Genomic DNA, 57671 nt, shown 5'->3' with positions numbered 1-57671 from the left:
ACCGGCAAGCAACTGGAGCCCGTGCTGCAAACCGCGATCCAGAACGCCAACAAGGAGATCCAGACGTCCCTGGCCGGCGTCGACGGCACGGCGACCCTTGAGCTGGTCTCCCTGGACCGTGGCGTATTCAGCAGCACCGCCCACTACCGCCTGAAGGGGCAAGGTTCGGTATTCGGTGAAGACAACCCGAACCCTGAGCTGCTGTTCGTCGATCACATCGAACACGGCCCGCTGCCGTTCTCGCGTCTGGTGACCTTGAAGTGGTTGCCGGTCATGGCCACCAGTCACTACGAACTGGAAAAGAACGCCACCACCGAGAAATGGTTTGCCGCCAGCAAAGACGTGTCACCGCTCAAGGGTGTTGCCAGCATCGGCTACAACCGCTCGGTCACCGGCAACGTCGAACTGCTGCCCCTGGAGCTCAAGGACGATAAGTCTTCGGTGAGCTTCTCTGGCGCCAACATGGACTTCGACAGCACCGCCGAAGGCCAGAAGGTCAAGGCCAACGGCTACATGAACAGCCTCAAGGTGGCCGTGGTCGACGCCAACGGCGAACCGCTTGAAGCCGAACTGGCGGGTTTGACCGTGGCCAGCAATCTGGAGAAATCCACCTTCGGCTTCTACACCGGGCAGAACACTGTGGAGCTGACCGACACCAAGGTCACCTTCGGTCCGCAGAAAGCCGTGCTGACGCTCAAGGGCTTCGAGCAGAAAGACTCCAGCGAAACAAAGGACAACAACCTGGCCGGCCGCGTCGACTACAAGATCGACGAGATCGGTTATCAGGGCAAACCTGTTGGCTCGGCCGCCATGGCCCTGAGCATGAAGAACGTCGACATCCCGGGCATGCTGGTGCTGACCAAGCTTTACCAGGAAAAGATGCAGCCGGTGCAAGCCGCCGCCGCAGCCGGTGAGCCAGTGCCTGAGCTGCAACTGACCGAAGCCGAACAGACCCTGGCCGAAGCCAACGTCAACCAGGTGCTGGCGGCCAAGCCGCAACTGGCGGTGGAAAACCTGTCGCTGAAAACCACCCATGGTGAAAGCAAGTTCAACCTGCTGGTCGACCTGACCAAACCAACGTCCATGGAGCTGCCACCGGTTGAGCTGGGCAAGCAGATGGTGGCGTTGCTAGATGCCAACCTGACCCTGTCCAAGCCGATGATCGCTGACGTTTCCGCCCTGCAGGCGCAGGCCGGTGGTGTGACCGATCCGAAAGCCATCGAGCAGCAATCCCAGATGGCGGCCGAAATGGTCAGCGGTGTGGCGGTGGGTACTCAACTGGCAACCCTGGTCGGCACCGATGTGGTGTCCAAGCTGCACTACGCCAACAATGAAGTGACCTTCAACGGCCAGAAGATGACCGTCGAGCAGTTCTTGAGTTTTGTGATGGCCAAGGTCGGTGCGGTCGGCGGTGCGCAGTAAACATTTCTACATCAAGCAGAAATAAATAGTGTGGGAGCGGGCGTGCTCGCGATAAGGGTCAAACAGTCGACACTCGTGCCGGCCAGCGCCCCGTTATCGTGGGCAACTCCGCTCCCACACTGGTTTTTTCCAAACAAAGACAATTCTGAACAATTGTTCTGAATTGGACTTTTCCCTACATTCCTAATGGATAGTTCCTACAGGAAAGCTAGGTCGGGTCACTAGACGCCGACACCCTGATGCAAATTGCTCAGGACCACCTATCGTTACAGCTTTCCGTGTGTAAGGAAGCTCACGATATGCTGCGAAACCTACCACTCAGTGCTTCAGGCCGGTTGCGACTGCTCATCGGGGCAGCCTTATGCAGCCAACTGCTGATGCCTGCTTTCGCTTTGGCCGATCCGGCCTATGACGCGCTGATCATTCAGGCGCGCAACGGCAATTTCACCCCCGCCCTGACCCAATTGCGCCAATTGCCTGCCGAGCGCCAGACGCCGGGGCAGATCAGCGATCACCTGGTGATTGCCGGCTGGGCCGGGCAGGACGCCGAAGTGCTGAAGGTGTACGAGGCCCAGGGCAAGAATCGCAACCTGAGCACCCAGGCGCTCGCCACGGTTGCGCGCACCTATCGCAACCAGAAGCAGTGGGCCCAGGCGACGGCGGTCTACAACCAGGCGCTGTTGCGTGAACCGAACAATGTCGACCTGCAACTGGGCCTGGCGCTGACGCAGGCCGACGGTGGCCAGGCCACTGAGGCCGTGCAGCGCACTCGCGCGCTGGTGGCGGCCAACCCGAACGATCCCAACCGGCGCATGGCGCTGGGCTACGCGCTGACCCGCGCCGGCTTGAACTACGACGCGCTGTTCGAATTCGACCAAGCGTTTATCCGTGCCGGTGACAAACCCGAAGTGGCCCGTGAATACATTGTCGCGCTGCAAAAGGCCCGCCTGCCGGAACCGGCACTGCGTCTGTCGGCCAAGCGCCCGGGCCTGCTGGATGAGGTCACCCAGCGCCGCCTGGAAGGCGACCTGGCAGCCGAGCGTGTGCGCATGGCCGAGTTCGCCACGCGCACCGAGCAGGAGCGCTATGTGATCGCCGACCGCGCCCTGCAAGACTACGACAAGCTGCTCGCCCGCTGGACCCCGGACGCCAGCGCCCATGACGACGTGGTGCGCTGGCGCATCGACCGCTTGGGCGCGCTCAAGGCGCGCGCACGCACGGCAGAGGTGATTCGCGAGTACCAGACCCTCAATGGCGAAGGGGTGCAACTGCCCACGTACGCGTTGCGCTGGGTGGCGGCGTCCTACCTGGACCAGCGCCAGCCGGAAAAAGCCGAACCGCTGTACCGCCAGGTGCTGACCGCCCCGGATGCCGACGCCAGTTACCGTGTCGACGACAGCACGGCGTTGTTCTATGCCTTGCTGGAGAGCGACAAGGTGGAGCAGGCCCGTGAAGTGGCCAACAACCTGGCCAAGGAGCAGCAACCGCGCGTCGAACTCAAGGGCCTGCCTATCGGCAACCCGAATGACAACTGGATGGACGCTCAACAACTGGCCGCTCAGGCTGGCACCTACGGCGCCGACCTGCCCGCCAGTGAAGCGGGGCTTGAAGCGCTGGTGCAAAAGGCCCCGGGTAACGTCGGCCTGCGCCTGGCCCAGGCCGACATGTACCGCGCCCGGGATTGGCCACGGCGCGCCGAAGGCGTGCTCAAGGAAACCGAAGCCCAGGCCCCGCGCGATATCGGCCTGGAAGTGAACCAGGCCTATACCGCCATGGACCTGCAGGAGTGGCGCCAGCTCGACCTGCTCACCGATGACGTGCTCGCCCGCAACCCGGACAACCGCCAGGTACAGCGCCTCAGCCGTTTGCGCGACGTACACGATATGGCTGAGCTGCGTGTCGAGGCCTACACCGGAAAAAGCTTCGGTGGTGGCAACAACGGTGACGCGGGCGCCGTCTCGGGCAGCCGCGACTGGGGCATTGAAAGCCGGCTCTATACGCCGCCCATCGACGAAGACTGGCGCCTGTTCGCCGGTGCCGGCTATGCCCGTGCCGATTTCGAAGAAGGCACCGGCCAGCATCGTTGGCAGACGGTAGGCGTGGAGCGGCGCACCCGCGATATGACGATTGAAGCCGAGGTCTCCAACCATTCCTATGGCGATGGCTCCAAACAGGGCGCCGCGGTGTCGATTGCCCGCGACATCAACGACAACTGGCAATACGGCGGCAGCCTCGGCTATCTGCTGTCCACCACACCGCTGCGGGCGCTGAATGACGGCGTCACGGCCAATGGCGGCAGCGGTTTTATTCGCTGGCGCGCCAACGAAAGCCGCGAGTGGAAACTGACCCTCAGCCCTTCCCATTTCAGTGACGGCAACGACCGCTTCGAAGCCCTGCTCAGTGGCCGCGAGGGCCTCTACAGCTCGCCGAAGGTGCAAGTGGACCTGGGCCTGGAAGTCGGGGCCAGCCGCAACAGCAAGGAAGATACGGTCTACTTCAACCCGAAGTCGGACTTCACCGTGTTGCCCGTGATCAACGTCAACCATGTGCTCTATCACCGTTACGAGACCCAGTGGAGTCAGCAGTTCCAGATCGGTGCGGGGACGTATAGCCAACAGGATTACTCCACGGGTGGCATTGGCCTGGTGGGCTACGGCCAGCGCTTTCGGTGGAACGATGTACTGGAAGCCGGCGCCAACCTGAGCCTGATCAGCCGACCTTACGACGGTGATCGCGAACGCGATCTGCGCCTGCTCGTCGACCTCACTTACCGTTTCTAGAAGAGCCTGACCATGACCGTCCTCAGCCGTTGCTTGTTGATTCTGGGCGTATTGCTGGCCAGTGCCTGTGCCCAGCAGCCCGCGCCCTTCACTCCACCCGCCGAGCGGCCCACTCCGGCCAACGAACTGGCGTGGCCGAAAAACCATTTCCTGGGCATTGCCTACCACGACGTCGAGGATCGCGACCCCGATCAGGCGGTGGTCGCGGTGCGCACCGAGCGTTTGATCGAGCAGTTGGCCTGGTTGCGTGAAAACGGCTACCAGGCGGTCAGCGTCGACCAGATCCTGGCTGCCCGTAACGGTGGGCCTGCGTTGCCGCCCAAAGCCATCATGCTCAGCTTCGATGACGGCTATTCCAGCTTCTACACGCGGGTGATGCCGATCCTGCGGGCCTACCATTGGCCGGCCTTGCTGGCGCCGGTGGGTTATTGGATCGACACGCCGATGAACCAGCCGGTGGATTTCGCCGGCCAGCCAAGGCCGCGTGGCGAGTTCCTGACCTGGCAGCAGATCCGCGAAGTGTCCCAGTCGGGCCTGGTGGAAATCGCCGCGCACACCGATGCCAGTCACACCGGCATCCTGGCCAACCCCCAGGGCAACCTGGAACCGGCGGCGACGTCGCTGCGGTTTGACCCGGCCACGGGCCGCTATGAAAGCCAGGCCCAGTTCGACGCGCGGATGCGTGCCGACGTGGTGGCGATCACGCAAAAAATCCAGAAAGTCACCGGCAAGAAGCCTCGCGTATGGGTATGGCCTTACGGCGCCGCCAAAGGCACGTCACTGGCCATCGTGGGCGAGCAGGGCTATCAGATGGCCCTGACCCTGGAAGATGGCCTCGACAGTTCCAATGACTTGATGAACAGCCCGCGCTTCCTGGTGGCCTCCGACCCGGATGGCGAGCATTTCGCCAACAGCATGGTGGCGGTGCAGGCCAAGGCACCGCTGCGCGTGCTGCATGTGGACCTGGACAACGTCTACGACCCTGACCCGGCCCAGCAGGCGCGCAACCTGGACGTGCTGGTACAGCGTGTGGTGGACATGGGCGCGGGCACTGTGTTCCTGCAAGCCTTTGCCGACCCCAAGGGTGATGGCCTGGTACACGAGTTGTACTTCCCCAACCGCCACCTGCCGGTTCGCGCTGACTTGTTCAACCGCGTCTCCTGGCAATTGCACACCCGTGCCCATGCTGCGGTCTATGCCTGGATGCCGGTGCTCAGTTTCGCCCTCGACCCCAAGCTGCCACGCGTGACGCGCTGGGACCCGCAAACCGGCAAGGTCGGCCTGGACCCGGACCAATACAAACGCCTGTCACCGTTTGACCCGCAGGTGCGCAAGATCATCGGTGAAATCTATGAAGACCTGGCCCGCAACAACGCCATCGACGGTGTGTTGTACCACGACGATGCGGTGTTCAATGACTTCGAAGATGCCAGCCCCGCTGCGCTCAAGGCGTACGCCGCCAACGGCCTGCCGAACACCATCGAGGCCTTGCGCGCCGACCCGGCGGTGATGCAGCGCTGGACGCGCTTCAAGAGCCGCTACCTGATCGACTTCACCAATGAGCTGACCGCCAAGGTGCGCGCCATCGGCGGGCCGCAGGTGCAGACCGCGCGCAACATCTTCGCCGAGCCGATGCTCAACCCCGGCAGCGAAACCTGGTTCGCGCAGAACCTGGATGATTTCCTCCAGACCTACGACTGGACCGCGCCCATGGCCATGCCGCTGATGGAAGGCCAGGAGTACAAGACGTCCAACGCCTGGCTGGAACAACTGGTGGCGACGGTCAAGCAGCGGCCCGGTGCGCTGGAGCGCACGGTCTTCGAACTGCAGGCCAAAGACTGGCGGACCAAGGAAGCGCCAGACATCGACGCTGCGCAGATGGCGGAGTGGATGGGGGTGCTTAAACGCCAGGGGGTCAGGAGCTTTGGCTACTACCCGGATAACTTCCTGGAAAATTCCCCGGACTTGAAGACAGTACGTCCGGCCCTTTCCAACCAATGGAACCCTTGACCATGTTCGACAGAATCCTGGCTTTATTCGTGTTGGCGCTGGTGTTGGGCGTGCCTCTGGGCCTGATTTTCCTGGTCACCGGGCAGTTCCTGATGGACTTCGTGTTCTTCTACCCGTTGTTCATGTCAGCGTTGTGGATCGCCGGCGGCCTGTACTTCTGGCTGCATTGGGAGCGCCACTGGCCGTGGAAAGAGGACACCCCGGCGCCGACCCTGGCTGGCGACCCGCTGATCTCGATCATCATCCCTTGCTACAACGAGGGCGAAAACGCGGCGGAGACCATTCATGCCGCGCTGGACCAGCTCTACCCGAACATCGAGGTGATCGCGGTCAACGACGGCTCCAAGGACAACACCGCCGCCGTGCTCGATGCCCTCGCGCTGCAGCACCCGCGCCTGCGGGTGCTGCACCTGGCGCAGAACCAGGGCAAGGCCGTGGCCCTGCGCATGGGCGCCGTGGCGGCGCGCAGCGAGTACCTGGTGTGCATCGACGGCGATGCGTTGCTGGATAAAAACGCGGCGGCCTACATGGTGGCGCCGATGCTCGACAACCCACGGCTGGGTGCCGTGACCGGCAACCCACGGATCCGCACACGTTCGACCTTGATCGGCCGGGTGCAGGTGGGTGAGTTCTCCTCGATCATTGGTTTGATCAAGCGTACCCAGCGGGTGTTCGGCCGGATCTTCACGGTGTCGGGTGTGGTGGTGGCGTTTCGCAAGAAGGCGCTGGACCGCATCGACTACTGGAGCACCGACATGATCACCGAGGACATCGATGTCAGTTGGAAGCTGCAGCTCGATCACTGGGCGATCTTCTATGAGCCGCGCGCCTTGTGCTGGATCCTGATGCCCGAGACCGTCGGCGGCCTGTGGAAACAGCGCCTGCGTTGGGCCCAGGGCGGCGCCGAAGTGCTGTTCAAGAACATCCGCGGTATCTGGCAATGGCGTCACCGTTACCTGTGGCCGCTGCTGTTCGAATACTGCCTGTCCACCGGCTGGGCGTTTACTTTCCTGCTGTCGGTGATCTTCTGGGCGGTGGGCAAATTCGTGGTGCTGCCACCGGCCATCGCCGTGGACTCCCTGGTGCCTCCGGCCTTCACCGGCCTGGTACTGGCCATGGTGTGCCTGGTGCAGTTTGCGGTGAGCATCATGATTGACCGTCGCTACGAAAAGGACCTGTGGAAAACCCTGTTCTGGACCGTGTGGTACCCGATGGTGTTCTGGCTGGTCAGCTTGTTCACCACCCTGGTCAGTTTTCCCAAGGTGCTGTTCAACCAGCACCAGAAGCGCGCACGCTGGGTCAGCCCGGATCGCGGTATTAAACCTGCTGAAGAGGAGGCCTGATCATGAAACTGGTCAGAACTCGCCAGAATCGATTGATGTGGCTGGTCGACGTGGTGTTGACCCTGCTCGCCTGGGCCGGGTTGATCTGGCTGCTGGCGCGCGGGATTAACGCGATGCTGGAAACCCACGGTGGCCCGCGTATCGAAGCGCCGATCTTTGCGGCGCTCAATACCCTGCAGGTGTACCTGTGGATCGCCTTGCTTAACGCACTGATCCTCATCACTTGGGCACGCTACCAACAGCGCCGTGGCCGCAAGTTCGCCCAGCGTCGCGCCGAAGCCAATGCACTCACCGACAAGACCCTGAGCGAGAGCTTCAAGTTGGGCGAGGGCGACCTCGAACAACTGCGTAGGCCGGGTGTGCTGGTGATCCACAACGACGAAGACGGCGGTGTGGAGGAAGTGAAATCCCATGTGTCGCGTGATGTGGAGCGGCCCGGGCTGACCCTGGTGCCGGGCCAGCAGAAAGACAAAGACATCGGCTGAACCCACGCAAGTGGTTGTGGCGAACGGGGCAATCCCGCTCGCCACACGCTTTCCTGCCTATTCCCGATCAGATTTTGGAATTCCGATAAATGGGATCCAATTCACAAAACCTTCGCGAACTTTTCGCACTTTCTCGGTACTAACTTATCTCGGCGACAACTTGATGGCCAACTAATGGCCATTAACAGGTTGTTTTCCGTATCGCTATCAAAACAGTCGCCGCTTGTCGGAATTAAAACTCCAGTTACAGGCGCTCTGTCTTTTTTATAAATTTTATTTGTTATTTATCAATAGCTTGCAGGTTTAATTAGTACGAATGTCCAACTAATCCGTTTTCTTGGATTCGTTGAAGTTCGATGTTAGTTTGCCGGCCCTTGATTTTCGACGGATCGAACATGTCTCTGTTACTGCCACGGACTCGGTATCTTCTGTGCACTTTCCTGCTCGCTTACATGAGTGTGAACAGCGCCACGGCTGCGCCTACCCCGGGTGATCAAGACCTGATTCGTGAGCGGCAGAACCGCCTGCTCGAAGAACAGCGCCGGCGCCTGGAAGAGCTGCAGGACCTGCCTGGCAAGGACACTCGCTCCCAAGCCCCGGCGCTGCCTGCCGACACCCGCTGCTTCCCCATCAAAGACATCGAGCTGCAAGGTGCCGAGAGCCTGTCGGCCTCGGTTAAAGCGAGCCTGGTCAAACCCTACATCGGCCAATGCCTGGGCGTTTCGCAGCTCAATGAATTGCTCAAGGTCGTCACCGATTACTACATCGCCAAGGGCCGCGTCACCAGCCGCGCCTATTTGCCCCAGCAGGACCTTTCCACCGGCCACCTGCGTGTGCTGGTGGTGGAGGGCAAGCTCGAAGGCATCAAGGGCGCCCAGGGCAGCAACGTGACCGACCGTGAGTTGGCCATGGCCTTTCCCGGCAAGGTCGGCGAAGCGCTCAACCTGCGTGAGGTCGAGCAACTGGTGGACCAGCTCAGCCGTTTGCCCTCCAAGCAGGCGCAGATGGAACTGACCCCTGGCAGCGAAATCGGCGGCAGCGAAGTGCGGGTCAAGAACGTGCCGCAAAAGCCCTGGCGCGCCAGCTTGTCGCGCAACAACGATGGCCAGCGCAGCACCGGTGAACAGCAATGGGGCGCGGGCCTGGAGTGGGACAGCCCGCTGGGCCTGGCGGACCAGTTGGTGCTGCGCGGCGGCCATGATGCCATCAGCGACCACCAGAAAACCTCGAAGAACAGCATGTTCTACTACAACCTGCCCTGGGGCTGGTGGAACTTCAGCTACGCCTACAGCGAGAGCGAATACCGCACGCCGGGCGCGGTCGATGACTTCAAGTACAAGCAATGGGGTGAAAGCCAGAACCACCAATTGCGCGCCGAACGCGTGGTGCACCGTGACGACGTGAGCAAGACCTCGGTCAACGTCGGCCTGACCCATCTGCGCACCAACAACTACATCAATGACACGCGCCTGGACGTGAGCAGCAACCGCCTCAGCGAGTTCCAGGTGGGCATCAGCCACGGGCGCCGCATCGCCAGCGCGTTCGTCAACCTGGACGTGGGCATGCAGAACGGCATCGGTGCCTTCGACGCCCAGAGCAATACGCAGTTTCGCGATGGTTTCGGCAACCTCACGCCCACCTCGAACTACCGCAAATACACCGCCACCGCCAGTTACCTGCAGCCGTTCACCTTGTGGGGCGAGTCGTTCAGCTTCACCAGCCTGGCCACCGGGCAGCGCAGTGAAGACGTGCTTTACGCACCGCAGCGCATGAGCCTCGGCGGTTCGTATTCGGTGCGCGGGTTCAAGGACCAGCAACTGACCGGTGACAGCGGCGGCTACTGGCGCAACGACCTGCGCTGGACCCGCCCGGTGAACGTCGCCTGGCTGCGCCCGGCCTTCCTGGAATACGGCGCTGGCGTCGGCTACGACCAGGGCGTGATCCGCAATGACCGTTACAACGACACCCAGCATGGCCGGGTGTCGAGCAACTCCGTGGAGTTGTTTGCGCGGGGCAAATACGTCAGCACCAGTGTGACGTTTGCCCACTCCCTGGAGCGACCTGGCGTGATGACCGAGCGCGAAGCGCCGATCTATTTGCGTCTGGATGTCTTCCTGTAATTCAACGCCCGCTGCATGAGAGTTAAGAATATGGATGTTCGCCCCGCTTCTGCCCTGAAAAGCCTGTTTCAACGCGGCCTGGCCCTGATCCTGGCCAATGCGCTGTTCTGGCAGCCACTGCTGGCCCAGGCCGACGGCATCGTGGTCAGCGGCCCCGGCACCACCGTGGGCCAGGCGGGCAACGGCGTGCCGGTGGTGAACATCGCCACGCCCAATGGCAGTGGCTTGTCCCACAACCAGTTCAAGGACTACAACGTCGGCCCCAACGGCGTGATCCTCAACAACGCCACCGGCATGGTGCAAAGCACGCAGCTGGGCGGGATCATCGTTGGCAACCCGAACCTCAAGGGCGGCGCCGCGAACGTCATCCTCAATGAAGTCAACGGCGGCAGCCCCAGCCAACTACGCGGCTACACCGAAGTGGCGGGCCAGTCGGCCAAGGTCATCGTCGCCAATCCCTACGGCATCACGTGCAACGGCTGCGGCTTCATCAACACCCCCAACGTTACTCTGACGACTGGCAAGCCGATCATCGACAAGGCCGGCCGCCTGGACCACTACCAGGTGGACGGTGGCGCCGTGACCATCGACGGCAAAGGCTTGAACGCGAGCAACGTCGACCGTTTCGAGATCATCACCCGTTCGGCCAAGATCAATGCGCAGATCAACGCACGCCAGCTCACGGTGATCGCCGGGCGCAATGACGTCGATGCGCAGAGCCTGAAAACCACCACCCGCGCCGATGACGGCAGCGCCAAGCCGGAACTGGCCATCGACTCCTCGGCCCTGGGCGGCATGTACGCAGGCGCGATCAAGCTGGTGGGCACCGAAGCCGGGGTGGGTGTGAAACTCGACGGCACGCTTGCCGCCAGTGGCGGCGACATCCAGCTCGACGCCAACGGCCACCTGAGCATGGCCCAGGCCGCGTCCAGCGGTGCGGTGGACATCAAGGCGGTCAGCCTCGACGCCCAAGGGCCGGTCTACGCCGGCACCACGCTCAAGGTGCAGACCAAGGGCGAGATGAAAAACCGCAAGACCCTCGCCGCGCGCGACAGCATCACCCTGGCCAGCAACGGCCAATTGACCAACGACGGCATCATCGAGGCCGGGGTCAACGCCGATAACACCCGCAACAGCGGTGGCGATGTGAAGCTCGACAGCCAGCACATCACCAACACCGGCACGGTGATCGCCAACCGCAACCTCACCGCCAACGCCTCGCAAACCCTGACGAACCAGGGCGGGACCTTGAGTGCCAAGCAGGCCTTGAAGGTCACCGCCGACACGGTCGACAACCAGAACAAGGGCCGACTGCTCAGTGACAACACCCTGAACGTCACCAGTGCCCAACTGAACAACAGCCACGAAGGCGTGATTTCCAGCGACGGTGCGCAAACACTTACCGTCAGCGGTGTGCTGGACAACAGCCAGGGTGGCTCCATCGACAGCACCGGCGCGTTCGAACTGCACGGCAATACCCTGGACAACAGCGCCGGCAGCCTCACCGGCGCCAGCACCATCACCCTGGATCTGCTCGGCAACCTGGTCAACCAGAACGCCAAGCTGGCGAGTGCCGGTGCATTGCTGATCAAGCACGTCGACCACATCGACAATCAGGGCGGCAAGCTCACCAGCCAGGGCCTGCTGACCCTGTTCGCCAACAGCGTCGACAACCGCAACACCGGCACCCTGGCCGCCAACGATGGCCTGGCCCTGACGGTGGGCGGCCTGTTGCAGAACGGTACCAATGGCTTGATTCACAGTGAAAAGGCCGGCCTCAACCTGACCGTCGGCACGTTGGAAAACGACGGCGGGCAGATCACGGCCAAAGCCGGGGATGCTGTCGTTGATGCCACCGCGTTCAACAACGGCGGCGGCTATCTGTTTGCCCGCGACCGCGTGCGCCTGGGCGGTGTGAATGTCGATAACGGTGGCGAAATCGCCGGCCATCAGATCGACGTCAGCCTGCGCGGCGCCCTGACCAACCGTGGCTTGATCGAGAGCGCCACGACCCTCGACGTCGACACCGCCAGTCTGAACAACAGCGGCCAGATGCGCGCACTGGGCGCCACGGGCAAGACCCGCTACGCCATCGGCGGGTCGCTGAACAACAGCGGCAAATTGGAAACCGCCAACAACGAGCTGAGCCTCGCTGCGGGCACCTTCAACAACGTGGGCGGCAGTGTGCTGCACGTGGGCGAGGGCACGCTCGATCTCAGCGGCATCAGCCTCGACGACGTGGGCGGCAGCCTGGTGACCCAGGGTGACCTGACCCTCGACAAAGCCAGCTGGACCAACAGCACCGCGATCCAGGCCGGGCAGTTGACCGTCAACGTCGGCAACCTGCAGCAGACCGCCACCGGCAAATTGCTCGGCACCCGCGCCTTGGTCGGCAACGGCCAGGACTGGACGCTGGCCGGCACCGTGGCCAGCCAGGGCACCCTCGATCTGAACGTCGGCAGCCTGCTCAATGACCACGGCCTGATCTTCAGCGGCGGCGACATGGGCTTGCGCGTCGACCGCCTGAAAAACCTTGCCGCCGATATCTACGCCATGGGCAACCTGCGCATTGACCGCGATGGTCAAGGCGGGCTGGCCAGTAGCATCATCAACAGCTCCTCGACGATTCAGGCCGATGGAGGCCTGACGTTGGCTGCCGGCTCGATCCAGAACATCCGCACTGTGCTCACCACCGAGTCCGGCATCTACAGTGCGTCGATCACCCCCACGCCTTGCATCGAAGGCGTGACCGGTGGCGACTGCGACGGCGGCAAGCAGAACCGTCCCTTCCTGATCACCCAGCGCGATCATTTCATCGTCAGCGATGCGACGGCGGGCTCCGCCATCACCTCGGGCGGCAACCTGCTGCTCACCGGCGGTGAATTGCTCAACAGCAGCAGTAGCATCGCGGCGGGGGGCAACCTGACGGCCACGGTCAACCAACTGACCAACGTCGGTGTCGTGACTCATGACACCGAATACCAGCGCATCTTCACTTCCGAGCGTGAACGTAACCCGGACGGTTGGTACCGTGCGGCGGCGGCCTTCACACAGCAATATTCGGAAGGCGGCGCCAAGTACGATCCGAAGAACCTTGGCGGCCTGGAAGCGGCCATGGCGTCGTTTATCGGCCAGATGGAAAGCGAACAGACCGGGCTGCGCAAAACCACTGAATTGAGCACACCTGACCAACGCTATGGCGCGGTGATCCAGGCCGGCGGAGCGGTGGATGTGAAGGCCCAGGCCGGTATCGACAACAGCGTGGTACGCGGTGGCTACACCTATGTTGGCAGCGGTGCGACCGTGGGCGGCGGCGCACCGGTTTACTCGACGCAGATTAACCTCAACGCGCAATTGCCGGCTGACGTCGCGCAACAGCAGGTCAACCCGCTGGGTCTGCCAGGCTTCGGCCTGCCCACCGGGCAAAACGGCTTGTTCCATCTCAACGACGGCAATGGCGTCAATGGCCTGCCCACCAGCCAGTTCGCGGCCAACCCGCACAAATACCTGATCGAAACCAACCCGCTGCTCACCGACATGCGCCAGTTCATGAGCTCGGACTACATGCTCGCCAAGCTCGGCTATGACCCCGACACGGCTCAACGTCGCCTGGGCGATGGTTTCTACGAACAACGCCTGATCCAACAGGCGGTGCTCGCCCGCACCGGCCAGCGTTTTATCGACGGCCAGACCAGCGACGCCGACCTGTTCAAGCACCTGATGGACAACGCCATCAGCAGCAAGGACGCCCTCAACCTGTCGGTGGGCGTGAGCCTCACCGCCGAGCAAGTGGCAGCGCTGACCCACGATATCGTGTGGATGGAAAACGCCACGGTCGCCGGCCAGCAAGTCTTGGTGCCCGTGCTTTACCTGGCCCAGGCCAACAACCGCCTGGCCCCGAATGGCGCGTTGATTACCGGCAATGACATCAGCCTGTTGGCGGGCAGCGACCTGACCAACGTCGGTACCCTGCGTGCCACGGGCAGCCTGTTGGCGAGCGCCGGGCGCGACATGAGTAACGCCGGCTTGATGGAAGCGGGTGGTCGCCTCGATCTACTGGCCGGCAATACCTTGAGTAACCGGGCCGGTGGCGTGATCGCCGGACATGAGGTCACCCTGGCCGCACGCGGCGACCTGCTCAACCAGCGCACGGTCACCACCCACCAGAGTGCCAGTGACTATCGCGCCGAGCGCTCCGACTTCGCCGACAGCGCCGCGCGTATCGAATCGGCCAGTGCCCTGACCCTGCAAGCCGGCCGCAACATCAACAACGTCGGCGGCGCGCTCAGCAGCGGCACCGACACCACGACCCAGGCGGTGGGCGACGTGAATATCGTCGCCGCGCAAACCCAGAACAGCAGCGTGATCGGCACTCGCTCGCGCCAGGCCAGCATTACCCAGCAGGGTTCGATCATCCAGGCCGGGCGCGACTTGAAGGTGACGTCCGGGCAGGACGTGAACATCGCTGCCAGTCAACTGGAAGCCAAGCGCGACATGGCCGTCGTGGCCACCGGCAACCTCAATGTCATCACCGCCGCCAACGAACAGCATTCGGCGTACAACTCGAAGAAGGTCAAGAGCATCGAGGACCACGTGCAGCAGGTGTCTTCCGTGCTCAAGGCTGGCGGCGATGCCAGCCTGAGTGCAGGTCAAGACTTGCAACTGGTCGCCAGCCAGGTGAGTGCCGGCAACGAAGCGTACCTGGTGGCCGGCAAGAACCTGAGCCTCAAGACCGCCGAAGACCACGACTACAGCTTCTTCAGCAAGACCAAGAAAACGTCCCAGGGCAAGTCATTCCGCCTCGACGAAACCGACGCGGTGAATAACGTCGGCAGCCTCGTCAGTGCGGGCACCCACAGCACCTTGGTGGCCGGTGAAAACCTGTTGCTGGCGGGCAGCGCCGTCACTGCTGAAAAAGGCGCCACACAATTGGTCGCAGGCAAGGACGTGAGCATCCTGGCAGTGAGCAATTCCGACGGCGCCCGTCATGAGCGCAAGGAAAGCAAAAGCAGCTGGGGTGGGCTCAAGTCGAGCAAGGTTGAAGACCAGGTCAACGAAAAGCGCACCACAGCCATGGGCAGCATGGTCTCCGGCGAAACCGTCAGTGTGGCGGCCAAGCGTGATGCAACGGTCACCGGTTCCGCGCTGGTCAGCACCGGCGACCTCGCCGTACAAGCCGGTCGCGACCTGACCATCGATGCGGCGCAAAACACATTCGCTCGCACCGATATGCACAAGGAAAAGAACCGCGACCTTACTGGCGTGCTGACCGGCAACACGCTCGGTTTGGATGACCTTACCGGCAATCAGAAGCTGTACATCAACAGCTCGAAACACAACGGCACGGCCAATGAAATGACCTTGACCGGCAGCACCATTGGCTCAAGCGCAGGCAATGTGTCGCTGACCGCAGGGCGCGAGCTGTCGGTGGTGGCGAGTGACCTGGTGAGTACCAAGAACATGGAACTCAGTGGTGCCAACGTCACCATTACCTCCGGTGTGGAAACCGCCAGCCAGACCAGCAAGGACAGTTCCAAGAGCCTCGCCGTAGGCCGTGTGATCGCCGGCACGGTGGTCGATACCGCCAACAGCATTCGCGATGCAGCCGAAGCGGCCCGCAGCTCCGATGACCCGCGGCTCAAGGCGGTGAAGATCGCCCAGGCGGCCTTGTCGCTCTACAACCTCAATAACCAGGCGGGCGAAGTTGCCAAGCAAAGCACCGGCTTCAAGGACAAAACCGGCGGGTCTGCCGGCAACGGTTCGCTGATCAAGATCGGTACCGAGCTGGCCAACACCCGGACCAAAAGCAGCAGCGAATACACGGCGCAGACCGCGCACCAGAGCAGCCTGAATGCCGGAGAGAAACTCTCGATCATCGCAGCGGGTGACGCGCCGGGCACGTTGGGTGACCTGAACATCACGGGCAGTTCGTTGAAGGCCGACAGCCTGCTGTTGTCCACGAAAAACAACATCCTGCTGCAAAGCGCACAGAACACCACCGACCGTAAAAACGATGGTTCGCGCAACCGAACGGCCATCGGTGCCAGCTTCAACATCGGTGAGCAAAATGGTTTTACGCTGGACCTGGGCGCACAAACTGCCAAGAACCTGGGATCGGGCGGTTCCGTAACGCAGGTCAATACCACCGTGGAGGCCCGTTCCCTGCTGCTGAGCAGTGGCCAGGACACCACCTTGGCCGGTGCGCAGGTACGGGCTGACCGTATCGATGCCGACATCGGCGGCAACCTCAACATCCTGTCGCGCCAGGACACTGACACCTCGAAGAGCAAGCAGGATAGCGCGGGCTTTGGCGCAAGTATTTGTATTCCACCGTTCTGCTATGGGTCCACCGTTTCGGCGTCCGCCAACCTCGCGGCGTCGAAGATGAACAGCGATTACCAGGCGGTGACCGACCAGAGTGGTTTCTTTGCCGGTAAGGGCGGTTACACCATCGATGTCGCCAAGAACACCACCTTGCAGGGTGCGGTGATTGCCAGCGAGGCCACGGCTGACAAGAACCTGCTGCTGACCGACCGCCTGCTGGTCAGCGACATCAAGAACAAAAGCGAGATCAAGAGCCAGTCGGCGGGCGTGAGCGTTTCCGGCTCTTACAGCGGTGGCGTGGGTACCCTGTCGCCGGGTGCGTTGTATGGCATGTCGCTCAACGATTCGGACCACAGTTACACGCGCAGTGCGGTCAGCGAAGGCACGATCGTGGTGCGCAACCCGCAAGGTGCCGACGACCTGATCGGTCTGAACCGCGATACCGCCAATGCCAATCAGCGCCTCGACAAGCCTGATAAAAAGGCCATGCAAGAACGCATGGACCTGATCAAGAGCTCGATGGAGCTGACCAAAGGTATCGGCGATGCCATCGCTTCGGCGCGGATCAAAGCCGCCAGCGACGAAAACAGCGATATCAGCAAAGCGACCAGGCAGAAGCTGATCGAAGAAGGTGTCGCCAACCCGTCACAGGCCCAGATCAGCCAACGAGCGCAGCAGGATTACGGCATCGGCAGCAGTTTCCAGAAGGCCAGCCAAGCGGTGACCGCCGTGGTGCAGGCGGCCATGGGTGGCAGTATCGGTGGGGCGATGGCGGGTGCTGCGGCGCCGTACCTGGCGCAGACCGTCAAGCAGATGACCGAGGGTGACCCGAACGCCAACCTGATGGCTCACGCGGTGCTGGGTGCCGTGCTGGCCCGGGCCGGCGGGAACTCGGCGTTGGCCGGAGCCGCCGGGGCTGTTGCAGCGCAGGAAACCGAGCGCCTGATCCGCGAGCAACTCTACGGCGGCGCGAGCAACGAAAGCCTGACTCAGGAGCAGAAGACGACGATCTCCAGCCTTTCAACACTCGCGGCCGGGCTCTCCGGCTCGCTGGTCGGTAAGGACGCGCTCAATGCGGTGGCGGCGGCGCAGGTCGGCAAGAACGCGGTGGAGAACAACCACCTGAGCATCCTGGAAGGCTTGTCCCTGACGGAGAAGAAAAAAGAGTTCAAGGCCTCCTGTCTCAACGTGACGTCCACCGCTTGTAAAGCGCTGGCAGCGGACATCAATGCGCTGTTGGAAAAGGGGGGTAGCACGCTGAAGGTGGATCACTTTGAAGCGACGGACTTCCTGCAGGCCTCGGATACAAAAGTGACACCAGGGCAGGTCCTGCCATGCGGCATCTCGGGCAATGGGTTCTGCGTGGTCACGAGCATTTCGGTCAAGACGGCGTTGGGCGATGAGTGGGCGCTGCAACCGGCCAGCGACACACAAGCCAAGGTGGGCAAGGACTATCAACAGGCCTTGCAGCAGGACTTGGGCGGTGTCTTGAAAGAAAAGTCCGATGAGATGTTTGTCGCCGGATGCGGTGGCATGGGGCCTATCGGCATTGGCTGCCAGACCTGGATGGCCGCTGGCGGCGCGAGCCCCCTGGGTGATCAGACCACCGGCCAGCGAGTGATGTGGGGCTCTCAAGCGCTGTTGAACAGCCTGGGCTTGGTCGGGGTGATTTACGAAGGCGCGGCAAGCACGGCTGGTAAAGGCGTGATCGCGGAGTCCAGCACGGCCGGCAAGGTGCAACTACCGTCGTGGTACCGCACTGAGGGTGCTGCCGGTGCTGAGTTTGTCTCCACAGGCGGCGGTCTGCCTGAGGGCGCGAGTCGCGTCATCAATACCCGCACGGGTAATTATGAGGTGCTGTCGGGCGGCAAGCTGTACATGGAAACGCCAACGGGTCTTGTACCGAAGGATGGAGGCAACCTGGCGGTACTTGCCAACGCCGAGAGGACCATTGCTGCCAACTCCGCGGAGCGAGCCGGGCTTCAACACGTCGCAGATCTTCCTACGGGCAGCTTTTCGATTTCCGATTGGACAGGTTACCCTTCGGGAGTACCGCAACCTGCAGGGCCCTTCCGATTACTTGAGGGCGCCGAGTATGCTGCCGCCCGCAGTGCCGCCAACAACGCCAACCGGACGATTCGCAAAGACCAGGGACTGGTGGGTTTGCCGGTGGATGTGCATGAAGTCAACCCCGTCAAGTTTGGTGGCAGCCCAACGGACTCGACCAACAAATTGGTTCTGCCGCGCGACGTTCATCGACAGCAAGTGACGCCCTGGTGGAACCAACTGCAGAAAGACTTGGGACGATAGTGATGAAATATGAACTGACAGAAGGGCAGCTCAACCCTCCCGCCGAGCGTGAGGCCATCAATGAGGTGGTGAAGGCCCTGGGGTTTTCACTGCCCGAAAGCTACCTCGATTTTTTGAGAGCCCATAACGGTGGCGAAGGCTTTATCGGCGACAACTACATCATTTTCTGGTCGGCTGAAGAGCTTGAAGCATTCAACCGGGAATATGAAGTAGCCACCTACGCGCCCGGCATCTTCCTGTTCGCTTCTGATGGCGGTGGTGAGGGCTATGGTTTCGACATGCAAGACGTGAACAAGCCGATCGTGCGTATGCCCTTCGTCGGTATGGAGCGGCAATACGCTGACGTGGTAGCGCGTGATCTGCCCGATCTTTTTACTCGGTTGCCCCAGCTATGAGTGACCAGAAAAGAGCGCCGCGCCCCAAGGGAATGGAGCTGTTCGACATCACCCCGATTATTCTGGGGGGTGACCCTTCCAGCCCCGAGAACAAAACCTGGCTGACACGCCAGCAGCACTTTGAGGCCGTGCGTTATTGGAACCGAATCATCAGTGATCTGCGCAAAAAGCTTCCTTGAAGCGCTGCAGCCTGCGACCCCTTTCAAGGATGATGATGTCTTGCCTATTGGCGGGTTGGGGCTTGGTCTGTAGTGAGCGGGCTTGCCCCGCGCTGGGTGGCGAAGCCGCCCCAAAAAGGCCGCCGCGTCGTATCAGGTAAAACGCGGCGCCTGGATTTAGGGCGGCTTCGCCGCCCAGCGCGGGGCAAGCCCGTTCACTACGTCAGAGCAGAATGATGACGAACGTAGCGCCCGTGGTGATCACCGTGCTTGCAATCACAGCTTTCGGAGGCGGTAACTGCTGCGCGGCAACGGTGCGCCAGGCTTGGCCTGCACGAGGTCTTCGGGGTTGACCCGCCCATGGGTGTTGATCAGCAGGTCGGCGTGCCTGTCGCCCGTGAGGTCGATGGAGACGCTGCCGCGCCCGGTCTGTTCGTCATACGCCAGAACGCTTTCGCCGGCCTTGCCGCTGAAAGCTGAGGTGAAAATCAGTGCCGGTACGTTGGCTTGCTGGAGGGCGCCGCAGACGTCGATCTTGTCGGTGCCGCTGGTGAAGTCCATCAAGGTGTCGGATTGATCGGGCGTGGAGTCGCTGGCGTGGTTGTAGACAAACGTATCGGCGCCGCCGCCGCCGCGCAACCGGTCTGCGCCACCACCGCCGGTGAGCCGGTTGTTCGCCGCATTGCCAATCAGCGCATCATCCCCTGAGCCACCGATGGCGTTTTCGATGATGCAGCCTCTGGCGATCGAGAGGTTACCCTGCAGGCCTCCCACGTCGGAAAACGCGCCGGCCTTGAGGTTGAGGGTCTGGTTGGAGCGGTAGCCGGAAAAATCCAGGGTGTCGTTGCCCGCCCCGTCCCATATGCAGGCCACGAAGCGGTCCTGGGCCGATTTCAGCGTGTAGTAGTCTCTTCGAGTGTTTGAATTGAAGCCGTAGGTGTTGTCTTCCTTGCGGGTTTGATAGTTGGCACCGTAGTGCTTCTGGATGGCTGCGATGTCATCCATCATGGGGGCCTTGGGTTTGGCGCCCAGTTCCTTGCCGCTGCTGCGATCCCCGAAGTAACTCATGACCGTGTGGGCGGTGGAGTCCTGGGCATAGACGCGCTGGCCTTCTCTTGCTCGGCCGTCATAGTTGCCCGGATGTCTCAAACCGAGAGCGTGGCCGATTTCATGGGTCATGACGACGCGACTGACCATGCCCCGGTTGTAGAGGGTTTCGCCGCCGCCATGCCCGTACGGATTCGGGTAGGTGCCTTGTGCCCTGGCGATAAAAGGTGAAATACCGAACGTCAACCGGCCTTCGGCCGGGCCCCCATTTTCGTGGAATTCCAGGTTGGCCACATCGGCCCAGGATTCTATCGACCGTCGCGCCTCGTGTTTCTGTGCCTCGTTGAACCCGCTGTTGTAGAACGAATAGGAAATCTCGGTCACGTTGTTCCTGTTGCGGTCCTGCCATGTCAGAACGTGCTGGGTCAGCTGAGTGACGGATTGTTGTTCGTCGAAAGCGCGCTTGTTGACGTGGCTGACGTAAGGATCTTTCGGACGCAGGGTTGGGTCCTGCCCATCCCAGTTGCGTCGGGTCGGTTTGTCCGGATTGCCTGAGGGGGCACTTCGATCAAGTGTCAGGGGCTGGTGGTCTGGCCGGGGCATAGGGCGAAAAAATGGTTGGATGAATGGTCGGACGAAGGGATGGCTGATGAACGGGTGAACAAAGGGGCGAAAGATCAATGGCACATTGAAGGGCCGGAAGAAGTGCTGTGCCGTCGGATGGCGGATGAACGGCATGACGAAACCGGTAAATCCAGAAGGTATTCTCATGTGAGGAATGTTCCAGGGAGTGCTTGTTTTTATCCTTGGTCAATGGCGTTGGGCAATATCCTATTGCGAGGATTAAGTTGGCAGCGCCAAGTGCGGGAGCCAATGATTTAAATGTTTCTTGAAGGGCTATCGGGGGGAGAGGTCGCATGCTGTTGCAGATGTGTTGTTTGAATGTAAATGCAGTGCTGTGACCGAGGTATCAATCTAGAAGGGGTTCCAGAAATTTGTATGCGTGCACGTTTCGGAAACCGGTGGCGGGAAATTAAAAGATACACACATGGGCTTACAGGATCGCCCTCGAAAGTAAAAAGGCCTAACCCGAACCGAAGGCACCTTGCGTCTGATGCTGTGTAGGCATCATTTATCCGCGAGGTCCTGTCGCCATGTCCCCTCTCTCCACGTTGCACCTGCGCCCCTTCTTCCAGGGCTTTGCCGTCGTCTCGTTGATCGCCCTTGCCGGGTGCGGGCTGTCTTCTTCCCGCGAAGTGGCCAAGCCTGAAGCGGCCGCCGTCGCAGCGCCCCTGTCCGAGTTGAGCAGTCAGCCGGTGCAGGGCGCGCTGGTCAAGCGCATGGCGCTGCCGGCCCCGATGACTGCGCGGTTGATGGCGCAAGACTCGACGGCAATGGCGTACCGCAGCGAGCCTCGCGAGCAATACGCCAACCTGCCGGACAACCCGGTGCACCGCGTGGCCGAAACACCGGTCTCGACCTTCAGTGTGGACGTCGACACCGGCAGCTACGCCAATGTGCGGCGTTTCCTCAACGAAGGTCGTTTGCCGCCTGACGGCGCGGTGCGATTGGAGGAAATGGTCAACTACTTTCCCTACGGCTACGCGCTGCCCACGGATGGCTCACCCTTTGGCGTGACCACCGAAGTGGCGGCCACACCGTGGAATCCAGACACGCAACTGCTGCGCATCGGCATCAAGGCGTCCGACCGTGCCGTGGCACAGCTGGCGCCGGCCAACCTGGTGTTCCTGGTGGACGTGTCCGGCTCCATGGACCGCCCGGAAGGCCTGCCGCTGGTCAAAAGCACCTTGAAGTTGCTGGTGGATCAACTGCGTGAGCAAGACCGTGTGTCGCTGGTGGTGTACGCCGGTGAGTCGCGCGTGGTGCTCAAGCCTACGTCTGGCCGCGACAAGGCGAAAATCCGCAATGCCATCGACCAGCTCACCGCCGGCGGCTCCACCGCAGGAGCCTCGGGTATCGAGCTGGCCTACCAGATGGCCCGCGAAGGTTTTATCGACAACGGCATCAACCGCATCCTGCTGGCGACCGACGGTGACTTCAATGTGGGTGTCAGCGACTTCGACAGCCTCAAGCAGATGGCCGTGGACCGGCGCAAAAGTGGCGTCTCTCTCACCACCCTGGGGTTTGGTGTGGATAACTACAACGAGCACCTGATGGAACAGTTGGCCGATGCGGGCGATGGCAACTACGCCTACATCGACAACTTGCGCGAAGCCCGCAAAGTGCTGGTGGACCAGTTGAGCTCGACCTTGGCGATTGTTGCGCGGGACGTGAAGTTGCAGGTGGAGTTCAACCCGGCACAGGTCAGCGAGTACCGCTTGCTCGGCTATGAAAACCGCGCGCTTAAGCGTGAGGATTTCAACAACGACAAGGTCGACGCGGGTGAAATCGGCGCAGGGCATACGGTAACTGCGTTGTATGAAATTGTGCCGAAGGGCAAAAAAGGGTGGATAGAACCGTTGCGCTACGCCGGTGAGCCTTCTGCGTCAGGCTCGTCCGCGGAACTGGCCATGTTGCGCGTACGCTACAAGCCCGCTGCGGGGGGCGAGAGCCGGTTGATCGAGCGCCCGATCGGCAATGCATCAGGCAAGGCCAGCGACGACCTGCGCTTCTCGGCGGCCGTGGCCGCCTTTGCCCAACAGCTCAAGGGCGATGGCCGCTACACTGGGTCCATGAGTTTGAGTGACACGGCGGCATTGGCACGCTCGGCCCGGGGCGATGATCCCTTTGGCCTGCGCAACGAATTCGTGCAACTGGTAGAGATGGCCCAGGCCCTGAAACACTGATCTTCAACACACCGCCCACCTGTAGGAGCCGGCAAGCCGACTCCTACAAGGAATACCGAAAGGAGTTCGTCACCTGCATGGCTGTCCCAGACGATTCACCCAGCGACGAAGCGCTGCTGGCCCGCTACCGAACCGGTGAGGGGGCCGCGTTCGAGGTTCTGTACGCGCGGCACCGCCAAGGCTTGTACCGGTTCCTGGTGTCCCTGAGCAACAAAGCCGAACTGGCCGAGGAAATCTACCAGGAGACCTGGCTCAGCCTGATCCGCAGCCACACCCAGCCGCAGGGCCGGGCGAGCTTTCGCACCTGGCTGTTCCAGATTGCCCGCAACCGCCTGATCGACTACTGGCGCAAGCACGGCATTCACAACCCCTTGCACGACAGCTACGACGAGCAACTGCACGCCCAGGCCGACGACAGCGCCGGTCCCGAGCAGCAACTGAGCCTGAGCCGCGACCAGGCGCGCCTCGACGCTGCCCTGCAAGACTTGCCCGAAGACCAGCGCGAAGTCTTCCTGCTGCGCCTGCACGGCGACCTGGAAGTGCCGCAAATCGCCGCACTCACCAACACCCCGCTGGAAACCGTGAAAAGCCGCTTGCGTTACGCCCAGCAGAAACTGCGCCGCCTGCTGGCCGAGGAGATATCCCCATGACCGACTCCCGACATATCCCAGACTCCGACGACGTGCTGCTCCAGCACTATCGTCAACACAGCACCGGCGAGCCGCCTGCGTCCCTTGATGCCTTCATCCTCGCCACGGCCCGCCGCGAAGCCCCAGCCCCGCCGCCCAGCTTTTGGCAACGCTGGCTGCAGGCCTGCCAACGCCCGCGCTGGCAGATGGCATTCGCCACCGTGGCCGGCCTGGCGCTGATGATCGGCGTGGTGATGCGCTCGCCCGTGCCACAGCCGGAAATCTCCACGGCGACCTTCTCCGCGCTCCACGAAGAAGCCGCCCGCCCGGCGCCGCCCCCGATGTCCGCCCCTGCGCCCGTGGCACGCCTTGCCGTTGCACCGAAGGCCGAGAGTGCGCAAGTCATGGGCTCGATGGCGGATGAGTCAAGCGCCAGGCTCAGCAAGCGCGCGCCGGTGGCGTTGCCTTCGTTGGAGGAGGGTTTGCGGGAAATTATGAGGCTGCGTGAAGCAGGGCAGGCGAGGGCGGCGGATGAGAAGCTGCTGGCGCTGCATGCGCGCTTCCCTGGGGAGGATTTGCCGGCAAGGTTGGAGGCGTTGCAGAAGCGGTGAATTGACACCCACAAAAAAGCCCCAGGTCTTTCGACCTGGGGCTTTTTCGTCTGTATCTGGTGCCCCGGCGTCGTTTGAACTGGGCAGTCATGGGCCCGTATCTATTGGGTCTATTTGGTGGTTGGCCGGTTAGGCATACACGTGGGCATACACGGTGCTTCTTTCTGGCCACAGCTTTCGTGGTATCCCCGCAGGGTCAAGCAACACCAAGTCGCTAGTGGTGTGTTGCCATCCAGCTGGATAGTTATTTCTTTGTCCGACCTTCTGCCGACAGTGAGGCGAGGGCAAGGGTGATGAATCCTGCGTTCCCATCCAGAGTGTCCAGCGTCCCTCGAATGTTCTGTGCGACTTCTGTCGATCCTCTTTGCTCAACCCAGTTCGACAGCTCCTCGATAGCAGCCCCTAACGCCAGCTGGTTTTCGTTCATGCGCTTTAGCAATGATGCGAGCAGCGAGATATCCTCCATGAGCGTTCTCCAAGGCAGGGGCATTTGAAGCGATATCCACATACCCCATAAATGCTGGTGACGTGTACCAGATGATCCTCAAGGGGGGGCACGAGAATCCTTGTCCATACACGGGGATCTAATTCACTTGTTCGATTTCGTTTTTGGCTCTTCGGCACGCAGGTCCGTCTCGCGAATGACTCGACCAGTGCTTCCATCGATTTTGAAGACCGTGCCGTTAACAAGCAGAAAGGTGTTTTTGGTATCTGCCAGAATCAGGTGGCCTGTGAGCTTCTGACCCTTGTCCGTCGTAACGCTATGGATAGTCTCCAATGCCGTAGGTACTGGTTGCCCTGCGTACTCACCGAATTTTTCCAAGCCCATATTCACGCCTTTCTTAACACCAGCTGCTGGGGCGAGAAAAACTACAAACATAGAAAAGCCGATCCAGGTCGAAAGGCCAATAATCACCTGTGCCTTCAGTCGTTTTGTGATGAGCCCGATGAAGATCGCAGCAACGCCAATAAACAATAGCGCAAGAAGGGCAGGTCCAAAGATGGGGATTCGACTTGCTGCGGTCAAAGCCCCGGTGAAAATATTCACGTAGCCGTAGAGCAGCAGGGTGGGTGTACTCAGTGTGAGTTCGTTTGTATCGATGCCGAATTGCTCGTAGTAAGCCAGTAGTACCGAATATCCAGTGACTACGAGAGCCGACTGTAAGAACACAGCACCGTAGACGACCAGCTTGAAGGCTAGGTCTGTATTTGTTTTTACCTCTTGGGGATCGGCTGGCACCTCACGAACGGGATGCAACGGAGGGATAGAAATGTTGATCGGTGTCGTCAACTCTACCTTGACTCTTTTTTCTCTATTCCAGAACACGGCACTTCCTTGTGAGCTATCGAGAGGGAAACATACTCAGTCAAGGCGTTTCTAGCTAGGGGGATCAAATGAAAAGCTGCCGGGGACCCTGGGAAGGTGACGCTGGTACGGGGCATGAAACCCGCGGGATCGAGTTAGTGGGAGGTGCCGGAAGTTACTGAAATTTCAATCGTTGAAATTGAAAGGATCTTGAAGGAAAAGGGCCATCGTTACAGCTTCGGTAAAGGTGGCTGTATCTGTTGCTGATAGTGAACACCTGCGTGGCGTCAACCATGGTGATGGGTGTCAACCACGTCAACCTGTCAACCAACTTAAAAAATCCAGCTGCTAACACGAACGCGCGGGTTTTCTACCCCGTACCTTCAAGAATGCTCCAGGGTCCCCACTATCGAACCAAAGCCAAGAGCATGACCCATCTCGCTTCGCTGGAGGAGCAATACTAATGGGGCTAGGGGATACCCTAATAAAACCGTGTTACGGGTGTTACGCGTGTTACGGAAATATATAAGTATATGATTTTAAATGATTTATATGGCGTTACACAGCTGTCATTGGTTTGTCGACATGCGTGTTACATGGCAAATAGGTGTTACAGCAATAAATGCTCTGGGAGGAGCGGTTTGTGATGATCAAGGCGAGTGTTATCGAACTATGGGCTTTCGCTTAGAAGGGCGGCTACCGGCCGATTCTGTTGAAAAAGTCGGCTTCGAATTCCACGCCAAAAAGGTACGCGCCTGAGATTGAAATCTGAATTTTTGGCAGTATGTTCAGGACTCGGATTTCACGTAGCAGCGTGCAACAGAGGTGTTTTCATCCGTCAATATTCGAGTGTTTTGGGAAAACCGACTTTTCAACACAATCGACCCAAAGCAGCCATCCATGACAGGGTGCTTTCGGCCAGAAGCAGCCGATAGGATTAGACTACATCGAAGTCTTGTCAGAGATTATTTGTATGCTGATTGAGTGCCAAAGGTGCAGCCAAGGTTACGTTCGAGCAATGCGGGTGCGCTCCACAAATATTTTGCTGTGGGTGTGCGAAGAGTGTGAAGCAACGTGGACGAGCCAGGATGAGGTGAGTGCCAGTAATTTTGAAGACTACGGTACGTTAATGGCCGGCATTGGGCGCAGTTGTTTATGGTCAGAATTGGAGCCACAGTGAAAAATTCGTTACCGCTTACATTTCTGTCAAATGTCCGCTTTGGGTCGATCGCAGCTCTGTCTGCCAGGTTGCTATCGGCCAGAAGCGGTCGGTCGCGGTAGTCGGATTATGACGGGTGGCCGCTGGATGGCAGAGGCAACAATATTTGGCATAGCTGTTGATCCGCGAACACTTGGCCATGAACGCAGAGTACCGTTTTCACTGATTCTCTGTGTTTCATGGGTCTTAGCCAAAGCGGCAGTTTTCTTGCTATGGGAGAAGGAATCTATGGCCTTCATGAGGGAAAACCATGTCGCCACAAGCCGTTCTTTTCGACCTTGACAATACCTTGACCCATCGAGCGCTCAGCATTGAACAATATGCCCAGCGTTTTCTTTCGGATTACGCTCATGCATTGACGCGAAGTGTAAGCATTGCTGAAGTCGCGAAACTGATCGTGACTGCGGACAATGGCGGTTACCTACCAGCAGGCTCGCCTTACCCAACAATTCGTGAGGCCGTTGGCCGAACATTGGCGGAGTCGTTGCGCTGGACTGCACCAATGGCTATGAACCTGTTGGTAGACCACTGGACAACTCACTTCGCAGCCTCTGCGGTTGCTATGCCTGACGCTGAGGTGCTGCTGCAAGAGCTTGGGCGCAGAGGGATTGCCTGCGGTGTGATTTCCAATGGCGCCGAACGCTCTCGACGAAGAACCATTGAGGCTCTGCCGTTTAGCAACTTGATTCAAGTGGTCATTAGTTCGGAAGCGTTCGGGTACAGCAAGCCGTCACCTGAAATTTTCAAGGCGGGTGCTGAAGCACTTGGCTACCTACCCGAGCAATGTGTTTTTGTCGGGGATCACCCTCACAACGACTATCAGGGCGCGAGATCGAGTGGGATGCAAGCCGTTTGGCTCAAGGGGTTTCACGATTGGCCCAAAATCTTACTAGAGCCCACTTGCAGCATTTACTCGCTGAGTGAACTACTACCACTGTTGAAGCACATGACGCCTAGCCCAGAGTAGATACTTCTATCCTAGGTGTCCACTTCTGGCCGATCGCTGCCAGTCGCCACCGGCTGCGATCGGCCAGTAGCGCCCGTTCTCGGAGGACAGCTACCGGCCATAACAAGGTATTTAACAACCGTTACCCCAAGCTTCCGCCAAGGCCTCGCCGCAAGTGTTAGGTAGATAAACGAGCATGGAGAGATGCTAAGCCTGGTTGAATCTCGGAGTATCACGTGTATCAGGCGCCACCCTTTCACATAAGCTTCTGGGAGACAAAACGCATCCTTCAATTTTTCACAATGCTTTTCTGAGGCTTGGCAGACAGACCGTCCCCTAGCGCCCACCGACTCTCCACAGCGCGCTCTGAACAACGATGGCAATCAGGCATCATGAGCGATACTATGCCAAGCCTCAATTCGATTGAATTTTGCGTTATATGCCCGAAACCTACGACAGTTACGGACTGAGCGAAGGCAAGTAACAAGGAAATGTTTTTTTTAGGGGTGAGCTTATGGATACTGTTGCCACGTTCAGTTGGCTTCACGTTAGTGATCTACACGCAGGAATGAAGGATGCATCCCATCTCTGGCCGCAGATAAGAACGCAAATTCTAAAAGATTTAAGACGCCATCTCGTTGAACACGGAGCTATTGATTTAGTTGTGTTTTCCGGCGACTTGACCCAGATGGCGAAGGAAGAAGAGTTTGCAGCTGTTCTTAGCGATCTAAGGGAGTTTTGGGCGGTATTTTCTGAATATGAAACGTGCCCAAAACTGGTCGTCGTTCCCGGTAATCATGACCTGACTCGCCCCGCCGCAGACTGCTCCCTTCTAATGGCGGTCGAAAACTTTAGAAAAAGATCTAGTGTTAGGGATTCTCTAACAAAAGATGATGGCAGCGAATATAGAAAAGAACTGAATGCCGCTTTTTCTAACTATGAGAATTTCATCACTAGTCTAGAGAATAGTGAGATACCCCTTGCTGCAACTAGCAGAGGCATATTTCCGGGCGACTGCGCTGGCGTCATAGAAGTAAATGGGCTACGGGTTGGTATAGTTGGTTTAAGTAGTGCTTGGTCTCATCTAGAACAAGGCGATTTCAAAGGAAAACTAGAATTTTCCGACCTACAAGTCAACGCCGCTGTTGGTGGAGACATTGAGAAGTGGTCGTACGCGAACCATATCAATTTACTGGTTACCCATCATCCAAAAGATTGGCTAAATCCAGATGCTCTCAAAGACTTCCAGAATGAGATTAGTCCCTTAGGCCGTTTTGATGCTCACTTGTTCGGTCACATGCATGAATTGAGCACGAGGAGTTACGGATTCGGCGGCCAACAAGTGAAGCGAGAATACCAAGCAGCCTCGCTCTTTGGCTCCGAACGGGATTCTAACGGGACAATCACACGCCGGCATGGATTCTCTATCGCAAAGATTGACGCCGAAAGGGGATATTTGAGCGTCTGGCCACGAAAAGTTGATCGGATCAGTGCTGGTGGGTGGCGGGTAAATATTGACTTTGTCGAACTACCTGATGGCGGTGATGTAGCGGAAAGTCCAATCAAGCTCAGAGAGCTTGCCTTTAGCTCCAAAAAAAAAACTTTCAACGTCTGAGCAGTCGGCAATACGCTCTGGCTCCTGCTGCTCCACCGAACGAGTTCAGTACCAGTCGCTGGAGGAGCAAGCGCCATAAGCTTCCTATCCCCAAGCCTCATATGGAACTTGCTTTCCCTAAAACTGACTTTGATAACTTTGGTTGCATAGCCAAGAACGACAAGCTTACCTGGCTAGTCTCACCATGGGATATTGATGGGGAGGCATTTCTTTCCTGCGCTCAAAAGCAAAATCTGATTCCAGAACATTGCTACAGGATCGACTGTCATAAGCTAAACGACTTTCCATCCTTCATAGAGGCACTGCAAGCAGAGCTTGGGCTATCTGAATCCGAGCTACATTATTTACTTGCTCAAGAGCAAGAAACCGCCATAATTTTCGACCATATACAGTCCGGTAAATATTCCAGTGGTCTGAGCATATTTAGTGAGATTAGGAATTTTAGCGAAGCACTAGTTAAGCGTTGCTCAACTATTTCAGTTGTACTTAAAACGTCGCACGATATAGCGAATGCTGGACTAGAGCCAATAATATTAAAGCCCATGGATGAAGTGGATTGTGGTCGCTATGTGCTCTCGCACCCACTCAGCTACCGAGTAAATGAGATCGATCTCGCCAGCGGCGAAATTTATCTCGTCACTAAAGGCTCATCGCTGGCTATTGATAGACTTCTAGATAAACTTGAGTACATGAACCTCACGGACATGGCAACGGAGACGTCTGAAGCTGCGTTAAATGATGTTTCGATTGAGGATATTCCGGAAGTCCTGGTACATCAGATGAGTCAGTTTGAGGGGCGCGAAGGCGACTACAGTATTGACCTGCTTAAGTGCCTAACAATTTTTCCATTCGGCGAAGATATTTCAAACCTAAAATATTTTTACAAAGATAAAGCAATTTATCCAAGAGTTGGTGGGCCTTTAGTAAAAGCTGGACTATCCGAAGGCCTCCGCTTCTTTATTTTTCGCAACGAACCAGCAGTGCTGCCTAAAGTAATCGTAGCAAAAAGTTTAGTCCAAGATTATCTAAGGCTACACATGACCAAAGAGGAATACGAAGGGCTTACCACTAACGCTCTCAATCTATACTTTGGCTCCGACTGGTCTATGGGGAAGCCTAAGCTAAACAGCAATTTCAATCTAGATAACTCTAACTATTCGACATATGCCATACGGAATGCAAACTGCCTACTTCGCAGGGTCTACAATGATGCAATTGCAGCTAAAATCCCTCGAAAAATCCAAGACAGCCTTACTTTGTTAAGTTATTACGTGCGACGATTAATTTCAGCCCATCAATACCGACACGTGATATCCCTGTGTCATGCTTTATATAAAAAATTACATTCTCAACGTGACAGCCACTTTGTAAAAGATATTCTTTATGCCTATGGTAAAAGCCTACGCATGGTGCGCGAGTTTCAACGATCCATTGAGGTTATGACCGAACTTCTGATGGCCAAAGTGCTGACCATTGAATTTGAAGCGAAGATCTACTCGGACATAGCCTTAAACTATGATGAGCAAAATGATAAGCTCAATGCATTAAGCGCAGCAAAAAAAGCTTTGGAATATAGAGATGAGGGGTCAATTTATTTTCACGCGCAAACTATCATTATCTGTAACAGCGACAAAGGAAATAAAGAGAAAAAGCTAAAAGACTTGAAAGCTAAAAGCAAAAACAAGCGTTGCTTCGTTGCTTCGAATAATATATCAATGCGTATACAGAGCATGTTCGGCGTCGATAATGACGCGCGAGAGACATTCATGTCAATTGCTGAGGCAGCAAAAAAAACAGGGGATATTTACAATTTTATCCGCGCAACAATTCGCTATTCGGCTGCAACTACCGCGGAGCATATTGCTCTATCCGAAAAGGAAATGAGTAACCTGTTCTTTGCATATCATGTGGTTTTCAGTCAGAGGCTCATTACTCTATTCAATGCCAGCCATGCAGCACTTTGGTCTGAATACGAAAGGCAGGGTGAAATACCTATGCTGATTTCCCTATTTAAACAGGGGTCATTTATATTTAGAGGGAATATCGACGAAGGGCGAGAAAGAGCGTATCTTTCTCGCTTATTAAACGGAGAACTAATACCCATGCAAGTACTTTTTTCCAATATAACGAGAGAGGACCGTGATTTCTTAATTGAGCGGGTTCGAGCTTTAAGGCTAGGTCGAGTAACAGAGAGCGGCGGAGCCTTTTCATTAATTCGAGAGGAAGTTGGAAGTCCGAAATTAGTTTTGACGTAACGCTTCGGCGGGGATAGGTGCGATTCAGAGCTTTATGCAAAGAATACTGGAGCTGTCTGACCGAGTAAAACGGCCGCTCCTATCTACTCGATAAGTGTCTCATCATGCTGCGTGTTTACGTTAAATCTGAAATTTATTTGCCCGTCAGCAGATGTGGATTTCCATAGAAGCGCGATTTCTAGTCCGGTTTTAAGTAACTGTCGCGCTGAAAAACGTTTTTACACAGCCTCGGCCGATTGCTGCCTGTCGTGAGGGGCAGCAAGCGCCCAATAGCTGCCAGTCTAAGTCAACATGCGCTCGTGTAAATTACCCCTACCCATCGAGGAAGTTCATGGGTAAGGGCAGAGTACCTTACGCTACTAAGTCTTCGACTTTTTTCCATTCAATACAATTCTCTGGCTTTGGCTTGCCAGGATCCAAGAGGAAATCCAAAAGCTCCTTAACTTTGGCCGCCGCTTTGGGATCGTTTTGAATTTTCACGAACGCTCGATACGGCTTTTCGTCTTTTTCTTCACGTCCAAAAAGTGCTGTCTCAAAGCAGGTTTTACAAGCGATTAGTCGAATTTTTCCCTGCGCATGTTCCAGATCAAAAACCGATTGGATAGTTCTATTCATCCCCCAGGCAGGGTTAGCCTTTCCTTTGGCTGTCTCAGGTGCATCGGTGTCGTGCAAAATAGTGAACTGTTTAGAAAACTGAAGCAGCACTTTCGCGACTGAAGGGATAATACCCTTGCCGCGAGCGCGAATGATTTGCACATCCTTGTACTCATCGATATACATATCTCTTATTATAGAGAAAGCTGTATATTCAGTATCGCCTTCAACAATTACTTGTCGACCACCAAAGAAAAACTCATTAAGGTAAGGGTCGCAGATATTAAGCATCTTCAGATTTTTCTTGTCATCATTGTCCAGCTTTGCTCTCTCCGGGCGAAATAACGTGGTGCTTTCCACATTTTCATTCTCACCACGGAACACCCTAACTATTGTCGTGTTATCTCGAGATAGATCGATAAATATTGGCGAATGAGATGTAATCATTACCTGCCAATTACCGCTTTGCGGTAGGTCGTAAAGTACTGCGCGGGCCTCTCGAATAGCTGAAGGGTGCAAACAGATCTCTGGCTCGTCCATAAGCAAAACGTGTGGCCGAGCACCTTCGCCGTCATTTACTTCTGAAAGATACTTCAATGCCGCCCATAGTAGTGTTCGCCGGGCTCCGCTTCCCTGATTTGCGATGCCCGATAAGTATCCATCCTTTGGCCCCATTAACAGATCTGTAGTGGCCTTAAAGGGCGTATAAGCCTTTTCGATATCCATTTCAGGTTTAGCGTCAAACATGACATGATGATTGGGGAATAACTTGTCTAGATACTTGGAGATCTCGGCCTCAATTACTTTGACCTCCTTATCTGTCGCTGCCACTGCTTTTGTTTGCAAGTCTTTGATTTTTTCAATTACTAGTTCATAGTCGGATTTTTCTTGCTCAGGGTTGCTTTTTATTTTTATTAATTTATCTTTTAATAATGAAGTTATCAGTTTTGAAATTTCAGTGGCTTGGTCATCGGGAGAAGCGAAAGCATCAATCCTATGAGGTCTTGGCCTTTTTGAGTTGGCTATATTAGGCGCCCCCCAAGGGACTTGTTTATCCCAACTTCCTTTCTGGACGTCCCACCCTTGGCGAATAGGATCTTTGCCAGGGTTTTCCCAAGTCCATTGTTCCCGGACTAAATACTCGTTATTTGGCAGCAATCCTAGCCAGCGGTCTCCAGGGGCTTTATCAAAAACTATCGTCTGCAGTTCAATATTAGGAAGCTCTTTCACATCAACCATGCCGCTCGGAAAATCTTGAATAGTCAACTTTCCGTCGTTTGATCCATGAGACATAACTTTTTCATACGCTTTCAGAATGCTACTTTTTCCAGCATTGTTTGCACCAACGAGTACAACTATATCGTCAAGTTCTATTTCGACAGGTTCAGAGCTGATAGACCTGAAGTTTCTAATTATTAGTTTGTGTAGGCGTGGACGAGGAGAATCTGGTGTGGTTAAAGAAACTGCTTCCAAAACAGCTGCTTGTTGTTTTGCCATTTTGCAATCCTCAGATACGGTAGTGATCCAAGGCCACGTCTACGCTCCCTGTAGATCAACAGCGATCGTGGCTCCCCAGTCATCAATATGTCAATTTAATATCATTCACTGACCTTCCCATCCGTCGGGTAGGGCTTAGGAATCACGCCACATATTTTCGAACTCGTGGTATGTCAGCTTTTGGCCTAGGCTGTGTAAAAAGGTTTTTGATCATGTCAGGTGCTCAAAACCGGACTGGAAATCGTGTTTCTACGCGAAATCCACATCTGCAGACGTGCCGATAAATTTCAGATTTAACGTAGACGCGGACACTTCAATTTTGGCGAAGCGCTTTTACACACTCTGGGCCGTCAGCGGTAATAGGCCCATAGCCTCCACAGATCAGACGCCGAGAAATCTGAAGCCTTGTTTGTAATGGGAGGATCTAGCGAAGCGAAAGCTGTTTAGGCTTCCGCTTTTTTATTATCCCTCCTTTCTTTTAAGCTGAAGATCAATGAAATCAAGTTCTGCCTTGATTGCATCAATCGTGAGCATCTCAACTTTAGTTTCTTTGATTCCTTTTGCGTTGAGCTTTTTCATTCCGGCCATGCCGACAATTATTCCGTTCAAATGCAGCTTTCGGGCCTTTAGGTAATCAGGCATCTGAGCACTGTTCAGTGGTGGTTTATTCATGGTTGGGCCGATGGTAGGACCGAAACAGCCTGCCTTTCTCAGGCTGCTTCGGGGAGGGATCAGGTTAGGCCGCCAGCAGGTCAAGCAGGCTGTGTTGGTGTGATCGTTCTGCAACTTCTCCGAAGGTCCAGCTTCCGAAGTTTTCACCTTGCTCAGGGATTTCCAGTTTCAGCAGCGCAACCGGATCACGATTAATCAGTTTGCGCGCAGCCCACAACTTGCCCCCGGTCTCTAACAGTGCTTTGGCGGCCTCATTCCATTGTTCTTCCAGAACAGTATTCGCCAGGTGAGCCGCTTTGTTCTCGATTTTGGTGCGTTCTTTTTGTGCCTCCGTGATGTGCAGGTCAATCGTCACCAACTCTTGCTCCAGAGCCGTGATGAGCAGCTGTTGGCGGCGGTGATGCTCAACCGCCGCCGTAAGGTTTTTTGCTGCCTTTTGAGCTTCGGCGTTAGCGGCTTTCTCGCCTTCCACATCGCCCCAGGCGACAGCCTGCGCATAAGCGGTGGCTGCGTCCGTTTCAGCTTGTCGAGCCTTTGCCATGTCTTCCTGATCGTTCTGGCGGACTTGCTGCAACCTGGTCTCGATGCTGCTTCGCTTTTCGTAAAGCTCCATCTCGTCGGCTTTCCAGTTCGCAATGCCGCTGAGGTAACCCGCAGCCAGGCTCTCACGGTTCGCCAGAGCCTCGAGGCGATCGATTTTTTGATTCAGGCGATAGATCTCATGATCTCGTGAGTCGATGCGTCTTTTGTGATCGTTGATTTCATCTTGCACTGCCCGTTGACGGCCCTGCTGAATAACCTCCGGGCTTTCCAGCGCCTCTTCGAAGGGAGCCAGGTCACCCTGAATGCTCTCCACTTCGAGGGACAGTTGGTCGCGGCGGTCTTTCAATTCTTGGATAGTGTTCATCTGTATTGTCTCTGGGTACTGCGGTTAAAAGGGATGGTTGTCGAGTGGCTGGCGAGGCCGGTAATGAGCCGGCGCTACCTCTATCAGCAGGCATGCCGTCAGGCGGCCTTGGCCTCGCCTTCATCCGTTCCTGGAACGGTCCTCACCACGTAGCAGCGTTGAGGCCCTAATCCGGGCAGGCGAATCAAGCTGTACGCCTTTCCGTCGGTTCCCGGCTCGAGCACGCCCCGTTGCAGCAGCTCCTTGTTCACCGCACTGATATTCATGCCCTTGAAGATTTCGGCCCTCCAGGCTTCTGGCAGCACGTAGTAGGTGTTGGTGGTGTGCAAGGCGTCGCCCATGCCGTGCTCCATCGTCTTGCGAAAGCCCAACCGATCAATCGTGCGTGGGCCGTGTTCGTCGATCTTGGCGGCGGCAGATTCCCAGCGCGTAAAGCGGCTTTCTCCAAAGCGCTCGATGACCTGCCTCAGCCGCGCCAAAATCGCATCGCCCTCGAAGTTTCCGGCGCCTCCGCGTTCTGCTAGCCACGCATGCAGACACACACGTGCGGCGGTCGTGGCCGTGCCATCAGGCCAACCGGTGACGCCGAAGGCGGTGGCCAACTCTCCGGCCGCTGCTGCGAGGCCAAAGCGAAGGGCGGCACGTTGGGCTTGACCACTGGCCGATGCGGGTAGGTTTTGGTTGATGAACTGCTCCACCGTGCGGCGAACGATCACCGACCACCTGAGCATTTCTCCTGGCGCGCATAGTGCGTGCAGGAAGGCGGTGAGGGGCGTGCCGTAGTATTTGGCTACACGGGCCTTGAGGGCATCGGAGAGGGCGGCAGCGTCCTCAAAACCGTTAAGCACATCGAACATCCCGAGGCCTTTGCTGGCATCCGCAGGCACGGCGAGCATGCGCACCTCCATGCCCGCTTTCAGCTCCTTGTTGGCATCCGCCATGTGCTGCGCCAACGTCTTTTCGCCCGTCGAGAGAAACAGCAAGCGCCACTCCTGCACCTGTCGGCCAGCTTGTCCTCGATCATTCGCCCGGGCCTTACCGGTGCCGTTGCCGAGCATGTAGACCGTCTCGCCGATAATGCGCGGATCGCACATGCCTATTTCATCCAGCACCAGGAGGCCGTCTGAGTGTGCAGCGGCGATGGACTCCAGGGCGTTATCTGTCGAGCGCCACGAACGCACCAGACGCGGACCGCCATAGACCGAGGCGGCGACTTGCAAGTGTGTGGTCTTGCCGCCTGAGCTGTCGCCGTAGAGGTGGAAGCCGCCCGACTCATGTCCGAGCAGGTTCAGCAACGGTCCTGCAAAGGCCACAGAGACGACAAACGCCAAGCGATGGTTACCAACGCACAGTGCGCCGATTTGCTGTTGCCACTGCGCCAGGGAGCCCGCTTCGCTGATCGGTGGCAGCTGTGCACCTGCCTCATAAAAATGCAGATGTTCAGCGTGCGAGCCGATCTGCTGTTCGGGTAGAAGGAAGGCGTTGTCGTGCCAACCCAGGCGCGTCACTAAACGTGCGCGCTGGGCGCTGTCGAAGCCTCCGAGGTAACTCTGCAGGTCGTTGCGTGCGTTGCGTCCTGATCGACTTCCTGCAAGGCGTAGCCCCATGTCTACCAGTGGCCCGAGTACGTCTTTGCCGAAGTCGCCGGTCATGGTCCTGGCTGGAATGTTCCAGCGTTTTTTGGCGCCGTCCGGGTCATCGAACTCGACCAACAACCCCCAGTTGTGGCCCTTGTCGTCGCGAGTACGGGCGATGATTTCGAGAGGCGAGCACACGGGGCGCGCCTCGCCATCATCGCCGGAATAAAACACCCCTTCAGACGTCAGGCGAAAGCCGCCCGGCAATAGGTCATTTTTCGATTTCGCAGGGTGTTTGGCGGGCGCCTTGGCCTTCTGTTCTTGAGGTTCAGTTGGCTCAGCGGCACTGCCGAAAAACTCACCGCTGCGCACCAGCTCGGCAACGTGGGCAGCGGTCCAGCCTTTGGCTAACGCATCCGCTGCATCGTCGCCGTCTGCCCATTTTCCACCCTTGATGAGCGTGGACTTTCCGCCTTTGCTGCTGGGCTTGAGCTTAAATACGTCGAGCGAGATTCGTTGTACCGAAGCGACGCCCAGCTCAATCAACTTGAGCTCAATGGCGTCCATGCAGGCCTTGCCGCTGGCATCGTTATCCGGCCACAGCACCACCGTGCGCCCTTTGAGTGGCGTCAGATCGGCCTTGTGCCAAGAGTTGGAGCCGTTCGGCCAGCAGGTGGCTACATACTCCGGCATCAGTTCAGCAGCGGCGTCAGCAGCCTTTTCGCCTTCACACAGCACCACAGGCACGTCGGTACGCTGTGCCAGCTCATCCAGGCGCAGCAATGGCCGAGGTTCCGGCAACCCTTGCCAGCGCCATTGTGTGGTTTGCCCATCGGAGCGCTTGCACCAGGTCAGCGGTGCAAAGACCTTCCTCGGTCTGCCGTCTTCATCTGGGCCCAGGTCGAAGCGATACAGCGCCATGACTGGCTGGCCCTGAGCATCGCGATAGATCCACACCTTGGATGGAACACCGTGTTGCCGGTGCTTGGCAGGACACTTGTTCATGGCCTCGACCGGGATCGGCTGAATCGCGATCCACTCCGGCGTTGCGTTCTTGGTCGGTGCGCTTTTGGTTGTCGCTGAACCTGCGGAAACGCTGAGCAGATCCGCCAGTTTTTTGCACGCCTCAACGTCCGTGCCGCCATCGATATAACGCACCAGGTCGATCAGGTCGCCGCCCTTATCGCCGGTGGCAAAATCCGCCCAGGTGCCTTTGCTCAAATTTACCTTAAGTGAGCCCGCACGTTTGTCCGTGCGCGTGGGATTCGGTGCGGTGTATTCCTTGCCGCCATCAACACGTTTGCCGTTTGGCAGCCAGTGAGTAAGGACGCGTTCGATATTTTTCAGGGCGGCATTTTTTACGTCGGCAAAGCTCGGACGTTTTGAGTTGTGGCCAGTGCGATGAGTCATGGTGTGGTCCTCGACTCAAGCAACGCCTCGTTCACGTCGTCGATCAGTGCTTTGGCCATCTCGCCGAGGTAGAACGCAGGCCAACTAAAACGCTCGCCCGCATCGCTGATGGCGGCGTCGAGGATCAATTGATTAGCGTGGTGCAGAATCTGGGAGACGGCTTCAAGTGCGTCCTCTAGCGGGATACCGGCATTTACTCGAAACAGGTTTTGGCCGTTACCGTTGGCAGGGGAAAACTCGGAGCGTCCAAGCGTGCTGGAGTGGGTCACAGCGCACCGCCTTTCTGGCCCATCGGCACAGATGTGGCATCACCGTACATGGTGAGTGTTTTGATCAAGCCCAAGGTGCCGCGCACGTCCCAAATAACGGACGACAGCACGCGGTTGGATAGCAGGGGTTTATCCCCGTCTAAGTGGTCCTCCAGCAGCATGAGAACGGAGTCGGCACGGTCGAGCGCACAGGTGATGGCGTCGATAGGCAGACCGGCTTCGGCGTCCGGGCTGACGCAGAGTAGATCCTCGGGCAGTGCAAAGCCTGGGAGCATGCTCATTGGGCACCCCCTGCGGCTTCCAGGGCGCGAGCCTTGGACATATGGGCGTTGTAACGGGAAAGGCGTGTAGCGAGGCTGGAGTTGGCGTGTAAAGCGGCGAGAGCCATTGCTCGATGAGCGGCGGCGCGAATTTTGGACGGATTGAGGGCAGGCATAGGTGACACTCCAAGTTTGAAGATGGAGCTGCCACTGATCGTCGCCAAACGAATTAGGGTGGCAGCTGTGCGCAGGTTGGCGAACCGGGAACTTGGAACCCGGCAGACCCGAAGGTCTCCCACGCACAGCTGCCATAACACGAAACGGCAGGCACAAAAAAAGCGCCTGCTGTCGGATGGGGCGCCTGTGCGCCAAGTAACTCGGGTCGCCAAACCCGGTCGCTGAATTTGCAGCGACGAGCAGAGGGTAACGTCCGTTTTTTGAAAGTGCAACTGTGCATATGGCTTGCGGATTTTTTCGATGCGGCATAAATTGATCAGGCATGTAGATTTACCTCAACGCCTCCGGTTGCCGCCGGGGGCGTTTTCGTTTCAGGCATTTGCTTGCCAGCGCAGGGAGAGCAGTGGGAGGAAGTCGCCGTCGAGGCAAGATCGTGCATCTTCGTAAGCGTCGATTTGTTGCCCTTCATCTACGATCACTGCACGCGGGGCTTCGTTGGGTACTGACAGTGCGCACCAGGTGCCGTCAGCCCATCGCATGACTAGAACTACTCGATTCAAGCGTTTTTGTTGCGTTCTGTGACGCTCAAAACGTTGCATCCACCGCGACGAGAAACCGACTTTTCTGAGTACAGAGAAGGGCTGCAAAATGGCCTTGTTAGCGACACGATTCGTCATGCCGCCACCCGGTCGCGGGCCGCGATACGCGCCCGTGTCCAATTCAAAATTTCGGCTAATACCCAAGCGACCGGAGCCCCACGCGCATTGCTGTCGGTGAGCTTCACCGCTTGCGGAAAGCCGCTCTCTGGCTGGTTCATAAGTTTGTAAACCGTTGCGCGGCCGATACCTGTCAGGGCTATAACTTGATTGATGCGTATCAGCGTGGCGGCCGGATCGAACTGTCCCAGTTCCGTATGAGGCGCGTTGAACGGCAAGCATGCGGATCCGCTAGGGGCCTTTTGGTGACTTTCTCGTGGAGTGGAGGGGGCAAGCCCCGCAACTTTTGCAGATTGCTTTGGGGCGCTCATCAGGTCCTGTCTCCAGCGGTTTTTGCAGGTGAGCGCAGTTGGGTTTCAAGCCACGCGACCACGTCTTGGGAGCGATAACGAACCCGAGACCCGGTTTTGATATAGGGAAGTGAGTTGCTGCGAGAACTTCGCCAGGCGGCAAGCGTTCGGCTGGACAGACCTAGTGCATTCGCGACTTGGTCGGTAGTGAGCAAACAAGCAGGGGTGAGAGAGGTGGTGGAGTGGTGTGAGGTGTCGTGAGGCTGCATAGCGCGTTTCCTGTCGTAGTTCGTACAGGCCCCAGCTATGTAAACGATTTTCTATTTTTTAAAAGTTTTATTTTTATAGCTTTCGGCGCGGGTTTTATGGATAAGGCAATTTAATTGAGCAAGATCGCAGCAAAGTTTCAGTTTTTTTCGGGGCTGTCCTACCTTGCCCTACTGGTTTTCTATACAGTTAAAAAACGGAAAGTGAGAAATGAAACCCAGTGAAGTCCCGACGAACGGTAGTCCCCTGAGCCCCTTCTGGTAGTCCGATAACAGCGGCCCCTCCTCAGTGTGAGGCGACCAATAAGAGATGGCCGCCAGAGGTTTTGGGCGCCTTAGACGTAACACACTTTTGACGCGTAACACATGGTGTACGGATCTCTTTTAATACGTGTTACGCAATAAATATTCAATAAAATCAATTGGTTGGTCGGATGCGTAACGTGCGTAACACAAGTAACACCGATTTTTGATGGGTGTGGGGTTGGCGTATTCAGCCCGCCTTTCCAAACTGTCCCTGAATAATGTTGCCATCTACTAGCTCATCCAGATGATCTGCGTACCACTGCATCATCACTCTGCGCTGAGGCAGGTAAACCGCCTTGTTGTACACCCCTGCAATTCCTTCCTTTGCATGAGAGAGCTGAGCCTCAATGTGATTCTCGTCGAAACCCTGCTCATTAAGTATGGTGCTGGCGATATGGCGAAAGCCGTGGCCTGTTTGTCGACCGGCATATCCCAGTCTGCGGAGCGCCATTAGAAAGACGGTGTTACTCCGGGGGATTGTCCTGTCTTTCCTGCCTGGAAATAGGAGAGGGTATGCACCTGTCAGTGTTCGTAACTCAGTGAGCGCTTCGATGGCCTGTCGAGAGAGAGGCACCACATGTTCGCGACGACGTTTCATTCGCTCGGCTGGGATTGTCCATAGCTTTTTGGAGAGATCGATTTCTGACCAGCGCGCTTCTCGGATCTCGCTCGGGCGCGAGGCTAATAAGGAAAGCAAGCGAAGCCCTATACGAACGTCCTTTGCGTGAGGGTAGGAGTTGATCGCTCGAAGTAGCGCAGGCAGTTCTTCAATCGAAACGTGTGCATAGTTTTCAGCGCTACGTGATTGCAGGAATTTGCTGAGACCTTCAAGGGGGTTGTGGACGGCTCGTCCTGTTACGCGGGCCAGGTCATAGATCTCTTTGCAAAAGGCACGAACTCGGCCCATTTGTTCAATGATCCCCTTCTGCTCCATGCCACGTAGAAACTCCATCCATTCCAGGGGCAATATTTCTGTGTACACGCGCTTGCCGAAGACAGGGAACACATGAAGCTCCAGGGCTCCCAGTACTCGTCGGGACGTACCTGCTTCCCAGCTTGTGCGTCTGGCTTCAAACCACTCACGGCCTAACGCCTCAAAAGTGTTGTTGGCAGCAACCTGGTCGGCAACCTTGCGAGCTTGCTTGCTCACCAATGGATTTTTGCCGGTCGATGCGTCTTCCCGCAGTTGAGCTGCTTTCTGTCTCGCCAATGACCCACTGATATCGGGGTAGCCGCCGAGGCCCAGCCACGACCATTTCCCGTCTGGCTTTTTGTAGCGTAGCTCCCAGGATTTTTGCCCGTTAGGTTTCACCCGGAAGTACAGGCCATTCCCGTCCTGTTCACGATACGTAGCGTTCTCAGGCTCCAGGCCTGCAAGGGTGGTGTCTGCTAAGGGGCGGCGTTTGATTTCAGTGCGCTTCACTTCCTGTATGCCTCCAGTTATAGGAATCTCAAAGCATACACGTGGGCATACACGGCGGGAAGTTATAGGGGTAGACAGGGATGGATAGCCAGAAACAAGAAAGCCCGCACGGGGCGGGCTTCTTGGGGTGTTTCGTAGACTGTCTGAGACAGTCCTAGACTGCTATATGGTGCACCCGGCGGGATTCGAACCCACGACCCCTGCCTTCGGAGGGCAGTACTCTATCCAGCTGAGCTACGGATGCTTGTGCGGGCGACATCATACCCATGTCGGTTCAAGGCGTCCACGCCGGTGTTTTGTGTCGCCAATGCTGGCGTTTTCCCTGTATTCACAAGTCCGCCGGTCGAACGTCCCTTTGTTTGCTTTGCTCCGTAGGTGTTAAAGCACCTTTCTGCGCCGCGCGCGCAGCATTTTCCCGTCAGACCAGGTGAACGCATGCATTCCAAAGGAACCGTGATGCTCGATCTCCCGTTGCGACAAACCCTGCTGGCCCGTTCGGATTTGTTTCGGGGTATGCCGGAACACCTGTTGCACCACGTCGCGACCCATATGGTGGAGCGCACGCTGGATGATCGTGAAGTGCTCTATTTCAAGGACGACACCCTCGAATTCATCGCGTTGGTGGTGGACGGGCGGATTTATTCGATGATGCAGGGCCCTGATGGTCGAGAGCAGATTATCGGCAGCGTCGGTGCCGGGCAGGTGGTGGGGGAGACCGCCTTGATCAAGGGACATGGGCGCGAATCGTCGACCTTCGCCAGTGGCCAGACGCGCCTGTTGCAATTGGGCAGCCGGCATTTTGCTGCGTTGTTCGAGGAACCGATATTTCTGTGGCGCCTGCTGATGTTGATGATGGTGCGTCTGCTGCATGTCATCGAGTTGCTTGAGCTGGTGAGCCTGCATCGGCTGGAGTCGCGGCTGGCGCGATTCCTGTTGGCGAACATGGACGACATCGACCTGGCCCTGGCCATGCCCAGTGTGTCCTTGCCGGCCAACCAGGGAGTGCTGGCGTCCATGCTCAACACCAGTCGCCCCAAACTGAACGTGCAACTACAGCTTTGGCGCCGCAGTGGCCTGATCAGCGGCAACTTGGAGCGGATGGTGATTAATGACCTCGAACACCTGCGGCGCAAGGCTTTTTCGTTGAATTAGTGTGTGCTGTGTTCCCCAGGTAACAGCGTTGCTTCGTTGAATCCTCTCAGACTGGCCCCTCATCAAAAATGCAAGGGAGTGCGCGTGATGGGGATGACTTTTGAGTTGAACAAAGCAGCCGTGGCTGACGACCGGTTGTTCGAAGCGAGTTGGCGTTCGGTACAGGGGGAACTCAAGCGCCGGGCCTTGCGCCGGGCTAAGGGCAATCAGGATCAGGGCCAGGAATGGCTGTCCGCTACGGCCATCAAGGCCTTGCTGTTTTTTCGGCGTTCACCGGAGCGTATTCGCGATCCCCAGGGGTTTCTGTTCCTGGTGCTCGACCACGTGTTCTTTGACAGCCTGCGGCGCAGTAAGCGTGAGGGGCGAGTGTTCGATGATTCGGTGGTGCTTGAACACGATCACCTGGCCGAACTCGCCGCCCCCTGTGCCTCGGTGCTAGAGCGCGTGGAATGTTACGAACGCCTGGAACGGATCGAGGCGCACCTGGCGCAGTTACCGGTTTCACAGCAGCGCCTGTTCGAAATGCGTTTCGTGGATGAGTTGCCTTACCCGCAAATCGCTGCCGAGTTGCAGGTGAAACTGCCGCTGGTCCGCAAGCGTGTGCAACTGCTGCGGATTGCCTTGCGCTGAACTTTATTCACAACGGTCGGCGGGGGGCGTTCAAGTTCTATGAGCACACCACGCCGCCATTCAATACGCCCATGTCCGGGTGCATTTCATCAAGGAGAGATGTATGACAGAGGTCAACAGTCAGATCACCGACGCCGTCACCCAAACCAACGTCAAGGTGGTTGCGGAGGCGCCGGCCCAGGCCATCGCGTCGCTGTACCAGGTTGCCAGCAGCGCGGCGGGCTTGTCCTTGCAGAACGCGGTCAACAGCCAGCAGGCCATGAACCAGATCTCCAATGCGGTGATCTCCAAGGCGGTCGCGCTGATCATGCAGATTGGCGAGAAGGGTTGAGCCCTGGGGAGACGAATCATGTCATGGTTCAGCAAGAAGAAACCTGCTGCCGCACCCGCAACCCCCGCCGCCGAAACCCCTGCACCCGCTCCAGCGGCACCGCCTTCGCGCTCGGTCATGGCGCGCATGAACGAACATTTGCTCAACCAGGCCGGCACGCCCTCCACGGACAGCACTGCGGCACTCAATAGCCAGATTGTGCAGGCCGTGCAGTTCACCAATGCGCAGAACGTGGCCTATGCCCCGGCGCAGATCGCCGTCCCCGCCGACATGATGATCAGCCAGGCCGCCGGGTTGGTGGCGCAGTCGGCAGCGGGGTATTTCGACGGGGTCAGCAAGATCGCGCTGGCGGCCCAAGCCGTGCTGCTCCAGCAAATGACCGAGAACATCGTCAAGGAAAACCTGCCGGCCGCTGCCGAGGATGCGCTGGGTGCGCTGGCGACCGACCTGCTGGTGGGCGCCGCCGCCGCTGTGGCTGCCGCTGCCGGGGCGATGGAGGCCGAGGCCGCCAGTGTGGCCATCGACAAGATCGACCAGAGCATCGCCAAGTACGCCGACACCCTGGCCAATCGGGCTGCGCCAGCGGCCTGAACCGAGCACGACGTTCCAGAGCCCTTCTGGAACGCGGCAACAGCAACCTGAACGTAACTTTTCTTGAGTGAGGAGCGACATCATGCAGCCTGGAGATATCATTTTCTCGGTGAAACAAGACGACGACAGCGCCACACGTGCGTTTATCAAAGCTGGCCAGCTGGTCAAGGCCACGGTGTTTTCTCAAGACACGTGCTACCTGAATGTCGTCCATCCTGCGATTGCGGTGAGTGACACACTGGTGGTTGAAAGTGTCGGCAGTGGCCTGACCTTGACCGATTTGAGCCTGGAAAAACCTCCGCGTTCGGCTATGGTTTTTTCCTGTGTGAATGAAGCATTGGGCGAAGCCGCCGCGTTGGCCGCCAAGCAGTTCTATTTCGACAAGATAGGTGGCGATATTCGCGGTCGCTACAGCGTGTGGACCGCCATGATCTCGGCTTTTCGGCGCTGGAGTTCCGATACCAGCCTGGTGACGCGAATCAACGAGTCGGTCGACATTGGCAGTGGCTCGTTTTGCTCACAATTCGCAGCCAACTGCTATGAAGTGGGCAATCTTTACAACGCTGCCAATCTGGTCCCACCGCCGTCGGCAATCTTCAATCAACAGCCTTCAGCCATCACGCCAGCAGAATTGGCGACGTTCTGCGATGCCTCATCACTGTTCTACTTCGCCGGCTTCTGGCAAGACAACGTCGAGGTGCGGCTTTAGCGGCCTCGCTGCCGGTAAAGCATCGAACCAGGAGGTTCACATGGCTCCCCCTATGCAACCGCCAGTACTGTCCGCTGCCGATCGGCTGCGACTCGAAGCGTTGATTCGCAACCCGCAAACCTTCGCCGGCACCTCCCAGGCCGTCGTGGATGAAACGCTCAAGCGTGCAGCCCAGGTGCTTGAGCAGTCCAAAGTCAACGAGCAAGCGTTAAGGGTGGCCGCCGAGCAACGTGAAGCGGCGGTGCGCCAGGTGCTTGATGGCGCGGTGGCGGACAGTGAGACACAGATCGCGCGCAAGCGTCAGGAAGTGCAGGCGCTGATCCAGGGGCTGATCGTGCAGATCGAGGCGATCCTGGACCCTGCGCCGAAACCCTAGCCTGCAAGGCTTCACAGCGGTTGTTTTACAACGTTCATTCATGAACACGGAATGCACCGTGTATTAAATAAGGAAATTGATCATGTCATTCGTCAACGAGCAAATTACCGACGCCGTTACCCAGACCAACGTCAAAGTGGTGGCCGAATCGCCAGCGATGGCGATGAGCACCATCTACCAGTCGATGGGCCAGGCCACCGCGATCCTGTTCCAGAACGCCGTTTCAGCGCAGCAGCAGCAAAATACCCTGGCCCAGGCCGCGACCAACCAGGGCGTGATGCAGATCTACAGCGTCGACACTACCGCGGGCGCCGCGGCTACCGAGAAAGTCGCCCAGGGTGGCGTCTCGGACAACCTCACCAGCCTGCTGACGGTGCTCAAGTCATTCCAGCCTTGATCCCTGAGCACTAACGGATGTTGTTCTTTCTTAATCCAGGAGTTCCAACCATGAGTGCAGTCAGTCAGCAAATCACCGATGCCGTCACCCAGACCAACGTCAAGGTCGTCGCCGAATCGCCAGCGATGGCCATGAGCACGATTTATCAGTCCATGGGCCAGGCCACGGCGATTCTGTTCCAGAACGCGGTTTCGGCCCAGCAACAGCAAAACACCCTGGCCCAGGCCGCGACCAACCAGGGCGTGATGCAGATCTACAGCGTCGACACCACCGCGGGTGCCGCCGCTACCGAGAAAGTCGCCCAGGGCGGCGTGGCCGACAACCTGACCAGCCTGTTGACCATCCTCAAATCGTTCCAGTCTTAATCCGCAGGTCCCCCAGCACCCCCGTCGCCCACCCGCGCCGGGGGTGTTGTCGTTTGTACGTTGATCCGAAAGCTTGGGCAAAAGCGCCGTTTTCGTTCTTTTTTTCGAACAGACTATTGCCCTGCACCCCCATTGATCCTAGGATTCGTTTGAGATTTCAAACGCTCTGTCTCCCGTGCGCCTTTCACTTTTTCGCGCGCTGGGGCTGATTTCCCTGACGGCAGCCCACAAGGCGCCTTTCAACAACTCTAATTCGCTCCGCGTGCGCGCGGTGCTGTTAAGGAAAGCCGACATGCAGCTTAAAGATGCCCAGTTGTTCCGCCAGCAAGCCTTTATCGATGGCGCTTGGGTCGATGCGGACAACGGTCAGACCATCAAGGTCAACAACCCTGCCACAGGCGAAATTCTCGGCACCGTGCCGAAGATGGGCGCCGCTGAAACCCGCCGCGCCATCGAAGCCGCCGACAAGGCCCTGCCGGCCTGGCGCGCACTGACCGCCAAGGAGCGCGCCAACAAGCTGCGCCGTTGGTTCGAACTGCTGATCGAAAACCAGGACGACCTCGGTCGCCTGATGACCCTCGAGCAAGGCAAGCCGCTGGCCGAAGCCAAGGGCGAAATCGCCTACGCGGCTTCTTTCATCGAGTGGTTCGCCGAAGAAGCCAAGCGCATCTACGGTGACGTGATTCCCGGCCACCAGCCTGACAAGCGCCTGATCGTGATCAAGCAGCCGATCGGCGTGACCGCAGCGATCACCCCGTGGAACTTCCCGGCCGCGATGATCACCCGTAAAGCCGGCCCGGCCCTGGCCGCCGGTTGCACCATGGTCATCAAGCCCGCCTCGCAAACCCCGTTCTCGGCCCTGGCCCTGGTTGAACTGGCGCACCGTGCCGGTATCCCGAAAGGCGTGCTGAGCGTGGTCACCGGCAGCGCCGGCGACATCGGCGGCGAGCTGACAGGCAACCCGATCGTGCGCAAGTTGTCCTTCACCGGCTCGACCGAAATTGGCCGCCAGTTGATGGCCGAATGCGCCAAGGACATCAAGAAAGTCTCCCTGGAGCTGGGCGGTAACGCACCGTTCATCGTGTTCGACGACGCCGACCTGGATAAGGCCGTCGAAGGCGCGATCATCTCCAAGTACCGCAACAACGGCCAGACCTGCGTCTGCGCCAACCGCCTGTACATCCAGGACTCGGTGTACGACGCGTTCGCTGAAAAACTCAAGGTGGCGGTGGCCAAGCTCAAGATCGGCAACGGCCTGGAAGAAGGCACCACCACTGGCCCGCTGATCGACGAAAAAGCCGTGGCCAAGGTGCAGGAACACATTGCCGACGCCCTGAAAAAAGGCGCCACGCTGCTGGCCGGTGGCAAGGTGATGGAAGGCAACTTCTTCGAGCCGACCATCCTCACCAACGTGCCGAAAGACGCCGCCGTTGCCAAGGAAGAAACCTTCGGCCCGTTGGCACCGCTGTTCCGTTTCAAAGACGAAGCCGAAGTGATCGCGATGTCCAATGACACCGAGTTCGGCCTGGCTTCCTACTTCTATGCCCGCGACCTGGGCCGTGTGTTCCGCGTGGCTGAAGCCCTGGAATACGGCATGGTCGGCGTGAATACCGGGTTGATCTCCAACGAAGTGGCGCCGTTCGGCGGCATCAAGGCTTCGGGCCTGGGCCGTGAAGGCTCCAAGTACGGGATCGAGGACTACCTGGAAATCAAATACCTCTGCCTGGGCATCTGATCGCCCCGGCAAGAGCTTGCAGTAAACGCAGAGGGCACGAGAGCGCTGACCCTTTGCGTGTTTCAAGACGTTATTCGTAGTGGCCGGGAAAGCTGTGGCAGTCGATCATCGCATGCTGCCGCAGTTTCCTCCCCGCCACGTATTCCTTGGACCACGCCACCCGATGAGTGGCGAATGAGGACTTTATGAGCAAGACCAACGCATCCCTGATGAAACGCCGCGAAGCCGCAGTACCACGCGGTGTTGGCCAGATTCACCCGATCTTCGCCGAATCCGCGAAGAACGCCACCGTGACCGACGTTGAAGGTCGCGAGTTCATCGACTTCGCCGGCGGTATCGCCGTGCTGAACACTGGCCACGTGCACCCGAAAATCATCGCGGCCGTGACCGAGCAACTGAACAAGCTGACTCACACCTGCTTCCAGGTACTGGCCTACGAGCCTTACGTGGAACTGTGCGAAAAAGTGAACGCCAAGGTCCCAGGTGATTTCGCCAAGAAAACCCTGCTGGTCACCACCGGTTCTGAAGCCGTTGAAAACGCCGTGAAAATCGCCCGCGCTGCCACTGGCCGTGCTGGCGTGATCGCGTTCACTGGCGCTTACCACGGCCGCACCATGATGACCCTGGGCCTCACCGGTAAAGTCGTGCCGTACTCGGCCGGCATGGGCCTGATGCCCGGCGGCGTGTTCCGCGCGCTGTACCCGAACGAACTGCACGGTGTGAGCGACGACGACGCTATTGCCAGCATCGAGCGCATCTTCAAGAACGATGCCGAGCCGCGTGATATCGCTGCCATCATCATCGAGCCCGTGCAGGGTGAAGGCGGTTTCTACGTCGCGCCAAAATCCTTCATGAAGCGTCTGCGTGAACTGTGCGACAAGCACGGCATCCTGCTGATCGCCGACGAAGTGCAAACCGGTGCCGGCCGTACCGGTACCTTCTTCGCCATGGAACAGATGGGCGTTGCCGCCGACCTGACCACCTTCGCCAAATCCATCGCGGGCGGCTTCCCGTTGGCCGGTGTGTGCGGCAAGGCTGAGTACATGGACGCCATCGCACCCGGCGGCCTGGGTGGCACCTACGCCGGTAGCCCGATCGCTTGCGCCGCGGCCCTGGCCGTGATGGAAGTGTTCGAAGAAGAGCACCTGCTGGACCGCTGCAAGGCTGTCGGCGAGCGCCTGGTCACCGGTCTGAAAGCGATCCAGGCCAAGTACCCGGTCATCGGTGAAGTGCGTGCCCTGGGCGCGATGATCGCGGTCGAGCTGTTCGACGATGGCGACACCCACAAGCCAAACGCTGCCGCCGTTGCCTCCGTGGTGGCCAAGGCGCGTGACAAGGGCCTGATCCTGCTGAGCTGCGGCACCTACGGCAACGTGTTGCGCGTCCTGGTTCCGCTGACCTCGCCGGACGAGCAACTGGACAAAGGCTTGGCGATCATCGAAGAGTGCTTCTCCGAGCTGTAAGCCGAAGTTGACCTGATCGACAGAAAAAACCCGCTTCGGCGGGTTTTTTTATGCCCATTGCCGCACATTCAGGCCGTGTTCATTGTACGTAGGCGCCTTGATTGTCTAAGGTGCAAGCATTGCCGATGGAGCGTGCGGATGACTGCTGTTGATTTGCCAGCTGTACCCCGAGTGTTGATTGCCGAGGCGGACCCTTGGTCGCGGGATCTGCTCAAGCAAGTGTTATTGAATGTGCGCTGCGACGCGCGGCTGGATGTGTGTGCCGATGGGCACGAGGCCGCCACGTTGTTGCGAGACAAACCCTACGATCTGATCCTGGCGGATTGGGAATTGCCGGGCATCGATGGCCTGAGCCTGCTGCGCAACGTGCGCCAGAAGCGCCGCTCGCCGGCCCTGCCGTTCATTCTGCTGAGCAGTCGCAATGACAGTGCCAGCGTACGGGAAGCCCTGCCCCTGGCGCCGACCGCCTACCTGACCAAACCCCTGAACATGGAAGGCCTGACCCAGCGCCTGCAGGACCTGCTGCTCAATGAAGGCGAGAGCGTGTACTGCGAGATTCCGCCGCTGGCGCCGGGCATGACCTTGCCAGTGTTCCTGGAGCGCCGCCGCGAAACCTGCGACGGCGCGCCCTTGCGGGTCGACGTGAAAGCCGCCGTGCAGCACAGCCTGGGCGCTGATGGCCTGGACCTCAAGCGCCTGGAAGATCGGGTGCGCATGGACCCGCAAATCACCGCCGTACTGATCGCCGCCGCCAACAGCGCCGGTCATCACGGCACACCGGTGCAGACCTTGCCTGCTGCGCTGCACAAACTGGTGGCGGGGCAGAGCATGAACCTGATCCTCGGCCTGGCGCTCAAGCACAACGTGGTGCTGGGTGATCCGGCTTTGGTGGCCTATGCCGAGCGTCACTGGCAATTGTCCCAGGACACTGCCGACTATGCCCGCCGCCTGGCGCGCATGCTGGAGCTGGACCATGAGCGCTGCTACAGCGCGGGTATCCTGCACCGGCTGGGCGACTTGGCGTTGCTGCGTTGCCTGGAAGATTGGCGCCAGGGTGGCGGCGTGTTGGATGACGAGATGATTGGTGAATCCCTCTACACCTTTGGCGCGGCCTACGGCTCGGCGTTGCGAGCGCGTTGGCGCCTGCCGTTGGAGCTGCGTCAGCTGATCGCGGCGATTTACTCATTGGAAGGCGGCGTGTACGCCCGGGATGCGCTGGTGGTGAACCTGGCGGCGCAGATGGCGCGCTTGACCGAGCATGAGGGGCTGGAAGAGCTGGCCAAGAGCAAGACCGCACGATTGCTCAAGGTGGGTCTATCGGAACTCACCCGCGTACGTAATTCCTGAAAAACACACAGCCTTTGTAGGCGCTGGCTTGCCAGCGATAGCAATCAATCAGACAAAACATTGCGCACTGACCCACCGCTATCGCCGGCAAGCCGGCCCCTACGGATATACAAGGGCCTGGAGGACGACAAAATCCAAATGTGGGAGCGGGCTTGCTCGCGAAGGCGTCGTGTCAGCTGCGACTTGTGTCGCTGACCCACCGCCTTCGCGAGCAAGCCCGCTCCCACATCGGATACTCAGTGCTGGCGCTTACCGTGTCCGGCTTTAGCCCGCGACTACGCGATTCTTGCCTAGGCGCTTGGCCTCGTACATGGCCGCATCGGCTCGTGCGAACAGGCTGTCGAGGGTCGAGTCCTCTTCGCTGAGGCTGGCCAGACCCTGGCTGACGGTCACGGTAAACGCCTGTCCCTCGTAGCTGAAGGTCAGCGCCTGGATCTCGTTGCCCAGCCGCTCTGCCACCTGCAACGCCATGTCCGGCGCACAACCGGGCAGCACGGCCGCGAACTCTTCGCCACCAATGCGCCCGAACAGATCGCCACGACGTAAAACGCCCCGGCCGCTCTCGGCGATACGGCGCAACACCTGATCGCCCTCCAGATGGCCGTAGGAGTCGTTGATGTCCTTGAAGTCATCAATGTCCAGCAACAGGAAGGCCAGCGGGGCGCCCTGGGCGCAGGCGCTGTCGAACGCCTGGTTGGCACATTCGAAGAAGTGCCGGCGGTTGCTGCTTTGTGTCAGTACATCGGTGGTGGCCAGGCGGTGCAATTCAAGCTCAAGCTGTTTCTTTTCGGTGATGTCTTCGGCCATCCCCACCACGATCACCGGTTCGCCGGGTTCTACCTGCTGGTTGATGTAGCACTTGTCGCTCAACCAGCGGATCTGCCCGTCGGCGGTGATGATGCGGTACTCGCGGTCTTCCACACTGCCGTGTTCGAGCACGCGGGCCAGGCTGTGTTCGGCGTAATCGAGGTCTTCAGGGTGGATGCTGTTGCGCCATTCCCGATGGTCGGCCAGCAGCAGGCCTGCTGAACGGCCAAATACCCGTTCATAGGCCGGGCTCACATACAGCACCCGGCGCGTCGCCCAATCGATGGCCCACAGTACCGCGTTCACACTGACCAGCAGCGAACTGAGCAGTTGTTCGCGCTCGCTCAGGCGCTCGACCTCGCCTTGGGCATGCATCAATGCCAGCAGGGTGGCCGCCGCTGCCGGGCGAGGGGGCTCGGCGGTGGGGGTGTCGGGCAGGTAAGGCTTTTCGGGGACCATCGGCACAACTCTCTCTGGGCGCGCCGCAGGAATGAACAGCGGTCACTACAAGGGGCCACCATGATGGCGAAGTGTTCTTTGAGAGAGGGGAATTGCGGTGAAGTTCCGTGATTGGCATGGATTGCCCGTGCCCGGAAAATGACGCCAAAAAGAGGATGTGTGGGAGGGCGAACCCTCCCACATCACGCTTACACTGCTGCTGGACGCAGGGAGTAGGTCTTCAACTGATGAGCAAAATCGCGCAAGGATTGGATGCCGCTGGCCTCGGCCTCGTGTACCCATTCCTTGATCGCGGCCAGCATGTCGTGGCCATTGGTGCTGGTCTTGAGCCAGATCTGTTGCAGCGCCAGGCGCTTCTCGTAGATCACCGTCAGGGCATGGCTGTGTTCCAGCAGGCTCTGGATGCGCACGTGATGGCGGTCATCCAGCAGGCTGGTTTCACGCGACAGCAATCGCTTGGCCCGGTGGAACTGGTGGCGTACCGAATGATCGACTTTCTCCAGCTCCTGCTTGACCAGCGGTCCGATCACCAACTTGCGGTACTGGGCCATGATCTGGAAGCGGTTGTTGAGGATCGCCATGGCAGTGTCCATGTCCAGGTGGCCCTTGCCTTCCACGCGGTGGGCAATGGGAGCAACACGCTGCACCTTGGCCAAGCGCAGGAAGCTGAACACCTTGATCCACGCCCAGCCCAGGTCGAACTCCCATTTCTTCACCGACAGCTTGGCGGAGTTGGGGTAGGTGTGGTGGTTATTGTGCAGCTCTTCGCCGCCGACGATGATGCCCCACGGCACCAGGTTGGTGGCGGCATCACGGCATTCGAAGTTGCGGTAGCCCACGGCATGGCCCAGGCCGTTGATCACGCCGGCGGCCCAGAACGGGATCCACATCATCTGGATCGCCCAGATGGTGATACCGATGGTGCCGAACAGCAGCAGGTCGATCACGGCCATGATCGCCACGCCCAGCAGCGGGTAGGGCGTGTAGAGGTTGCGTTCGATCCAGTCGTCCGGGCAGTTCTTGCCGTAGATGCGCAGGGTTTCGGGGTTCTCGGCTTCGGCGCGGTACAGCTCGGCGCCTTTGCGCAACACCGTCGACAGGCCCTTGATGACCGGGCTGTGCGGGTCATCGACGGTTTCGCATTTGGCGTGGTGCTTGCGGTGGATGGCGGTCCACTCGCGGGTGTTCTGCGCCGTGGTCAGCCACAGCCAGAAGCGGAAGAAGTGTTTCAGCCCACCATTGAGCTCCAGGGAGCGGTGCGCTGAATAACGGTGCAGATAGACCGTGACCCCAACAATGGTCACGTGGGTCATCAACAGCGTGACTGCCACCAGTTGCCAGGCTGACAGGTCAAGAAAACCGTTGTACCACATAGGCTGTATGGCCCTCAGATAAAGAAAAAAACAGCTCACGCATTATCACTAAGCCTACAGAGAAAACCAGCCGCCCTTTCAGATAGGAGTGACTGGATGTTTCTTATTCTATAATCCGCAGCCTTTGTAGGGCGATTCTGTTTTTTGGTAAGGATTACTGACCATATGCTGTTTTCATACCGAGGTGCCCTGCGTGCGGGGCTGGTATACCTGTTGGTGTCCATTGCATGGCTCCAGCTCAGCAACCACCTATTAATCAACTTTCTCGATGAGCCTGGGGAGTTGGGGCGCTGGCTGCAGGTGCGCGGCTATGTGTGGGTGGCCTTCAGCGCGCTGGCTATCTACCTGATTTGCTTGCGATTTGCCCGCACCCACCAGTTGCAGCAGCCCTTGAAAGAGAACCGCGAGCGCTTGCGCCAGGCGGCCGCCGTGTTCGACTGCACCCGTGAAGGTGTGCTGGTCACCGATGCCAAGGGACAGATCGTGCACGTCAACCGGGCGTTCATGGAGATCACCGGCTACAGCCGCGAAGATGTCATGGGCCAGCAGCCAAGCCTGTTCAAGTCGGGGCGCCATTCGTCGAATTTTTATCAACAGATGTTCCAGACCCTGGCGCGCAACGGCGAGTGGAGCGGCGAAATCTGGAACCGGCGCAAAAGCGGCGAGATTTATCCACAGTGGCAGACCATTCGCGTGATCCACGACGATCAGGGCCAGGTCAGCCACTATGTCGCGGTGTTTTCCGACATCAGCGCCATCAAGGACTCCGAGCACGAACTGGCTCACCTGGCCCACCACGACCCGCTCACCGACCTGCCCAACCGCCTGCTGTTCACCGACCGCGCCGAACAGGCGCTGGCCTCCGCCCAGGCTCACAAGCGCGGCTGCGCCCTGCTGCTGCTGGACCTGGACCACTTCAAGATCATCAACGACAGCCTTGGCCACAACGTCGGCGACCAGTTGCTCAAGGTGGTAGGTGAGCGCCTCAAGGGGCTGTTCGGCCCCGGCGTGACCCTGGCGCGCCTGGGCGGCGATGAGTTCGCGGTGCTTGCCGAAAGTTGTCCACAGGTGGTGCAGGCGGCGGCACTGGCCCAGCGCATGCTGGATGCGATGAAGCAGCCGTTCATCTTCGACGGGCACCAACTGTTTATCAGCGCCAGTATTGGCATCAGCCTGTTCCCCAGTGATGCCCTGAGCGCCGAACAATTGCTGCGTAATGCCGACTCGGCGCTGTTCAAGGCCAAGAGCGCGGGACGCGAAGGCTATGCCTTGTACACCGAAGAGCTGACGGCTCACGCCCAGCACCGCGTGGAAATCGCCAGCGAATTGCGCCGCGCCCTCGACCAGCAGGAGTTGCGCGTCTATTACCAACCTGTGCATGACTTGTACGGCAGTCGCCTGATCGGCGTGGAAGCGCTGGTGCGTTGGCAACACCCGGAGCGCGGCCTGGTGCCCCCGGGCGAGTTCATCCCGATTGCCGAGCGCACCGGGCTGATCGCCGACATCGATGCCTGGGTGATGGACCAGGCCTGTCGCCAGATGTGCCAATGGCTGGCGGAGGGCGTGCCGTTGAGCTTCATTGCCGTGAATGTCTCCAGCCGCCTGTTTGCCCGGCGCGAGCTGTATGAGCAGGTCGCCCAGGTGTTGCACGACACGGGGCTGGACCCTGCCTTCCTGGAGCTGGAGGTGACCGAAAGCGCCGTCATGGACGACCCGGAAGTGGCCCTTGAGCAATTGCACCGTTTGCGTGAACTGGGCCTGCGCCTGGCCATCGACGACTTTGGCACCGGCTATTCCTCGCTGTTGCGCCTCAAGCGCCTGCCCGTTCAGAAGCTCAAGATCGACCAGGGTTTCGTCGCCGGGTTGCCGTGGGACGAAGACGACGCCGCGATCGTGCGCGTGGTCATCGCCCTGGCTAAAAGCATGGGCATGCAGGTGCATGCCGAAGGCATCGAGCAACGGGAGCAGGCGCAGTTTCTGCTGGACCATGATTGCGACATGGGGCAGGGGTATTGGTTTGGAAGGCCGGTGCCGGCAGGTGAAATGGATTGGGACAGGGCTCCCCCGATCCGACAGGCATAACGCCGTCAATGTGGGAGCCGGGCTTGCCCGCGATGGCGGTCTTACATTCAAAATAGTGGGTGGCTGACACGCCGTCATCGCGGGCAAGCCCGGCTCCCACAGGGTTTCGTAGCGCCCTTGCAGCAGTATTTCGAAGCCGAAAACTCTCGCAACCCCACGTCCCGCCAGAAAATTCTTTCTGGTTATATAAACATTCTTAAATAGTATTTTTAAGAATATCCGCGCTTATCTACTATCGCCCTCACGCCACAAGCAGTGCCGCCACTGCGAGGCACTATTCATTTCAGGAGCGAGACCATGAGCGCATCTCTACGTAGCGTCGACGGCCAGGACGAAGCAGCCATTTTGCGTGAGATCCAGAGCGCGTTGCGCGACCTGCGGTTTGGCGCGGTGGAAATCACGGTGCACAACGCCCAAGTGGTACAGATCGAACGCAAAGAAAAATTCCGTCTGCAGAACCCGGGCAACAAACCGGCGTAAGCAGCCACGGCGATTCGCATGCTAGACCCGCAACTATAAGAAAAAGCCAACACCCAGAATTTTCAGGAGCTTCTATGTCGTCGATTCGCCGTTACGCCCTGGCCGCCCTGGCCAGCGCCGTGTTTGCAGGTTCCGCCGTTGCCAAGGACTACGAGTTGCTCAACGTCTCGTACGACCCTACCCGTGAGCTGTACCAGGACTACAACGCTGAGTTCACCAACTTCTGGAAGCAGTCCCACCCCGGTGACAACGTCAAGATCCAGCAATCCCACGGTGGCTCGGGCAAACAAGGCCGTGCCGTGATCGACGGCCTGCGCGCCGACGTCGTGACCCTGGCCCTGGCCGGCGACATCGACGAAATCGCCAAGCTGGGCAAGACCCTGCCGGAAAACTGGCAGACTCGCTTGCCGGACGCCAGCACCCCGTACACCTCGACCATCGTGTTCCTGGTACGCAAGGGCAACCCTAAAGGCATCAAGGATTGGGGCGACCTGATCAAGAAAGACGTCTCGGTGATCACCCCGAACCCGAAAACCTCCGGCGGTGCGCGCTGGAACTTCCTCGCCGCCTGGGCCTACGGCCTGAAAGCCGGTGGCAGCGAAGCCAAGGCCCAAGAGTACGTGAAAGAGCTGTTCAAGCACGTGCCTGTGCTGGACACCGGCGCTCGTGGTTCGACCATCACCTTCGTCAACAACGGTCAGGGCGACGTGTTGCTGGCTTGGGAAAACGAAGCCTTCCTGGCCCTGAAAGAAGACGGCGGCGCCGACAAGTTCGACATCGTCGTGCCATCCCTGTCGATCCTCGCCGAGCCACCGGTTGCCGTGGTCGACAAGAATGCCGAGAAAAAGGGCAACACCGAGATCGCGACTGAATACCTGAAGCACCTGTACAGCCCGGCTGGCCAGGAGATTGCGGCGAAGAACTTCTACCGCCCACGCGATGCGAAAGTAGCCGCCAAATACGCCCAGCAGTTCCCGAAACTGGACCTGGTGACTATCGACAAAGACTTCGGCGGCTGGAAGACTGCCCAACCGAAATTCTTTAACGACGGCGGCGTGTTCGACCAGATCTACACCGCACAGTAAACGCATGCCCCTGTAGGCGCTGGCTTGTTGTGGGGGGGGGGGGGGGGGCCCCCCCCCCCCCCCCCCCCCCCCCCCCGGGGCGGCGGTGTATGTGGGGGGGTTCTATGGTCGAAAACCCCCCCCGCGCGAAAAAAATTATGGGG

At 58.4% G+C, this 57671-nt stretch carries 44 protein-coding genes and 1 tRNA gene (1 of these 45 running past the window's edge); 29 read left to right on the top strand and 16 right to left on the bottom strand.

Annotation, left to right across the window (positions count from 1 at the left end):
• From ACVWVP_RS28170 to ACVWVP_RS28130, 9 genes are all read left to right on the top strand, one after another.
• Positions 1–1422, top strand: the 3' portion of a protein-coding gene (locus ACVWVP_RS28170; RefSeq protein ID WP_457409278.1) for a YdgA family protein. The gene continues 75 nt to the left of window position 1, outside the view; 1422 of the gene's 1497 nt are visible here — the last part of the coding sequence; its start codon lies off the left edge, out of view; its stop codon occupies positions 1420–1422.
• Positions 1423–1721: 299 nt separating this feature from the next.
• Positions 1722–4202, top strand: coding sequence for a poly-beta-1,6 N-acetyl-D-glucosamine export porin PgaA (gene pgaA / locus ACVWVP_RS28165; protein ID WP_457409277.1), 2481 nt, complete (start codon positions 1722–1724; stop codon positions 4200–4202).
• 12 nt (positions 4203–4214) lie between these two features.
• Entirely contained in the window at positions 4215–6212 is a 1998-nt protein-coding gene (pgaB, locus tag ACVWVP_RS28160) for a poly-beta-1,6-N-acetyl-D-glucosamine N-deacetylase PgaB (RefSeq protein ID WP_178919319.1), read from the top strand.
• Between the two features lie 2 nt (positions 6213–6214).
• Positions 6215–7555, top strand: coding sequence for a poly-beta-1,6-N-acetyl-D-glucosamine synthase (gene pgaC, locus ACVWVP_RS28155; RefSeq protein WP_178919320.1), 1341 nt, complete (start codon positions 6215–6217; stop codon positions 7553–7555).
• 2 nt (positions 7556–7557) lie between these two features.
• A complete protein-coding gene (gene pgaD / locus ACVWVP_RS28150) occupies positions 7558–8040 on the top strand; it encodes a poly-beta-1,6-N-acetyl-D-glucosamine biosynthesis protein PgaD (RefSeq protein WP_178919321.1) in 483 nt (160 codons plus the stop codon).
• Positions 8041–8435: 395 nt separating this feature from the next.
• Positions 8436–10160 (top strand): ShlB/FhaC/HecB family hemolysin secretion/activation protein, encoded by a 1725-nt coding sequence (locus tag ACVWVP_RS28145; RefSeq protein ID WP_457409273.1) that lies wholly within the window; start codon positions 8436–8438, stop codon positions 10158–10160.
• 30 nt (positions 10161–10190) lie between these two features.
• On the top strand, positions 10191–18794 hold the full coding sequence (locus ACVWVP_RS28140; protein ID WP_457409270.1) for a two-partner secretion domain-containing protein: 8604 nt from the start codon (positions 10191–10193) through the stop codon (positions 18792–18794).
• A 2-nt stretch (positions 18795–18796) separates the two neighbouring features.
• Positions 18797–19189, top strand: coding sequence for an SMI1/KNR4 family protein (locus tag ACVWVP_RS28135; protein WP_259172861.1), 393 nt, complete (start codon positions 18797–18799; stop codon positions 19187–19189).
• Positions 19186–19368: a hypothetical protein gene (locus ACVWVP_RS28130; protein WP_457409268.1), complete on the top strand. Its 183-nt coding sequence runs from the start codon at positions 19186–19188 to the stop codon at positions 19366–19368. The genes ACVWVP_RS28135 and ACVWVP_RS28130 overlap by 4 nt, the downstream gene beginning before the upstream one ends.
• Before the next feature lie 255 nt (positions 19369–19623).
• On the opposite strand, the gene ACVWVP_RS28125 is transcribed toward ACVWVP_RS28130, so the two are convergent.
• The gene (locus ACVWVP_RS28125; RefSeq protein ID WP_457409266.1) at positions 19624–21165 is read right to left on the bottom strand and encodes a M10 family metallopeptidase C-terminal domain-containing protein; all 1542 of its coding nucleotides are present in this window, start codon (positions 21163–21165) and stop codon (positions 19624–19626) included.
• Between the two features lie 383 nt (positions 21166–21548).
• Between ACVWVP_RS28125 and ACVWVP_RS28120 the strand changes: the two genes are divergently transcribed.
• The 3 genes from ACVWVP_RS28120 to ACVWVP_RS28110 all read left to right on the top strand — a co-directional run bounded on the left by ACVWVP_RS28120 (position 21549) and on the right by ACVWVP_RS28110 (position 24441).
• Positions 21549–23201: a vWA domain-containing protein gene (locus tag ACVWVP_RS28120; protein ID WP_457409264.1), complete on the top strand. Its 1653-nt coding sequence runs from the start codon at positions 21549–21551 to the stop codon at positions 23199–23201.
• Between the two features lie 77 nt (positions 23202–23278).
• Positions 23279–23851, top strand: coding sequence for an RNA polymerase sigma factor (locus tag ACVWVP_RS28115; RefSeq protein WP_178919329.1), 573 nt, complete (start codon positions 23279–23281; stop codon positions 23849–23851).
• A complete protein-coding gene (locus tag ACVWVP_RS28110; protein WP_457409262.1) occupies positions 23848–24441 on the top strand; it encodes a hypothetical protein in 594 nt (197 codons plus the stop codon). Before ACVWVP_RS28115 ends, ACVWVP_RS28110 begins: the two co-directional genes overlap by 4 nt.
• A gap of 244 nt (positions 24442–24685) precedes the next feature.
• Here the strand turns inward: ACVWVP_RS28110 and ACVWVP_RS28105 are convergent, their stop codons facing one another.
• Positions 24686–24907 carry a hypothetical protein gene (locus tag ACVWVP_RS28105; protein WP_060767852.1) on the bottom strand — a complete coding sequence of 74 codons (222 nt, stop codon included), beginning with the start codon at positions 24905–24907 and terminating at the stop codon, positions 24686–24688.
• Between the two features lie 123 nt (positions 24908–25030).
• Entirely contained in the window at positions 25031–25768 is a 738-nt protein-coding gene (locus ACVWVP_RS28100; protein ID WP_457409260.1) for a hypothetical protein, read from the bottom strand.
• A 1448-nt stretch (positions 25769–27216) separates the two neighbouring features.
• Between ACVWVP_RS28100 and ACVWVP_RS28095 the strand changes: the two genes are divergently transcribed.
• From ACVWVP_RS28095 to ACVWVP_RS28085, 3 genes are all read left to right on the top strand, one after another.
• Positions 27217–27933, top strand: coding sequence for an HAD family hydrolase (locus tag ACVWVP_RS28095; protein ID WP_177078697.1), 717 nt, complete (start codon positions 27217–27219; stop codon positions 27931–27933).
• Between the two features lie 493 nt (positions 27934–28426).
• Positions 28427–29527, top strand: coding sequence for a metallophosphoesterase family protein (locus tag ACVWVP_RS28090; protein ID WP_457409257.1), 1101 nt, complete (start codon positions 28427–28429; stop codon positions 29525–29527).
• Between the two features lie 101 nt (positions 29528–29628).
• The gene (locus tag ACVWVP_RS28085) at positions 29629–31782 is read left to right on the top strand and encodes a hypothetical protein (protein WP_457409254.1); all 2154 of its coding nucleotides are present in this window, start codon (positions 29629–29631) and stop codon (positions 31780–31782) included.
• Positions 31783–32133: 351 nt separating this feature from the next.
• Here the strand turns inward: ACVWVP_RS28085 and ACVWVP_RS28080 are convergent, their stop codons facing one another.
• From ACVWVP_RS28080 to ACVWVP_RS28030, 11 genes are all read right to left on the bottom strand, one after another.
• A complete protein-coding gene (locus ACVWVP_RS28080; protein WP_457409252.1) occupies positions 32134–33873 on the bottom strand; it encodes an ATP-dependent nuclease in 1740 nt (579 codons plus the stop codon).
• A gap of 462 nt (positions 33874–34335) precedes the next feature.
• Positions 34336–34515, bottom strand: coding sequence for a hypothetical protein (locus ACVWVP_RS28075; protein WP_457409318.1), 180 nt, complete (start codon positions 34513–34515; stop codon positions 34336–34338).
• A 94-nt stretch (positions 34516–34609) separates the two neighbouring features.
• Positions 34610–35452, bottom strand: coding sequence for a chromosome segregation protein SMC (locus ACVWVP_RS28070; protein WP_457409249.1), 843 nt, complete (start codon positions 35450–35452; stop codon positions 34610–34612).
• A 98-nt stretch (positions 35453–35550) separates the two neighbouring features.
• The gene (locus ACVWVP_RS28065) at positions 35551–38439 is read right to left on the bottom strand and encodes a DUF927 domain-containing protein (protein ID WP_457409247.1); all 2889 of its coding nucleotides are present in this window, start codon (positions 38437–38439) and stop codon (positions 35551–35553) included.
• On the bottom strand, positions 38436–38708 hold the full coding sequence (locus ACVWVP_RS28060; RefSeq protein WP_178912076.1) for a DUF3077 domain-containing protein: 273 nt from the start codon (positions 38706–38708) through the stop codon (positions 38436–38438). Before ACVWVP_RS28060 ends, ACVWVP_RS28065 begins: the two co-directional genes overlap by 4 nt.
• The gene (locus tag ACVWVP_RS28055; RefSeq protein WP_122737035.1) at positions 38705–38989 is read right to left on the bottom strand and encodes a hypothetical protein; all 285 of its coding nucleotides are present in this window, start codon (positions 38987–38989) and stop codon (positions 38705–38707) included. The genes ACVWVP_RS28060 and ACVWVP_RS28055 overlap by 4 nt, the downstream gene beginning before the upstream one ends.
• Positions 38990–39516: 527 nt before the next feature.
• Positions 39517–39822, bottom strand: a complete 306-nt coding sequence (locus tag ACVWVP_RS28050) for a hypothetical protein (protein ID WP_457409245.1) — start codon at positions 39820–39822, stop codon at positions 39517–39519.
• Positions 39819–40079, bottom strand: coding sequence for a helix-turn-helix transcriptional regulator (locus tag ACVWVP_RS28045; RefSeq protein ID WP_457409242.1), 261 nt, complete (start codon positions 40077–40079; stop codon positions 39819–39821). Before ACVWVP_RS28045 ends, ACVWVP_RS28050 begins: the two co-directional genes overlap by 4 nt.
• A 92-nt stretch (positions 40080–40171) precedes the next feature.
• Positions 40172–40420 (bottom strand): helix-turn-helix domain-containing protein, encoded by a 249-nt coding sequence (locus ACVWVP_RS28040; RefSeq protein ID WP_116079674.1) that lies wholly within the window; start codon positions 40418–40420, stop codon positions 40172–40174.
• Positions 40421–40910: 490 nt separating this feature from the next.
• Complete coding sequence (locus ACVWVP_RS28035; RefSeq protein ID WP_122737031.1) at positions 40911–42146, bottom strand: tyrosine-type recombinase/integrase; 1236 nt, start codon at positions 42144–42146, stop codon at positions 40911–40913.
• A 167-nt stretch (positions 42147–42313) separates the two neighbouring features.
• Positions 42314–42390, bottom strand: a tRNA-Arg gene (locus ACVWVP_RS28030).
• Positions 42391–42581: 191 nt separating this feature from the next.
• Here ACVWVP_RS28030 and ACVWVP_RS28025 point away from each other — a divergent pair.
• The 11 genes from ACVWVP_RS28025 to ACVWVP_RS27975 all read left to right on the top strand — a co-directional run bounded on the left by ACVWVP_RS28025 (position 42582) and on the right by ACVWVP_RS27975 (position 51242).
• The gene (locus tag ACVWVP_RS28025; RefSeq protein ID WP_457409238.1) at positions 42582–43298 is read left to right on the top strand and encodes a Crp/Fnr family transcriptional regulator; all 717 of its coding nucleotides are present in this window, start codon (positions 42582–42584) and stop codon (positions 43296–43298) included.
• Positions 43299–43385: 87 nt separating this feature from the next.
• Positions 43386–43928 carry an RNA polymerase sigma factor gene (locus ACVWVP_RS28020; RefSeq protein ID WP_176997411.1) on the top strand — a complete coding sequence of 181 codons (543 nt, stop codon included), beginning with the start codon at positions 43386–43388 and terminating at the stop codon, positions 43926–43928.
• A 103-nt stretch (positions 43929–44031) separates the two neighbouring features.
• Positions 44032–44259 carry a RebB family R body protein gene (locus ACVWVP_RS28015; RefSeq protein ID WP_003187543.1) on the top strand — a complete coding sequence of 76 codons (228 nt, stop codon included), beginning with the start codon at positions 44032–44034 and terminating at the stop codon, positions 44257–44259.
• An 18-nt stretch (positions 44260–44277) separates the two neighbouring features.
• Positions 44278–44850: a hypothetical protein gene (locus ACVWVP_RS28010; RefSeq protein ID WP_259172855.1), complete on the top strand. Its 573-nt coding sequence runs from the start codon at positions 44278–44280 to the stop codon at positions 44848–44850.
• Positions 44851–44932: 82 nt separating this feature from the next.
• Positions 44933–45559, top strand: a complete 627-nt coding sequence (locus ACVWVP_RS28005) for a hypothetical protein (protein WP_457409235.1) — start codon at positions 44933–44935, stop codon at positions 45557–45559.
• A 40-nt stretch (positions 45560–45599) separates the two neighbouring features.
• Entirely contained in the window at positions 45600–45935 is a 336-nt protein-coding gene (locus tag ACVWVP_RS28000) for a hypothetical protein (protein WP_457409233.1), read from the top strand.
• 82 nt (positions 45936–46017) lie between these two features.
• Positions 46018–46332 carry a RebB family R body protein gene (locus tag ACVWVP_RS27995; protein WP_457409232.1) on the top strand — a complete coding sequence of 105 codons (315 nt, stop codon included), beginning with the start codon at positions 46018–46020 and terminating at the stop codon, positions 46330–46332.
• Between the two features lie 50 nt (positions 46333–46382).
• A complete protein-coding gene (locus tag ACVWVP_RS27990) occupies positions 46383–46697 on the top strand; it encodes a RebB family R body protein (RefSeq protein WP_176997406.1) in 315 nt (104 codons plus the stop codon).
• 292 nt (positions 46698–46989) lie between these two features.
• On the top strand, positions 46990–48432 hold the full coding sequence (gene gabD, locus ACVWVP_RS27985) for an NADP-dependent succinate-semialdehyde dehydrogenase (RefSeq protein ID WP_176997405.1): 1443 nt from the start codon (positions 46990–46992) through the stop codon (positions 48430–48432).
• A gap of 185 nt (positions 48433–48617) precedes the next feature.
• Entirely contained in the window at positions 48618–49895 is a 1278-nt protein-coding gene (gabT, locus tag ACVWVP_RS27980) for a 4-aminobutyrate--2-oxoglutarate transaminase (protein ID WP_259172851.1), read from the top strand.
• Between the two features lie 138 nt (positions 49896–50033).
• Positions 50034–51242, top strand: coding sequence for an HDOD domain-containing protein (locus ACVWVP_RS27975; protein WP_457409227.1), 1209 nt, complete (start codon positions 50034–50036; stop codon positions 51240–51242).
• Positions 51243–51506: 264 nt separating this feature from the next.
• On the opposite strand, the gene ACVWVP_RS27970 is transcribed toward ACVWVP_RS27975, so the two are convergent.
• Together ACVWVP_RS27970 and desA are read right to left on the bottom strand one after the other, a co-directional pair.
• On the bottom strand, positions 51507–52508 hold the full coding sequence (locus ACVWVP_RS27970; RefSeq protein ID WP_178924330.1) for a GGDEF domain-containing protein: 1002 nt from the start codon (positions 52506–52508) through the stop codon (positions 51507–51509).
• 188 nt (positions 52509–52696) lie between these two features.
• Positions 52697–53881, bottom strand: a complete 1185-nt coding sequence (gene desA, locus ACVWVP_RS27965; protein ID WP_178924332.1) for a delta-9 fatty acid desaturase DesA — start codon at positions 53879–53881, stop codon at positions 52697–52699.
• A 165-nt stretch (positions 53882–54046) separates the two neighbouring features.
• On the opposite strand from desA, the gene dibA reads away from it, so the two are divergent.
• The 3 genes from dibA (at position 54047) to ACVWVP_RS27950 (ending at position 57528) form a co-directional block, all read left to right on the top strand.
• A complete protein-coding gene (gene dibA / locus ACVWVP_RS27960) occupies positions 54047–55963 on the top strand; it encodes a phosphodiesterase DibA (protein ID WP_457409225.1) in 1917 nt (638 codons plus the stop codon).
• 297 nt (positions 55964–56260) lie between these two features.
• The gene (gene oscA / locus ACVWVP_RS27955) at positions 56261–56443 is read left to right on the top strand and encodes a sulfur starvation response protein OscA (RefSeq protein WP_010565387.1); all 183 of its coding nucleotides are present in this window, start codon (positions 56261–56263) and stop codon (positions 56441–56443) included.
• A 74-nt stretch (positions 56444–56517) separates the two neighbouring features.
• Positions 56518–57528 (top strand): sulfate ABC transporter substrate-binding protein, encoded by a 1011-nt coding sequence (locus ACVWVP_RS27950; protein WP_016975030.1) that lies wholly within the window; start codon positions 56518–56520, stop codon positions 57526–57528.
• Positions 57529–57671 lie beyond the last annotated feature (143 nt).

It is taken from the genome of Pseudomonas sp. TE24901 (assembly GCF_054058375.1).
Note: the sequence above shows the minus strand (reverse complement) of the source record. Positions and strands in the feature narration are given on the sequence as shown.

Bases quoted from the DNA above. Each gene is read 5' to 3' on its own strand.
- pgaA (WP_457409277.1), top strand. From the start codon at position 1,722: ATGCTGCGAAACCTACCACTCAGTGCTTCAGGCCGGTTGCGACTGCTC.
- pgaB (WP_178919319.1), top strand. From the start codon at position 4,215: ATGACCGTCCTCAGCCGTTGCTTGTTGATTCTGGGCGTATTGCTGGCC.
- pgaC (WP_178919320.1), top strand. From the start codon at position 6,215: ATGTTCGACAGAATCCTGGCTTTATTCGTGTTGGCGCTGGTGTTGGGC.
- pgaD (WP_178919321.1), top strand. From the start codon at position 7,558: ATGAAACTGGTCAGAACTCGCCAGAATCGATTGATGTGGCTGGTCGAC.
- ACVWVP_RS28145 (WP_457409273.1), top strand. From the start codon at position 8,436: ATGTCTCTGTTACTGCCACGGACTCGGTATCTTCTGTGCACTTTCCTG.
- ACVWVP_RS28140 (WP_457409270.1), top strand. From the start codon at position 10,191: ATGGATGTTCGCCCCGCTTCTGCCCTGAAAAGCCTGTTTCAACGCGGC.
- ACVWVP_RS28135 (WP_259172861.1), top strand. From the start codon at position 18,797: ATGAAATATGAACTGACAGAAGGGCAGCTCAACCCTCCCGCCGAGCGT.
- ACVWVP_RS28130 (WP_457409268.1), top strand. From the start codon at position 19,186: ATGAGTGACCAGAAAAGAGCGCCGCGCCCCAAGGGAATGGAGCTGTTC.
- ACVWVP_RS28125 (WP_457409266.1), bottom strand. From the start codon at position 21,165: ATGAGAATACCTTCTGGATTTACCGGTTTCGTCATGCCGTTCATCCGC.
- ACVWVP_RS28120 (WP_457409264.1), top strand. From the start codon at position 21,549: ATGTCCCCTCTCTCCACGTTGCACCTGCGCCCCTTCTTCCAGGGCTTT.
- ACVWVP_RS28115 (WP_178919329.1), top strand. From the start codon at position 23,279: ATGGCTGTCCCAGACGATTCACCCAGCGACGAAGCGCTGCTGGCCCGC.
- ACVWVP_RS28110 (WP_457409262.1), top strand. From the start codon at position 23,848: ATGACCGACTCCCGACATATCCCAGACTCCGACGACGTGCTGCTCCAG.
- ACVWVP_RS28105 (WP_060767852.1), bottom strand. From the start codon at position 24,907: ATGGAGGATATCTCGCTGCTCGCATCATTGCTAAAGCGCATGAACGAA.
- ACVWVP_RS28095 (WP_177078697.1), top strand. From the start codon at position 27,217: ATGTCGCCACAAGCCGTTCTTTTCGACCTTGACAATACCTTGACCCAT.
- ACVWVP_RS28090 (WP_457409257.1), top strand. From the start codon at position 28,427: ATGGATACTGTTGCCACGTTCAGTTGGCTTCACGTTAGTGATCTACAC.
- ACVWVP_RS28085 (WP_457409254.1), top strand. From the start codon at position 29,629: ATGGAACTTGCTTTCCCTAAAACTGACTTTGATAACTTTGGTTGCATA.
- ACVWVP_RS28080 (WP_457409252.1), bottom strand. From the start codon at position 33,873: ATGGCAAAACAACAAGCAGCTGTTTTGGAAGCAGTTTCTTTAACCACA.
- ACVWVP_RS28075 (WP_457409318.1), bottom strand. From the start codon at position 34,515: ATGCCTGATTACCTAAAGGCCCGAAAGCTGCATTTGAACGGAATAATT.
- ACVWVP_RS28070 (WP_457409249.1), bottom strand. From the start codon at position 35,452: ATGAACACTATCCAAGAATTGAAAGACCGCCGCGACCAACTGTCCCTC.
- ACVWVP_RS28065 (WP_457409247.1), bottom strand. From the start codon at position 38,439: ATGACTCATCGCACTGGCCACAACTCAAAACGTCCGAGCTTTGCCGAC.
- ACVWVP_RS28055 (WP_122737035.1), bottom strand. From the start codon at position 38,989: ATGAGCATGCTCCCAGGCTTTGCACTGCCCGAGGATCTACTCTGCGTC.
- ACVWVP_RS28050 (WP_457409245.1), bottom strand. From the start codon at position 39,822: ATGACGAATCGTGTCGCTAACAAGGCCATTTTGCAGCCCTTCTCTGTA.
- ACVWVP_RS28040 (WP_116079674.1), bottom strand. From the start codon at position 40,420: ATGCAGCCTCACGACACCTCACACCACTCCACCACCTCTCTCACCCCT.
- ACVWVP_RS28025 (WP_457409238.1), top strand. From the start codon at position 42,582: ATGCATTCCAAAGGAACCGTGATGCTCGATCTCCCGTTGCGACAAACC.
- ACVWVP_RS28020 (WP_176997411.1), top strand. From the start codon at position 43,386: ATGGGGATGACTTTTGAGTTGAACAAAGCAGCCGTGGCTGACGACCGG.
- ACVWVP_RS28015 (WP_003187543.1), top strand. From the start codon at position 44,032: ATGACAGAGGTCAACAGTCAGATCACCGACGCCGTCACCCAAACCAAC.
- ACVWVP_RS28010 (WP_259172855.1), top strand. From the start codon at position 44,278: ATGTCATGGTTCAGCAAGAAGAAACCTGCTGCCGCACCCGCAACCCCC.
- ACVWVP_RS28005 (WP_457409235.1), top strand. From the start codon at position 44,933: ATGCAGCCTGGAGATATCATTTTCTCGGTGAAACAAGACGACGACAGC.
- ACVWVP_RS28000 (WP_457409233.1), top strand. From the start codon at position 45,600: ATGGCTCCCCCTATGCAACCGCCAGTACTGTCCGCTGCCGATCGGCTG.
- ACVWVP_RS27995 (WP_457409232.1), top strand. From the start codon at position 46,018: ATGTCATTCGTCAACGAGCAAATTACCGACGCCGTTACCCAGACCAAC.
- ACVWVP_RS27990 (WP_176997406.1), top strand. From the start codon at position 46,383: ATGAGTGCAGTCAGTCAGCAAATCACCGATGCCGTCACCCAGACCAAC.
- gabD (WP_176997405.1), top strand. From the start codon at position 46,990: ATGCAGCTTAAAGATGCCCAGTTGTTCCGCCAGCAAGCCTTTATCGAT.
- gabT (WP_259172851.1), top strand. From the start codon at position 48,618: ATGAGCAAGACCAACGCATCCCTGATGAAACGCCGCGAAGCCGCAGTA.
- ACVWVP_RS27975 (WP_457409227.1), top strand. From the start codon at position 50,034: ATGACTGCTGTTGATTTGCCAGCTGTACCCCGAGTGTTGATTGCCGAG.
- ACVWVP_RS27970 (WP_178924330.1), bottom strand. From the start codon at position 52,508: ATGGTCCCCGAAAAGCCTTACCTGCCCGACACCCCCACCGCCGAGCCC.
- desA (WP_178924332.1), bottom strand. From the start codon at position 53,881: ATGTGGTACAACGGTTTTCTTGACCTGTCAGCCTGGCAACTGGTGGCA.
- dibA (WP_457409225.1), top strand. From the start codon at position 54,047: ATGCTGTTTTCATACCGAGGTGCCCTGCGTGCGGGGCTGGTATACCTG.
- oscA (WP_010565387.1), top strand. From the start codon at position 56,261: ATGAGCGCATCTCTACGTAGCGTCGACGGCCAGGACGAAGCAGCCATT.
- ACVWVP_RS27950 (WP_016975030.1), top strand. From the start codon at position 56,518: ATGTCGTCGATTCGCCGTTACGCCCTGGCCGCCCTGGCCAGCGCCGTG.